Below are 56,243 nucleotides of genomic sequence, written 5' to 3' on the forward strand. Positions count from 1 at the left end.
GGCCTAGAAAGAGAAGCGTAGACAGAAAAAATATAAATAACAGGGTTATTGAAAAGAAGCGAAATTGAACATAAATAACGTTAAAAAGGAAGCAAAGAAATACATTCTAGCTTCCTTTTTTTATTGGAACGATTATGGGATTAATAAAATCTTCCCAGTACTTTTTCTGCTCTCTAATAATTCATGAGCACGGGCACCATCTTGTAAAGAGAATGTAGTAGAACTTGTGATCTTTAATTTTTCGGTCGCAATCCATTTGAATAATTGAGAGGAGCGTTCTTTTCTCTCTTCATAAGATGTAAGCACGTTCCAAAGGTCTCCGCCAGTTAAAGTTTTCGAAGTATCCATAAGCATACGCGGATCAACGGGCGCAGGATTACCACCGGCCATTCCGTAAAATACGACAGTACCACCAGTTTTAGTTGCGCTAAAACTTTCCTCTAATGTAGAACCTACTGATTCATATACAACATTTACTCCATCACCGTTTGTTGTTTCAAGTACTTTCGCAGGCCATGCTTCAGTATATAAAAATACGTGATCAGCACCAGCTAATGTAGCTATCTGTGCTTTTCCTTTTGATGACGTTAGGCCGATCACTTTTCCGCCCAGTAGTTTAATGATTTGAATAAGTAGTTGCCCAACACCACCAGCTGCAGCGTGTACTAAAGCTATATCACCTTGTTTTATTTGATAGCTATCTTTCGTTAAATAATGTGCCGTTAGACCTTGCAATAAGACAGAAGCGGCTGTTTCAAAAGAGATAGAATCTGGAAGGTTAATTGCTTTCTCCGATGGAACGGCAACTAGTTCTGCATTTGCAAATGGAACGTCAGCAAATGAAATACGATCTCCAGGATTAATATTAGTAACGTCAGCTCCTACTTTTTCAACAATACCAGCGCCTTCATAACCTAATATATAAGGCGGATTGCCAGCGAGATGATAATCACCGCGGCGTCTATAAATATCGGCGAAATTTAATCCGATTGCTTTCGTACGGACAAGAATTTCATTTGGATTTATGATTGGATCATGTATTTCTTTATATTGTAGTACATCCGGACTTCCAAATTGTTCGAAACAAAGTACTTTCATATGGAATACCTCCATTTTTATTGTTTGTCGATGCTCTTTATCATACAATACAAATATCGATAGACAAAGAGGATTATTTCGATGAAATCAATCGGAAATATCGATTGAAAAGAGGGACGATAAATGGAGATAAAACAATTAATTACATTTAAAGTGGCGGCAGATAGTTTGAACTTTACACAAACTGCGAAGAAACTAAACTTTGCTCAATCGAGCGTAACGGCGCAAATTAAAACGTTAGAAGCTGAGCTAGGTACGCCGTTATTTGAAAGATTAGGAAAACGTCTTTTTCTAACTGAAGCAGGTAGGAAGTTTCAACTATATGCGGACAAGATGATTGCACTCAGCAACGAAGCGAAAATGGCTGTGAAAGATGATGAAGAAATAGCAGGTACGTTAATAATCGGTGCGCAAGAAAGCCAATGTACATATAGACTGCCTTCTATATTAAAGAGGTTTAAAGCGAAATTTCCTCAAATAAAGCTTATATTTAAACCTGCGCATTCCAATAAAGATGCGAAGGAACAATTGATGGAAGGGAAAGTCGATCTTGCATTTATTTTGGACGAATGTAAAACAGAAGATGCTTTACATGTGGAGCCGCTTATGAAAGAAGAATTAAAAATAGTAGCTGCTTCAGGGCATCGTTTACTTGAACAACGTTTCATTACTACAAAAGATTTAGAAAGTGAGACACTTTTACTAACGGAGCTTGGTTGTTCGTATCGGATTTTATTTGAAGAGCTATTTCGTACAGAAGATGTGTATCCAGCAAATAAGATTGAGTTCGTTAGTGTAGAGGCAATTAAACAATGTGTTATTGCAGATTTAGGAATAGCCGTTTTACCAGCGATAGTAGTAGAAAAAGATATAAGAGAAGGGACGATAAAAGAGTTACATGTAGAAAATGCAATCTCACCGATTTATACACAAATTGCTTGGCATAAAGATAAATGGATGACAGCGCCGCTACAACAATTTATTGATGTAACGAGGGAGTTTTTTACAACGGATTAAGTGGAGAAATATTTATTTTATATAAAAGAAAAAATGGCACTTTTGTATAAAGAACCGATGCTTGCATGTAACAAGTATCGGTTCTTTTATGTTTTAAATAAAGGATGCTATAAAATGTGTATTTCTCAACTTTTTTTCTTAGACGGATACGTAAATTTCTTCGTATATTCCAATACTCATAAGGAAATTTACAACGTTTACTCGTTTCTGTAAGATGCCTCTAGGAAGTATGAAAGGAGGGGCTTACATAGGGGATAGATTGTCTTTATGATACGTACTTATTTTGAAGGAGGAGATTTACAATGTTTAAAAAGTTAATGAAAGTATGTGTGTTAAGTGTAGTGAGTGTAGGTGTATTATTTAGTTTTCAAGGAAGTACATTTGCAGCTACTGATTTAAGTAGTTATTATGACGGAAAAAATCCAGCAACAACGAAAGTATACGGAGGTAGTACAACGTGTGATGCAGATGGATTTAATGCAAAGTCTACAGCTGTATATGAAGGGAGTAAAAAAGTAGGGACAGTGTATTTACGTTATAGTAATAAATGTCATGCAGCATGGTCTAAGCTTGTTTTAGATCAACCAGCACCTTCTGTTTCTGGGGGAATATATGCTTACGCTGTTATTAATAAATATAAAAACGGTGTATTCCAAAAATCAGTAGATTCTAATAGTGGTAATGGAGCAATAAAAACAGGTCAAACGAGCACTTATACAGGAATGGTATTTGATTTAACTGCTGATTTTGGTTATACAGCTGATGCCGAAGCGGTGACGATTAATAATGGTTACGGGAAAACTGGACGTTATTAATAAGGGAGCGGAGTGCTATGAAACTTTTAAAAAAGCTGAGCGCATGTTTTTGCCTATCTTTTCTCGTTTTAACTAGTGTGTTTAGTACGACGAATAATGATAAAGCATATGCAGAAGATCATTCGTATGATGGGAAAAGTCCGTATTACAATAGTTGTGATCAATCAGCAGTAACGAAAGAAAAGAAGTGGATTGATTCCAATTCTTATGTGGAATTAAAATTTAGCACAACGTGTAAGACAGCATGGGCAAAAGTTACAGTAACTCGTGCAGCAGTATATAATAACGAAGCTGATGCAAGGATTGTTAGAAAAACAGATGGAAAGGCATACACTTGCGGGAGTGCTGGAGGAAATGGTGTTGTGAATAAAGGGCAAACATCATGCTATACGCCAATGGTATATGATTTAGATCCAAGGAAGGCACAAGCGCAAGGGAAACATGCCATTCCGAATAGTGATGCATATAATTATGCGGAGACAATTTGGTATTAATATAACACATGAGTTAAGAGTTGTTATTTGATATAAAAATGAAAGAGCCTTACTGCATTTTATTGTGGTAAGGTTCTTTCAAGTTGTTAATAGTTTAAGAACAGTTATTTACAATGACATATCTTTATAATCACTTTCAAGTATTGCCATAATAATTTCATCCGAGTATGTATCGTTATAAAATAAAGATTGACGTAGGGTTCCTTCTTTTACAAAACCAACCTTTGCATAAGCTCTAATCCCGCGTAAATTATGACTAAATACTTCTAACTGTAAACGATTTAATATGAGTTGTTCAAAAACAAATCTTAAAACGATTTTAATAGCTTCAGTTCCATATCCTTGTCCTGTTAACGCTATTGAAAGCAATGATATTCGGAACCCTGCTCTTTTGTTCTCCTCATCGATATCTAAAATCGACAACTCTCCAATCATTTCGTCAGTGCTTTTTAAACAAATAGCGAAATCATAGCGACTTGAATCATTATTTATATGATCTATGTGTGTCTTAATTTGCTCCAATGAAAAAGTAGACTTGGTTCCAGTCATATATCTTATTTCATCATCCATTGTACTTTCTAATATAATAGGCGCATCTAGCTGACAAAGAGGCCTTAAATAAATTCTTTCACTCTCTAATCTCATTATAAATTTCTCCTTAAGGTTGATGATAGAGTATATAAATATTTTCGATCTACATGGAAGAAGAGTTTTGTTTTTTGTATTGTTTGAAAAGTATGAGTCTTAATTTTATGTTACATGAATTTTATAATGATATGGTATACCTAAAACAAATGATAAAAGTTTTATACACAACAAAATATATCAACAAGTTTTTTTATAATCGAATTAACTAAGGTCTGTATCAGGAGGATTGTATCCAAGGTGACGAGCCATTGATACAATTTGTCCTTTATGATGAAACTCATGTGTCTCTGTATGAGTTAAAAGCCATAGCGGAGTTGTACTCCAAGGTTCTTTTTGCCATTTTACTTCATTTGCTATATTTTCGAGCCAGCGGTCATTGTATTCATCTAAAAAACGTTGTACAGTCTCGTCTACTAACTTAAATCTAGCACGGACTTTTGCGATATCTGCATGCTCAATTTCATAATCACTAGCAAATGAAAAATCTGCTCGCTTTTGCTTGAATGCGAATGATCCAAGCCAGTATCGATAGCAATCGGCTACATGAATATGCGTCTTTATAATGCTACCGCTCCCGAAATTTGGAACAGTACTATGTAATTTTTCTAGTGGGATTTCTTCCAAAAACGAAAATAGAGTTTCTCTTGTAGAGCTAATAAGATTATATTGTTGTTTTAAAACATGTAACATGTAATTGACACTCCTCTATTATTTACTAAACTAACTTTGTAGTAAGTAATTCTATATTTATTAGGGATGAACCTTTTAAATATTTTGACTAAGCATATTAGATGTTTTTCTTAATCGTTTCTGATAGATTAAACAAGGTAAAACTTTAATGTGTTGAACATTCTTAGTTCATAATAAATGGTACATGAAGAAGGGGAACGATCAAATGAATAGACTAGTTGGCTTAAAACAATTTGAAATAACGCGTGGGGAATTGCTTAAATTTATGGAGACGCTAGACGATAAAACTGTGGATACGCAGCCAGAAGGTTTTAACAATACAATTCGCTGGCATATCGGTCATGTGTTAACGGCAGCAGAAGTTTTCATGTTTGGAAAAGAATTCAAACAATTACCAACTGAATATCCAGGTATGTTTGGGTATGGATCAAGACCGTCTAAATGGAAAACAGAAGGACCATCGTTAGAAGTGTTAACGGCTCAATTAAAAGAACAAGCAAAACGTATTAACGAAATTCCAGCAGAAGCATTTGAAAATAAACTGCCAGAGCCATTCCTAGGATTGGAAACAGTAGGGGAGCTTTACGGTATGATGCTTTATCATGAAGCTGATCATATTGGACAAATGAAGGCGATGGAACGTATTATTAAGGCTCTTTAGTTGTAATTGCATGTAAAAAACGAAATTACACCTGTATTGTGAAATAATATAACGACAAAAAGGATAGATAATTTATTATCTATCCTTTTTGTCGTTGAGCTTAAAGAATTATGAATGCTTGCCATCGTGATACTGATAAAGTAGGTATAGTTATTATATTTGTTTTACATAATAGAAAAATATTGAAGGAAATACAGAATTAAGGTTGCAAAAGCCGTATGAAATATAAGTATAATAATAGAGAAGAAATAGAAGTAGGGGTGAATACTATGATTACATTAGAACAAAAGTTGGAGCAATACACACATACATATGGACAATTAAAGGGAGAGCTAAAATGGAAAACGAGTGATTCTCGAACAGGAATGATGATTGCAGCTATGTATGCAGGTAGTGATAAATTGTTTGATCTTGGACGTTTTTTAGAAATTAGTAGTTATATTAAGAATCAGGTAGGGATGTTTTCATACTTGAAGTCTTATCATCGCTTTGTGGTGGCCGCAACTTTAGATATTCACTTTACAGATTATAAGAAAGCTTTTCAGAAGTTTTTAGATTTATATGAACAATTGGTTGCTGGTGGTTTTAGTCGAAGTATATTTACTTATCTCGCAGCATCTGTGCTTTTAATAGAAGAAAATGAACAGCATGGCACGCACATTCAGCGTTCGATGCAAGTATATAAACGTATGAAAGAGGATCACCTTTTTCTTACAAGTACAAATGATTATCCACTTGCAGTTTTACTAGCAGGACAATCAGAGAATGTAGAAACACTTATGGACCGTGTAGAACGTCTGTATCAGAAACTAGCGAAAGCTGGTTTGCGTAAAGGGAATGATCTTCAGTTTTTAAGTCATATCCTTTCACTAAAGAAGGATGTTCGTGAAGAAATGTTAGTTGCAACATGTACAAACATATGGAAGTTGTTAAAACAAGAAAAGGTAAAAGTGAAACAGATGCATTATCCAGCAATCGGGCTACTAGCATTACTTGAGGATGGAGAAAAAGAGATTCATTCTATTAAAGCATTGATTGAAAAATTGCAGGGGGAGAAATTATTCCGTTGGCATACAGATGCGAATATTCTTATTGCTATTCAACTGTTCGTAAGTCAGAAAGGTGAGGAAAGTAAAACTACCAACACAGGTTTACAAACAATGATAGAAGTCCTGATACAGGCACAACAGGCAGCTATGATGGCAACGATTGCTGCTTCATCTGCAGCAACATCTTCTGCTAGTAGTAGCTCATAATGTGTAACTCCTTAAATAAGGAAGGTAAAAAAAGCCCATCACTCTCTAATGAGTGATGGGCTAACTATTTTTTACATAATCAGCATTATCTTTTTGACTCCTTCAAATGTTTGAGTTGTGTAACAATTATAATGCTAATAACAACGAGTAAAAACCATGAGCTAATTTTACTTAAGTGAACGAGATTCCATGCTTCCCGTTGATTTGGATATTGCCATGCTCCGAAAAATGTTGCGATGTTCTCTGCAATCCAAATAAAGAAACCGATAAGGAAAAAGGAGAGAACGAGTGGTATTTTATATGTAACGCCTCGTAATGAAAATTCTACAAATGTCCGAAAGAAAACGATGAATAAAAGTACAGTTAATACCCATCTAAAGTCATATAGAAAATGATGTGTAAAAAAATTAAAGTAAATCATTGCTCCTAGAGGTATTGCAAAAATAGCTTTTGGCCAATGATGCATTTGCAAATGTAATCTTCTCCACGCCTGGCATATGTAACTAGCAACACTTGCATACATAAAGCCACTGTAAAGCGGAACTCCAAAAACTTTTGAATATGCCTCTTCCGGATAACTCCATGAACCGAAATGTACTTTATATATTTCTAGTAGAAGGCCGATGAGGTGGAAGACAGTAATTACTTTTAATTCATCTTTCGTCTCAAGTCCAGTCTTGTACATGATCCATTGCATAAGAAGACATACGATGAGTATGAAATCGTAGCGGTATAACCCTGGGGTAGAAATGATTTTTGATAGGGCTAGTGTTAAGAAAATAACGACTGGGAATAAACAAGATAATGCTTGCTCGTAAGTGAAGTGTAGTAGTTGTTTTATATAGAACATTGTGTCACCTTCGATATTTTTGTTAGAAAACTCAAAATAATGACTAAGTATACTACAATTTAAAAAATAAGCCAGTAGTTTATTTTTCATGTATTTGTAAGTTTTAGAAAGGAATTGTAATAAGTATTTTAATATTTAACGAAGTAAAAAAATAGTTTGCTATTTAAAAAAAGTGGAGATATAATATCTAAATGAAAATGATAATTATTATCAATAATGATTATAAATTAAAAATAATTATAAAAAACAACTGCATATAAAGGATGAAATGAAACATGTTACATAAGTCTGCTGTACATGCTGGCAATAATCGCTGGATACATATTAAGTTCATATGTTTCATGAGCTTAACAATTTTATGTTTAATCGGATCTATATTTTTAGCTATTGCATTCGGTGCAAAGGATATCCATTTGCAAACCGTATGGGCAGCGGTTTTTGATTATAATCCGAAATTAACGCAGCACCAAATTATTTATGAATTAAGGCTCCCAAGGGTAATTGGTGCGGCAGTTGTAGGAGCAGCTTTTGCAGTCGCTGGTGCTGTAATGCAAGGGGTAACACGAAATCCTTTAGCTGATGCAGGTGTGCTTGGTATAAATGCAGGTGCGATGTTTGTAGTAGCACTTAGTTTTGCCTTTTTCCCGCATATGCCGTATTCCTATTTAATGATTGTTTCCTTTATTGGAGCGGTTTTAAGTACAGTACTCATTTTTATTATCGGATCAGCAACATCAGGTGGATTAACACCGATGAGGTTAACGATTGCAGGGGCAGTTATGGCCGCACTTTTGCATTCGTTAAGTTCAGGTGTCGCGATTTATTATGACTTAAGTCAAGATTTAGCTTTTTGGTACGCTGGTGGTGTTGCAGGCGTTAAGTGGGAACACTTGAAATTTCTAGTTCCTATTATTCTCATAACAATTCTTTTTGCTACAGTGATAGGGCGGTCTATTTCACTCATATCAATGGGGGATGACGTCGCTACAAATCTAGGAGTAAAAACGAACCGAACGAGAATACTAGGGATGATTATAGTAGTCATTCTTGCCGGTGTATCTGTTTCAGCTGTTGGTTCCATTGGATTTGTAGGACTTGTTATTCCGCACATCGCTAGAAAATTAGTAGGTGTGAATTATCGGCTTATTATTCCTATGTCAGCATTATTAGGAGCTATGTTATTAGTTTTAGCTGATTTAGGAGCAAGAACAGTAAATCCTCCTAAAGAACTTGCGATAGGGATTATGGTAGCTCTTGTTGGAGTTCCGTTCTTCCTCTATATAGCACGTAAAGTTGGGAGTGAGCTATAAGTGAAGAATCTTTTTAACACAGATAAAAAGAGGGCTATTACTGTAACTACAATTTTCGGATGTATAAGTATCGCTGTAGTTTTGATTAGCTTAAATACAGGTACACTGAGTATTGCGCCACTTAAAGTAATTCAAACACTTCTCGGTTATGGTGATTTTGAGAGCGCAACAGTGCTATACGATTATCGTATGCCAAGAATTATAATCACCATGTTAGCTGGTATTGGCCTTGGGATTTCCGGTGCGATTTTACAAGGATTATCACGTAATGCACTTGCAGACCCTGGTATTTTAGGATTACATGCAGGTGCATCTTTCGGGCTAATTATATTTGTTACTTTCTTTCATTCTATTAATGAGAATGCATCGATTTTAATACCGTTATTTACATTTGGTGGGGGAATACTAGCTGCATTTTTAATTATTATATTTGCGAGTGATCGATCAAAAGGTTTACTACCTATTAGACTTATTCTTGTTGGTATTGCTGTTTCAGCTGGATTTAGTGCAATTTCGTTATTTTTCTCTCTCAAGTTAAATGATGAGACATATACATTCGCTTCTAGATGGTTAGTTGGTAACGTGTGGGGAAGGGATTGGATTCATGTCCTTGCATTATTACCTTGGATTTTCATACTAACCCCGTATGCATGGCTAAAATCTAAAACGTTAAATGCATTGTCACTAGGTGATAGTGTGGCAGCAGGACTTGGTGTTTCTGTTCAAAAAGAACGGTTACTCCTTTTAGCTACAGCGGTTGGATTATCTTGCGCGAGTGTATCGATGGCAGGAGGGATTGGTTTTATCGGTTTAGTTGCTCCGCATATTGCAAGAAAGTTAGTAGGTACTACGTATCAACATTTCCTTCCACTAGCTGGCATTATCGGAATGATTGTTTTAGTACTAGCAGATACGATAGGTCGTTCTATATTCGAGCCAAATTCTATTCCAGCTGGTGTAGTAGTGGCAGCTTTAGGAGCACCGTATTTTCTTTATTTACTTACAAAAACAAAATAAATACTTCAAAGAGGAGAACATATGAAAAAGAAACTTACTATTTTATTTAGCATGATGTGTATTTTAGTATTAGCAGCATGTGGTCAAACGAAATCTAATGAAGAGGCAACGAAAAAAACGGAAAAAAGTAATGAGCCGAAAATCGCTTCTATGTCCATTCATTTAACCAATAATTTACTGGCATTAGGAATTACACCTGTAGGCTCCGTTATTGGTGGAGATTTAAAAGATTTCTTACCGCATGCAAAAGAGCAGTTGAAAGATACGAAGAAACTTGGTGTTGTAACGGATCCGAATATGGAAGCATTACTTCAATTGAAGCCAACTGACATTTATGTGGATGAAAAATACGCGGGCAAAGATTTAGCGAAATACGAAAAAATTGCAAAAACACATTCTTTCAATTTAGATGAAGGTACGTGGAGAGATCAGTTAAAACAAGTTGGTAAACTTGTAAACCGTGAGAAAGAAGCGGATACATATATTCAAGATTACGAAGAGCAATCAAAACGAGTAAAAAGTTTAATAGATAAAGAATTAGGTAATAACGAAAAAGTAATGGCAATTCGTGTTACTGCAAAAGAATTACGTGTATTTAGTACGAAAAGACCGATGGGACCAATTTTATTCCAAGACTTAGGATTACAACCTGCAAATGGTGTAGAGAAAATTGATGGAAATCGTCCTTTCGAAGTGATTTCACAAGAAGTATTACCTGACTTTGATGCAGATGCTATTTTCGTTGTTGTAAATAGAGACGATAAGGCAAAAGCTGCATTTAAACAACTTCAAGAAACACCAATTTGGAAAGACTTAAAAGCTGTTAAAGGAAAGCACGTATACATTATTAATGACCAACCATGGCTTGACTATTCTGCTTTAGGTAACAAAATGGCAATGGATGAAGCAGAGAAAATGTTTACGAAATAATATCGATTCGTCGTTAGGAAGATCCTCTAAATTTTGAGGGTCTTTTTTATTGTTAGAATAAATAAAAAATTATACAATGAATGTAATTTAATGCAGAGGAGATGTGCCAATGTTAGCGCTTATTGTAAGTATCCCATTTAAAAAACAGTTTATGGAACAAGGGGATAAATAGGCTGAAATAAGTATCCCCGTTATTTAATAAAGGGGGAGTTTGAAATGACAATGAATCTTTTTCAAAATAAAACGATTAAATTATCAGTTATGAGAGAAAACGACGCTGAAGTAATGGCTAAATGGCAAGAAGATAGTGAGTATTTAAGAAACGTCGATACAGATATAGCATTTCCGCAATCGTTACATGAAATAGCGAGTGATGGGCTATTAAAGGGACGAAGATCGAATAGTGTTTCTTTTATGGTAAGGACAGTTCAAGATGATCACTTAATTGGTTTTGTTGCAATTCATGGCATAGAGTGGAATAACAGAATGGGTTTATTAGCCATTGGTATAGGAGATGCAAATGATAGAGGGAAGGGATATGGAAGAGAAGCGATCCATCTTATCTTAAAATATGCTTTCTATGAATTGAATTTGCACCGCGTCGGTCTTGATGTTATTTCTTATAACAAAGCTGCTATTGAGTTGTATAAAAAGATGGGGTTTCAGATGGAAGGTTGTATGAGAGAAGCGGTTCAAAGAGATGGGAAGTGTTTTGATCGTATCATTATGGGGATATTAAGGGATGAATGGATGGAGCTGCAAAAATAAAAGTGATGATATGAATAATTGACTAAAAAGGAAAACTAGATAGGTATTAGTTTTCCTTTTTTATTTTTGTTACTAATTATATTTTCTTATAAATAGTTTGTATCCTGCGAATAAAAGAGTACAGCCTAAGACAAATGTTAACATAACTCCAGTTGAAAGATTAATAGAAGGATTAAAAACTAAAGTCGCTGTTTCGCCAGTTAGAACACTGTGAATATTCACGTAAGTAAATGGGTTGTAAGGAGAAGAGAAACTCTTCATTCCAATAAAAGCTATAATACCTACAAAAGACGTTGTAATACTTAGGCTTTTTAGTAAAAGTGATGAAATATAGTAAAAAGAATATAGAAAAAATGTGAGTACAACAGTTAGTAATAATACTTGTCCGAAGTAATTTTTCAAAGTGATAAAGTGAAATTGATCTTTAATGGGATTTAAACTATTATACTCACTGCCAAATGGATTAGGCTCTGATCCTTCGTATACAAGGACTGGATAATCAAAATTTCCTATTCCTTTCGTGAAATAGCTACATAACAAAGGAATGAGTAGCATTAGTAAAACGAAAACAAGTGTAGAAAGGAATCCACTAAAATACTTTGTTATAAATAATGATTTTCTTTTAATAGGCAAAGTATAGTAAAAGTGCAAACCACGCTTCTTATTATTCATTTCAGAAGAAATATTATTTCCGAAAATAAAGCATCCCAATAAAATGAGTACTGGTATATAGTAGTACTGGATTATTTGATATAAAAATAAAGAACCAGTTGTACCATAACGCATAGTACTCTTTTCCCATTGTTCTAAGGAACTACCTGTAAATTGATCGTAAATTGTAAATAGGTAGGGTGTATAAATGGTATTTTGAATGAATGGTTCAGCTTTATTTTTTTTCAGTAACAATAATTCTTCCAACGTTGCCCGTGCTGTAAATAAGGAAATATTTTGTTTCTCAATTGCGTAAGGGAAAGTATTAGAGCCTTTTGAGCTCTTAAACATAAATTGTAAATGATTTATATTTTCTTCATATATGTCTTGCCAATTACCTTGAGAATAGTTCGTAATCCATTTGTTCTTCTTTGAAAGAGATTGCTGAGATTCTTGAATAGCTAATTTATTTTCTGTAATTTTTTCAACATCGCCATTCTTTTCAGCTTCAATCTTTTGTAATTCTAGTTCTTTTAAAATCTGTTGCGAAATGTTAACAATATTTTGTGCAAATGCCAAATTCCCGCGCTGGATATCTTTTGCGACAGAATAATTTAAGAAATATAAACTACTAACGAAAAGAATAGAAGTTAATACTGCAATCCATGTTGTTTTTTTCTTGAAATATTTTTTGAATTCAAATTGGAAGAGTTGTTTCATATTACACACCACGCTTTCGATTCATGCATATGGCACATAGTAAGAGCAAAAATGTACTTCCAATTAACACCACTGCACCTAATGGATAATATCCATTATTATTTAAAATGACGCGATCTATTTGTTGATAGGAAAGGGGAGATAGAAACGGATTAAAGCCGATTTTTGATAAAATGAAACCACTGCTCAAAATAAAAGTGAGAATTAAATATGTAACAAGAGTATTTCTTATCCAAAATCCAATGAGCACTAATAAGGAAATAGCTACAGTGGAATAACATAGACTGTAAGTGAGAGCTGTTTTTAAGTATGTACCTGAACTAATAATAGTTTCTGTTTTTGTGAAAAGCGGGTAATTAAAAATATTACCGGTAGATTTTCCGAATATTATTGGTAGTATATAAGACAGTGAAAATATTAGTAAAATCCATAGGAGACTAACAACAAGTAAACTGAAAAATTTTATTAAGATATAGTGAGTACGAGAAATAGGTAAAGTATAGGCTAGCTTAATCGTATGGTCTTCAAATTCTTTCGTAATGACTGTACCTAGTAAGAGTAGTAAAATAAGAAATCCTGGGGCATTGAGTAGTAGTGAAATTACTTTTTTTATAAATAGAGATGGTTGAATGGAAAGGTCAAGGTCTTCCTTTGGTAAACCTTGTTGTAATAAATTTTCATTCAGTTGTATTGCTTTTTTCATATCTTTTTCGCTGGCTGAGAAACCCCCTTCTACTTGTTGAAAGCGCATAGCTAAGTCATACACTTTCATTTCAGTCTGTAATTCATTTTTCCACTTGTTTTCTTTTACTTCGTGTATAAGCTGATTTAAATTTTTTAATAGCGGAAGTCCGATCTCTAATCGAGATTCAATTTTTGCGTTAGGTCCTTTTTTTAATGTCTCTTTATCTCCTGTAACTTGATTAGAAACTTCTGTTTCATATTTAGAAAATAATTCAATCTTGTTTATTTTGACTACTTCTTGTTTAAGCGCATTATGAAGAAATAACCCGCAGATGATTAGCATAGTAGCAATGATTAAAGTAAAGAGAATATTAGAGTAGAGCATTTTTTTTAGTTCGAATAGAAATATTTTCATGTCGTATCACCACATACATGAAATACTTCTTCATATCTTTTTTCAGAACCGATAACTTCTTTTTGGATATCCATAATATTAATTTTATGAGAATGAAATATATTAATAAAGTCTTGGATGGTGTGGTGCTCTAATTGGATTCGAAGGCTATTCTTAGTTAACACTGCTTGTACGTTTTCTTGTAATAAAACGTGTTGTGCATGTTTTAAATCTGAAAATAAGAAGTGGTAATAAATTTTTTCGTACTTTGTCATATCCTCTTCTATTAATTTACCGTCTTTTAAAAAAAGAATCTTCTTTGTAACACGATCAATTTCTGACAAATTATGAGAAGAAAGAATGATTGTTGTACCTTCTTCTACTAAGCGTAATAAAATATTTCTCATCAGTATCGCACTAGTTGGATCCAAGCCGTTCAGAGGTTCATCAAGGAACATAAGCTTTGGTTTGTTTAAGATTGCCATCGCTAAGAGAAGGTGTTGTTTCATACCTAAGGAGTAATCTTTAATTTTCCTCTTCGCATAACTTTCCATTCCTACATATTTTACAACTTCATCCATGCGTTCTTTTGAAAGTTTTTGCACATCACAAATGAATGTAAGATGATCGTAGCCATTTAAATAGTCATATAGTACAGAATTATCCTGTAAAAAAGAAACGTCTTTAAACAAAGCAACATCTTTGTTAGATCTCCCCATCAATTCAATATTCCCGGATGTAGCGGGCAAAAGATTGGTAACTATATTTAAAAAAGTAGTTTTACCAACACCGTTAGGACCTACTAAAGCCCAAATTCCTGGAGAGTTAATTGTGAGGTTAATTCCATCTAATATTTTTTTATGTTTGTAACTTTTTGATAAATTATTGATAGATAGAATAGTCAATTAGAATTCCTCCTTTTCAATAAATTGGTATAAAATGTAATTATTCTGTTAATTATAACTGAAAATTCAGGTTTATAAAGAGGTATAGTTGTAAATTTAAGCTTTTTTCTAAATCTCATTCTGAAATCTATTATATGAATAATTTAGAAATGAGACTGTGAAGAAAGGAAAAAGAGCACTTGTTGGAGAATTTTTACAATGTGTCGATTAGAGAAAAAGGAGTTATGCAAAATGAATTTAGAAAAAGCAAAACCAGTAAATGAAGAGGTCGCTGAATTAAAGGAACTAATTAAAGAATTGCACGGAAGTGTACATCAACTGCAAAGTGAAGTGCAGCAACTAAGGCACGAAAGACCGGTTGTTGAAGTAAGAAAAGGTGTTCAATTATCGCCAGCAATCGTTGGACAAATTGGTGGTATGATCTTAGGTGGGTTAGCAATTATCGGTATATTTTGGTGAACGAAAAAAAGGTATGCAATTTAGAGTTGCATACCTTTTTCGTTGTGATTATTTGTCGGTAAATCGATATTCTCTGTCGAATCGTCGATATACTTAGAAAATCGTTGATATATTCGAAGAAACGATCGATATATTTTAAAAATCGTCGATATAATTTCACGCACTACAACTTTTACATTAAATAACGTAAATATATATAAGCATGTGATAGTAATAATGCAATGATAGTTAAGGGTAAACCGATTTTTAAGAAGTCCATATACGAGAAAGCATGTCCTTCACGTTTTGCAATACCAGCAACGACTACGTTTGCGGATGCTCCGATTAATGTTCCGTTTCCTCCTAAGCAAGCTCCAAGTGATAACGCCCACCATAGTACTTCGATTTGCGGAGAGTCGACAGATAATCCGAGTCCTGTAGCTAAATCTTGAATAAGCGGGATCATCGTTGCGACAAAGGGGATATTGTCAATTGTCGCAGATGCGATGCCTGATACCCATAAAATAAGTATCGCAGCGAAACCGATATCGCCATTTGTTACGTCGAGTACTTCTTTTGCGAGTGAAGAAATAAGTCCGATATCAATTAACCCGCCAACGAGAACGAATAGCCCGGCGAAGAAGAAAATGGTTACCCATTCAACGTGGGCAAATACATCTTCAATATCATGTTCTTTTACTCCGATTAGCATAAGAAGTGTAGCGCCTGTCATCGCGATAACCGCAGCGTCTACATGAATAATCGAATGAAGTACAAAGCCTAAAATAGTTAGTCCTAAAATTGAAATGGATTTTAAAAGGAGGCTTTGATCTTTAATATAATCTTTTTCGTTCAATGCCATTAATATTTTAATTTGCTCAGTTGTTGTTTTTAGTTTGTTGCGATACATAAAGTAAATAATACCAAGTGTAACGATAGAGATAATGATTACGATTGGAGCTAAGTTTAGTAAAAAGGCATTAAAGTCTAAATGCTTGTTTGCTGATCCAATCATAATGTTAGGGGGGTCACCGATTAATGTTGCTGTTCCGCCTATATTTGAAAATAGCACTTCTGAAATCAAATAAGGGACAGGGTTTACTTTTAAAATACGTGTAATGGACAGTGTAACAGGTACGATTAATAAAACGGTCGTTACGTTGTCCAAAAATGCTGATCCTACAGCAGTTAATAGGGATAGTAATAATAAAATGCGGATTGGTTTTCCGCCAGCTGCTTTTGCCGCTTTAATGGCCACAAATTCAAATACGCCTGATTGACTCGTAATATGTACGAGAATCATCATCCCAATTAAAAGGGTAATCGTTTCCCATTGAATATGTGATGTGAAAGCAGTATGTAAATCTACAACTCCAAAAATAATCATAATAGCAGCGCCGAATAGTGCGATTACAGCACGATTCAATTTCTCAGAAATAATAAATCCGTACGTGATTAAAAATACGGCAATTGCAAAATAATATTGCCAATTTGCTACTTCATGTGCTGATTGTTCCAATCATGTCACCTTCTTTAAAGTATGTATTCAATTGTCGAAATGTATCTCGCTGCATTAATACGGGATAAAATATATTGTAGCAAATTCAAAAAAGAAAGAAAACTATTTAACAAAGTGAAGGAAAAAATATGATTTTTACATATCATATAAAAAATATAAAAAACACAGTGCAAATTATTAGGAAAAGTGGGCGTTGTCCTCTAATATAGAGATAGCAATTTACATTATTTTTGCGTAAAATGGTTTAAAGAGGTGAATTCCGATGGAAATAGTAAAAGATAGTTCTCTTATTCAAAATGAAATTGAACGTTTTGTAAATAAAGATGTATATATTCATTTAGAAACAACGAACGGAGCGTATGCGTCACACTTTAATGAAAAGATGATGACGGTTGGTGCATTCATTCGAAATGCAATTATTCGCTTTGAGCGCGGGAAGATTACTGGAACGAATCCATACCGAGTTGGTTTGAAAATGGATCATGGCTGGGTATATGCAGAAGGTATTACGCACTGGGAAGTAGACGATAAAGAGCGTTTATTACTTGCAGGGCATGATAATCAAGGTCGCTTAGCAGTTGCACTTGAGTTAAGCTTAACGCCATTTAAGTAAGAAGGAGGGAAACTTATGGAGAGACATGTACTTGTTGTATTTCCGCATCCAGATGACGAAGCATTTGCGGCGGGAGGAACAATTCGCTTATTAACAGATCAAGGAGTACCTGTAACGTATGCATGTGGTACTTTAGGACAAATGGGACGTAACATGGGGAAAAACGTATTCGCTAACCGTGAAACGATTCCAAATATCCGTGAAAAAGAATTAAAAGATGCATGTGAAGCGATGGGAATTCAAGATTTAAGAATGCTTGGTTTCCATGATAAAACGTTAGAATTTGAAGATGTTGATTTCGTTGCAGATAAAATTGAAGCAATCATTCAAGAAGTAAATCCATCTCGAATTATTACATTTTATCCAGAGCACGGCGTACATCCAGATCATGATGCATTTGGCCGCGCAGTTGTTCGCGCTGTATCACGTATGCAAAAAGAAGAGCGTCCAGTCATTCATGCCGTTGCGATTACGAGAAATCGCGAAGCTGTATTAGGTGAGCCGGATGTTGTAAATAATATTAGTGAAGTATTCGAGCATAAATTAGCTGCACTAGGTGCGCATCGTTCACAAACAGAAGCGATGTTAGAAGAAACACACGTGAAAATCAAAAACAAAGATGCAGCAACATTAAAATGGCTGCAACTGGAACAATTTTGGACTTATAAATGGGAGTAGGCTAGAAGGGGACCTTCTAGTAGCTCTTACATAGAAAAAGCACCGTCATTTGGACGGTGCTTTTTTAGTGAATAACTTTTAATTTCCGCTATTTGCGAGCAGATTTCACTTTATCCCGCATTAACGGGCAGTAAGCCTACTACCTGGAAATTCAGAAAAAGCAAAGAAGGTAGGTGGAGGCGGACTGCCCGTAAAAGCCCGATTGGTTCAACTAATAATCAGTGGGGATGAACAAAACCCACACTGATTAAAGTTTCACTTTATCTTGTACTCCATTCTTTTGTAAATTCATCATGGTATGCTTCGCTCCAATGGTATGGCTGCAACTCTTTTAACGGTTTGAAAATGATATCTTGTTTAGAATTTGTAATGGCGCATAGTACTTCTGGTCCCCAATAAAATAAACGTTCTTGGCATACACCACAAGGTGATAATACTTTTAATTTAGAATGCTCATTTTCCCTTGCAAGACAAATAGAATGTGTAACTTTCTTATGAAATTTATGTGCTTCTAAAATTGCACCTGTTTCCATACAAAGTTCTGTTGAAGCGTTTATTACGTCAGGGGCCACACTTGTATAAATGGATCCATCTTCTACACGGATTGCTGCAGCTCCGCCCCAATTATGTGGATATCTTTGGTCAATTAAATTTTTCACTGCATCATATAATTGTTGTTCAATGCTCAATTGTAGTTCCTCATTTCTACGTAATTTTCCATTCAATGACTATGTTATTTTTTTAGTAATACCGTTAAAAAAGAATAGACATCTAATTTCACACTATGGATGTAAGAATTACTCTTCATCTGCATACTTATCTTCTAAAGAAATTAATAGAGTAATTAACCCGAGTACTACAATAATTAAAGTGGTTATAAAAGATTTAGAAAGAGAAAAAGAACCTGCAATGAAAGGTGATAAAAACTTGAATGAAAGTATACTAGCTAGTAAGGACACTACTAAAATGGTAAAAAGAGCTACATTTTTATTACTAATAGATGATTGTAAAAAGTCTTTAATAAAGCCAATAGAGACAAATATAGTTAGTATGATAAGGGAAATAAAATAATGTGTTACATTTGTCATACTAATAGTAGGATCGTCTATTATGTAGGCAAGTAACTTAGATATTAACATACCACCAAATAATAGAATGATAAAAGCGAGTAACTCTGTTGACATATAAGTGCTAAAATTGACTTTCTTTTTAAAGAGCTTATAGCTTAGTGTAGCCTGGATTATTTGTATGATAAAAAGAGCGATAATCCACACATAATATACAATTGGTAATTCTCCTGAGAATAGAGCAATCAGGAAATTTATTACTGTCCTTAAAATTTCAATCATTACGAAAGGCCTCCTGTTTGTAAGCTTTACGACATTAAAATATGCTAGTCTGTCGTTTAATAATTAGAACTATCAATTCAAACTATTCCTAATTATTCCATAAAAGGGTGGTAGCATCAAGTTATCTTTTTAACAAACACTCTAAGGCCAAACACTAGAAAAAGAAACGCAATATGTAATATAATTGAAAAAGTATATATTAAAATCAATGTTAATATTACCCTCCTATAAGTATTAACATACGTAATTGAGGTGTTATCTTTGTTGTTTTATGATCGAATTTCTATAATGGCCCCTCCTGTTCCGTAGCTTAGGAAAGTCTTTTTATTTCTGAGATTTTCAAAGTTATAGGAGGGTATGAAAAATGAAAAAAGTCTCAGTACCATCAATTTTGTTAATGATTATTCTTGTCGCATTTCCGCAAATTAGTGAAACGATTTACACACCGTCTTTACCTGACATTTCAAAGGAGTTACACGTAAGTAATAATGAGGTACAGTTAACACTTAGTGTGTATTTTGCTGGATTTGCTTTAGGTGTATTTTTTATTGGATGGTTATCAGATATAATTGGCCGTCGCCCGGCAATGTTATTTGGAATTGTCGTATATGGCGTTGGGAGTTTCTTATGCTTTATTGCAAATTCCATTGAAGTTTTATTGCTAAGTCGTTTTATTCAAGCGTTTGGAGCAAGTGCTGGCTCTGTTGTTACACAAACGATTCTTCGTGAAAGTGTAGAAGGGCATAAGAGGCATGTTATGTTTGCTCAAATCTCGGCAGTCATTGCTTTTACACCAGCGATAGGGCCGTTAATTGGTGGTTTTCTTGATCAAATGTTTGGATTTAAAACCGTATTTTTAAGTTTAGTAGTTATGAGTATCGGGATTTTTCTGTATACGTTTGTTTCCCTTCCCGAAACAAAAACGGACTCAGTAACGAATAAAATAAATGTATTTTCTGTTTTAAAACGGTTAATTACAAATCCGAAAGTAGTAACATATGGGTTATTAATTGGAGGAGCGAATGGTGTTTTATTTAGCTATTATGCAGAAGCGCCGTTTATCTTTATTGAATACTTTCAGTTATCGCCTAGTATGTATGGACTTCTAGGAATTGTTGTTGCTTCCGCTTCTATTATTGGAGCGAAAGTTTCGAAACGATTGCTTGCCACGTATAAACCAGAGAAAATTATATATATTGGTTGTCTTGTAATGACAGGGGGAGCTATTCTTTTATCTGTTATTACGTTTGTTGGATCAAATCCGAATGTAATATATATGATTGTATTTTTAATAGCGATGTTTATATTGCTATTAGGAATTGGGATAGCGTTACCTAACTGTTTAAGTTTAGCATTAGTAGATTTTCAAGATGTCATTGGTACAGCCGGAGCGTTGTTTAGCTTAGGGTACTATGTAATTGTGACGATGACAGTTTGGGGAATGAGTCAACTTCATACGGGCTCGTTACTGGTGATGCCACTTTATTTTTTGGCTATTGTAGTTATCATGATGGTGTTTACTAAAGTGTTGATTTTAGGTAAACGAACTTCAAAAATGATTTAAATATGAAATGGTAAAAGGGTCTCATTAAAAATGAGACCCTTTTATATTTTATCCTGCTGTTTTGAGGCAGTAAGATTCCTACCTCAAAATTGGGCTGGACTAAAGAACTTAGTAGTTTATTAATATATTAAATTTCTGATTGGTATATGAATCGGACGTGTGGGGAATTACGTTAACTATTATAAAGATTGAAGTACATGAGATGTGAAACTGAGGAAGGAATACTCTCCTCGGTTATTTATATTGTAATAATATTCATGCCGGAATCATATTGAATAGATGTATTTTATTGTTAATTCAGTTAAAAATTAAACGTAATCATGCATATTAATTTATTGAAAAAATAATTGAATTTTTCAGATTAATGAATTAATATAAGGTAAGTAATTTTAAGATTTATAGAATATTGGAAGATGAAAGGTTTTGAGAATTTTGCAAGAGGCAAAAAACGATTTTAGGATAGCTTTAAAGCTAGTGTAAAATGACGTTTGCTTCATCATTTTCAGGGCCGAAAGGAATTAGGGGAAAGCATCTTGTTTTAAAATGCGGCTATGAATCATCTAAGAGGGGGAAGTGAAGTGGCAAACAAAGAATTGAAAAGGGGTTTAGAAGCACGTCATATTCAAATGATTGCTTTAGGCGGAACGATTGGTGTTGGCTTGTTTATGGGATCAGCCAGCACAATTAAATGGACAGGTCCATCAGTAATGCTTGCGTATGCAATTGCAGGTATTTTTATTTTCTTCATTATGCGTGCGATGGGTGAAATGTTGTATATGGAACCAAGTACAGGTTCATTTGCGACGTTCGGTCACAAGTATATTCATCCGTTAGCTGGTTATATTACAGCGTGGAGTAACTGGTTCCAGTGGGTTATTGTTGGGATGTCAGAGATTATTGCGGTTGGAGCATATATGCAATATTGGTTCCCAGACTTACCAGCTTGGATACCAGGTGTAATCGCAATGGTTATTCTTGGCGCAGCTAACTTAATTTCTGTTAAGTCATTTGGTGAATTTGAATTTTGGTTTGCGATGATTAAAATCGTTACGATTCTATTAATGATTATTGCGGGATTTGGACTTATTTTCTTTGGAATTGGTAACGGTGGAGAAGCGATTGGCATATCTAATCTTTGGTCAAATGGCGGTTTCTTTACAGGTGGTTTTTCAGGATTCTTCTTTGCATTATCACTTGTAGTTGGTGCATACCAAGGTGTGGAATTAATTGGTATTACTGCTGGTGAAGCGAAAAACCCGAAGAAGACACTTACAAGAGCGATTCAAAGTACAATTTGGCGTATTTTAATTTTCTATATTGGTGCTATTTTCGTTATTGTAACTGTGTATCCGTGGGATCAATTAAGTACAATTGGTAGCCCGTTCGTAGCAACTTTTGCGAAGGTTGGTATTACGGCAGCAGCTGGACTGATTAACTTCGTTGTTATTACAGCGGCGATGTCTGGTTGTAATAGTGGTATTTATAGTGCGGGACGTATGCTTTATACGTTAGGTGTAAATGGACAAGCGCCGAAATATTTCACAAAACTTTCTGGAAATGGTGTACCTTTATTCGGTACAGTTGGCGTAATTATCGGTTTAGCGGTTGGTGTTGTATTAAGTTATATCGCACCGAAAAACTTATTCGTATATGTATATAGTGCGAGCGTACTTCCTGGTATGGTACCATGGTTCGTCATTTTAATAAGTCAAATTAATTTTAGAAAAGAAAAGGGAGCAGAGATGAAAGATCATCCGTTCAAAATGCCATTTGCTCCTGTTACAAACTATTTGACAATTGCCTTTTTAATTATGGTATTAATCGGAATGTGGTTTAACGATGATACACGTATTTCATTAGTTGTAGGTATTGTTTTCTTAGCTATCGTCACAATTAGTTTCTATGCTTTCGGAATAGGGAAAAGACCTCCGTTAGATGTTCAAAATGATCAAGAGATTTCAAGTAAATAAAGAAAGTAAAAAGTCCGATTTCTCATTTGGAAATCGGACTTTTTGTTATTAAAACTTTTCTAAAACGATTTTTCCAATTGTACTTCCGCTTTCAAGCAGAGCATGTGCTTTCTTTACGTTTTCAGCGTTAATTGGTGTGAATGTTTCATTTAGAGTAGTCTTTAAAATACCTTCATCTAATAGTTCGCTTACTTTATTTAATAGTTCGTGCTGCGTGATCATATCGCCAGTTTCGTACATCGCTTTTGTAAACATAAACTCCCAAACGAATGTAGCACTTTTACTTTTTAAAATACCCATCTCAAGAGGGTGTTCATTTTCTACGATGGAGCAAATTTTTCCTTGTGGTTTAATGAGGTCACAAATTGCTTGCCAATGTTGATCTGTATTGTTTAAGCAGAAAATATAATCTACATCTTTTAGCCCAAACTCTAATATTTGATCTTGTAAAGGTTGGTGATGGTTAATGATATAATCGGCACCAAATTTTTCAACCCAGTGTATCGTTTCATTACGGGATGCAGTTGTGATTACATTCAGTCCAGCCCATTTCGCCAGTTGAATGGCAATTGAACCTACACCACCAGCCCCGCCGATAATTAAAATGTTTTTGAATGTATTCTCATCTTTCTTATTATAATCAATGCTTAAACGTTCAAATAAACCTTCCCAAGCCGTAATAGCTGTTAAAGGAAGTGCTGCAGATTCAGCATCACTTAACGTTTTAGGTTTCTTGCCAACGATTCGTTCATCAACTAGGTGGTATTCACTATATGTACCTTGTCTCGTAATACTTCCAGCGTAAAATACTTCGTCGCCTTCTTTAAATAACGTACAACCTTCGCCCGTTTGTACGACGACACCACAAGCATCCCAGCCAAGTATTTTCGCTACAACTTCTTTTTTATCTTTCGGAGAGCGAACTTTTGTATCAACGGGATTAACGGAAATAGCGTTAATTTTAACAAGTATATCTCTTCCTGTAGCAACAGGTCTTTCAACTTCAATATCAATTAAACTGTTTTCTTCTTCAATAGGTAAGTATTCATGTAAACCAATTGCTTTCATTTGTATTCCCTCCATTAAAGTAAGAGTTTTTCTCTTTTATTATAGTAGGTAAAGCGTCATTATGTAAAAAAGTTGAGTTCTTTCCATTTTGTAAAAGAGCTGTTTCAACTTCATTTAGAACTTTGTAACTGGCGAGCAACATCCATCACTCTGATTTTATAAGCGTCGGATGAGAGGTATACTTATTTTTCCAGTGTACCTTGCAATGAACAATACCAAGTGTTATATTATACTTGTAGTTATTAGTTATAAAATAGTACTAAATAATAAACAGTAGTGGATATCAATTAGAATAGGGTGAATGAATATTGAATGTACAATTTAAAAAAGGAGTTTTAGAACTTTGTGTTCTTGTCTTACTGGATAAGCAAGACCGTTATGGATATGAATTAGTTCGAAATATTTCCAATCGAATTGAAATATCAGAAGGGTCTGTTTATCCTCTTCTTCGAAGGCTAACTAAGGAAGAATATTTTACAACGTATTTACAGGAGTCTTCAGAAGGCCCTTCAAGAAAGTATTATACACTGACGGATAAAGGTAGAACGTATTTGTATCAACTTTTGGAGGAATGGAATGAGTTTTCACAAGGTGTCAATCAATTAATTAAAGAAGGTGTAGGTAATGACGAAAGATAAATTTTTACAACAATTAAATGTATCTCTAAAAAGGTTATCTGATAAAGAGCGTGCAGAAATTTTAAAAGATTATGAAGAACATTTTACTTTCGGATTAGAGGAAGGGAAAAGTGAAGAAGAAATTGCAACTTCATTAGGCTCTCCAGCTCAAATCGCCAAAGAGTTATTAGCAGATTATCATATTGAGAAAGTAACAGCAAGTGCAACAACAGGAAATGTTTTTCGGGCAATTTGGGCAGTAATTGGATTAGGTTTTTTTAATTTGTTAATCGTGCTTGGACCTGCAATTACATTAGCTGCATTAATTTTTTCAGGATGGGTTCTAGGTATCTCATTTTTAGGCGCACCATTACTTGTTTTAGTTGATACGATTATACATCCAAATACATTCTTGCTATTTAATCTTTTTGTTTCTTTAGCACTTTGTGGACTTGGATATTTCATTGTTATTGCTATGTTATTTTTAACGAAGCTAGCAAAGAATGGATTTGTTCGTTATTTAAAGTTCAATATAGCATTAGTAAAAGGTGGTTTGAAGCATGATAAATAAAAAGAGTCTTTCAATCATTGCAGGTATTATTTTCATTATTGGTATTATCGGAAGTTTATTCACTTATCGTTCAATTGCTGCAGTACCAATTTCAGAAGAAAAGGTCGTTAATAATAATAATGTGTCAAGCGTCATTATTGATACAAATAACGTTCGTATTAATATCAATCCTACAAAAGATAGTAACGTGAAAGTAAAATTAGATGGCGAGGTTAATCCAAACGTAAAAAGAACATTAGCTACGGATGAGGAAGATTCAACGCTTCTCATTTCTTATAAAGAAAAACAACAGAGCTGGTTCAACTTTAATATTTCTGAAGTATTGGCTCCATTAACATTAAATGTGTATCTACCCGAAAAACAATATGATTCATTAAAAGTTTCCAATAATAATGGCTACGTTTCTGCTAAAAAACTAAACGCAACACATTTTAATATCAATACAAGCAATGGACATGTTGAATTAAGAGGAATCAATTCGCCAAAAATTATCGCAGAAGCAAACAATGGAATTATGGATTTCAAAGATGTATTGGCACAAAATATTCATGTAAAATCGAACAACGGACGAATAATGCTAGACCATGTTGAAGGTGAAATAGAGGGGCAAACTAAAAATGGAAGTCTTACTCTTAAAACGAATGAACTGGATCGAAATCTCAATTTTATGACTCATAATGGGAAAATTAATATTGAAACCGAAAAAGAACCAACTAATGTTCAATTTAATGTTTCTGTCGACAACGGCAGCGCGAATATCCTGAATAAATATAACGGGAATACGGTTATTGGAAAGGGAGAAAATATAATTAAATTAAACACACATAACGGAAATATTACAGTGAAAAACCAATAGCATATTACCTTTTATAATCTCAGCTCGTCGCACATAAAGAGCAATAATAAATAAAAAAGAATCGACTCCTTTTTTCAACATATAGGTAGTCGGTTTTTTTTTATGTAACCTTCGTTTAAGTGTGTATCCTTTTCGTATTTCAAAATACAAACAGTGGATTTATTACCCTGGATTCTTAGAAAAATAACGAATAATAATTAATAGTGTAAGGAGAATTTGTGAATGACTCAAAAATAATAGCTGAAACAATGAAAAGTGAGAAGGAGTTTATTTCTAGCAAGAGGAATTCTTTACTGTATTGTTTTATTCAAAACTAAATTTAAAGGTGGATACATAATGACAGTAAAGAAGCTTTATTTCGTCCCAGCAGGTCGTTGTATGTTGGATCATTCGTCTGTTAATAGTACATTAACATCAGGAGAATTATTAGACTTACCGGTTTGGTGTTATCTTTTAGAGACTGAAGAAGGACCTATTTTAGTAGATACAGGTATGCCAGAAAGTGCAGTTAATAATGAAGGTCTTTTTAACGGTACATTTGTCGAAGGGCAGGTTTTACCGAAAATGACTGAAGAAGATAGAATCGTGAATATTTTAAAACGGGTTGGTTATGAGCCGGAAGACCTTCTTTATATTATTAGTTCTCACTTGCATTTTGATCATGCAGGAGGAAATGGCGCTTTTATAAATACACCAATCATTGTACAGCGTGCTGAATATGAGGCGGCGCAGCATAGCGAAGAATATTTGAAAGAATGTATATTGCCGAATTTAAACTACAAAATCATTGAAGGTGATTATGAAGTCGTGCCAGGAGTTCAATTATTGCATACACCAGGCCATACTCCAGGGCATCAATCGCTATTAATTGAGACAGAAAAATCCGGTCCTGTATTATTAACGATTGATGCATCTTATACGAAAGAAAACTTTGAAGATGAAGTGCCGTTTGCGGGATTTGATTCAGAATTAGCCTTATCTTCAATTAAACGTTTAAAAGAAGTTGTGATGAACAAGAAGCCGATTGTTTTCTTTGGACATGATATAGAACAGGAAAAGGGATGTAAAGTGTTCCCTGAATATATATAGTACAAAAAGTCATGAGCTTATTCGCTCATGACTTTTTCGTTTAAATGATTTTTTTAAATAAGTTATAAACTTTTTTAGAACTATCTTCATTTAATTGATAGTACGTAAGGTTTACATCATCAGGAGTATCTTGCTGAGCAATCATCACTTCGTTACTGTGATGGTCAACTACCCATATGAAATATTTTTTATAAGTCCCATCCTCGAAAGTAATCCACATATCACAGTCTATTAAATCTGATCCTTCTTCATCTAATGTTAATTTTCCTTTTTTGGCGGTATCCATACTGTTAATGAATGTTTTTAATTCATCTGTTTTTGTGAGAAAGATATCTTTTTTTGTTTTAATTGACTCGACATGTATATCTTTTATTTCCTGTTTTCCTAAAAAGACAGGGGGCTCATTTGGATCTCTTTGAGTTGAAATGATAGTAGCTTTCTTCTTTGGCTTATTTGCTGTATAGAAATCTTGAATAGATTTTCCAGAGTTAAAAAACCATACGATACCCAAAATAATCAATGCGCTACCGAGCAGTAAAATGATTTTCTTAATAGAATATTCTCCTCTCTATCACTTCGTATGAAGAGCTTTTCTATTAATATATGATAGGGAAGCATAAAGTATTATAGTTGAACTTGGTTATTCTGCACTGTTTTAACAGGGCGATCTACGAGTAAATTGTAAGTGAGTCCGATTAGTACGAAAATGCCACCGACAACCTTTCCTATAGAGAGTTCGTGTGACAAGATGAAATCAATGATAGTCCCCGCAAATAATTGTCCGATAAAGATGAGTAACGTTAAATAAAATGCTGATATTTTAGGCGTAATATAGTTCGATAACGAGATGACGATAACACCTACTAATCCGCCTAAGTAAACAGCGATAGGAATAGATTGCAACGTATGACTAGGAATGTACATTGAATCTGAACTGAAAATTAAAAATAACATAGAGAAAAATAATCCAGTAATATAATTAAAAAACGTACCTTCCCAATTACCGATTTTCGCTGCTAAATTTGCGTTAATAATTCTAGCAACAACGATAGAAACACCAGCTAAAATAGCGATAGTAATATATAACATTTTCTTGCCCCCATTAATAAATTGTCATGATTATAATTCCGGAAGAGATGAAACATAATCCAATTAGTTTTTTCTTTTCAAACCTTGCAACTTTCATTCCTAATAAGCCGAAATGATCAATAACGATGGAAGCAATGGATTGACCAAGTAAACTTAATGCGATCGTAATAGAGGCACCAAGGACGGAGAAACTTATATTATTAAAAAGGACAGTGAATACCCCAATCGCTCCAGCGCTATATAAAAAAAGTGGAATGCTTTTATCAAAATAAATTTTATTTTTGTTTATGATTAAAACGAAAATAATTGCAATTAAACCGACAAGGTGAATGACAACGCTTGCTGTATACTTGCCAATTAATTCAGATAAAATCCCATTCAATGGAAGCATAACGGCAATGAGCATACCAATAAAGACAGAAAGAAAGTTGTACAATGTAATATCCCCTTTAATTTTCATATTTGTAATGACTGTATCATGCTGAAATTGTGAATTACTATGACATATGTCATAGTGGAAGGGGAAAATTTTGATTACAATGGGGAGTAGTTGTAAAGGCGGGGGAACTATGAAGAAAATATGTAATTCTATTAAATTAACAAATTATATGAAAGAAAATAATATTGACTCCTTTTTTAGTAATGATATGAAACCATATATGGAACTAATATTTTTTAAAAAGAATGAGTTTATTTGTAGAGAGAATGAAGAGATAGATTATTTATTTTTCTTCGTTGAAGGAAAAGCGAAAGCGTTTAATACATTAAGTAACGGGAAATCTGTATTGTTATGCTTTTATGATAGCTTGCAGCTGTTAGGAGATGTGGAGTTAATTCATTCTCAAAAGACAGCTTCAAACGTACAAGTGATGGCAGATTCATATTGTGTTGGTTTGCCTTTAGGGAAAGTGAGAAATCAATTATTTCATGATGCAAAATTTTTACGGTGTATTTGCGGATCATTAGCACATAAGTTAAATCGGCTTTCAAAAAACAGTACAATTAATTTACTATATCCACTTGAAAATAGACTTGCGAGTTACATGTTAGCAGCAGGGGAACGAGCGGTGCAGCATGGAAATAGAATTGTATTTAGTGGGAATTTAACGGAAACAGCTGAATTGTTAGGAACGAGTTATCGACACCTATTACGTACATTAAATATTTTTTGTGATAAAGAGATTATAAAAAAGAACAATGGTTGCTTTGAAGTAGTAAACTTGGATGTTTTGAGGGAATTGGCGGCAGATGTTTATAAATAATATATTAAAATGGGGATTTAGATGAAAATAGCAATTATTTCAGATGTTCATGGAAATAGTCACGCTTTGAAATCCGTATTAGAAGATATTGAACGTCGCAAGGTCGAAATGATAATTAATTTAGGTGATAGCGTCTATGGGCCGTTAGATCCTTTAGGTACAATTGAAATATTAATGAATAATGAGATGATACATATTAAGGGAAACTGTGATCGCATGCTTTGGGAACCTATACAAGAGCAGTCTGCTACACTAACTTTTGTCCGAAATCAATTAACAGAAAATCATATAGATTGGTTAAAACAACATCCTTTCCAATTCATTGTTGACGATATTTTATTTTGTCATGGTACACTAACTTCAGATGAGGTGTATTTACTAGAAGAAATGGACGAAAATGGTGCAGTATTAAAGAGTCAAAAAAATATAATGGATCAACTCAAAAATATAGAACAAAAAATAATAGTATGTGGTCATACACATATTCCTAGAGTTGTTTATTTAGCGAACGGAAAAATCATAATAAATCCAGGGAGTATAGGGCTTCCAGCGTACAAAGATGAATTACCCATTGTGCATAAAATGGAATCAGGAACTCCGCATGCAAAATATGTAGTGATAGAAAAGGTTTTGGGAGAATGGGTAATTGAACAAATTCCAGTTCCTTATAATTGGGAGGAAGCTGCTGAGTTAGCTGTTCAACAGGAAAGACATGACTGGGCACAGGCACTAAAGACTGGGAAGATAGAATGAAGGGGAGTTTACCCCTTTTTTTATTTTGAGTAAATATTGAATGATGTAAAAATAAAATGTTATGATTATGGAAACGTATGAATATATGAACAAGTATTCATGCGTTTAGTGGAAGGAGGGATTAGAGTGAAAGACTTAATTATTATTGGAGCTGGTCAAGCTGGATTAACAATGGGATATTACTTGAAGCAAGAAGGTTATAATTTTTTATTACTTGAGGCAGGAAACCGAATTGGGGATTCATGGAGAAACAGATATGATTCTTTGCAACTCTTTACACCGAGGGAATATAGTAGTTTACCAGGTATGATAGTAAAAGGAGAAGGAAAGGGATTTCCGTGTAAAGATGAAATGGCAACGTATTTAGAAGAATATGCAAGGTACTTTAAATTACCGGTCCAATTGCAAACCGAAGTTTTAAAAATAAAGAAAGAAAAAGAGATATTCAAATTACATACTCCTACAGAAATTTTACAAGCAAAAAAGGTTGTTATCGCAACAGGTGGTTTTCAGCAACCATACATCCCCTCATTTTCACAACATCTTTCATCGCATGTTTTTCAAATACATTCATCACAATATAAATCACCATCACAAATTCCTAAGGGGAATGTACTAGTAGTAGGTGGCGGGAATTCAGGAATGCAAATTGCAGTAGAACTTGCAAAAACTCATGAAGTTACAATGTCTATCAGTCATCCTTTAACATTTTTACCGTTACGTCTTTTTAGAAAAAGCATTTTTTATTGGCTAGAAAAATTGGGTTTATTGTACGCCGAAGTAAATACTAAGAGGGGAAAATGGTTTCAGAAGAGAAAGGATCCTATTTTTGGTTTTGAAGGCAAAGAACTTATTCGTAATGGAGCAATTAAACTAGAGGAAAAAGTGGTTAGTGCATCAGAAAATAATATTATGTTTCAAAATGGTGGCACGTATAGTGCAGAAAGCATTATATGGTCAACTGGTTTTATTCAGAACTATAAATGGATTGAACTAGAAAAGGCAGTGAATGAGAATGGATTTCCTAATCATGTAAAGGGAATAAGTCCCGTGAGAGGATTATATTATATCGGTTTGCCGTGGCAATCTCAAAGAGGATCTGCACTTATTTGTGGTGTAGGAAAGGATGCATCATATTTACTTTCTGAAATCAAAAAAATAGATCAGTAGCAGCGACTACTGATCATCCATATGTACATGAATTAGGAGAGGTCAAACATTTATTAACTTTATTATAATAGATTTTCATAAGAATAAAAACTGAAAATTCTAATTTTATGTTGAGAAAGTTTTTTGTATCGAAATATATAAAAGAATAGGGGTTTTTAGTAAAAGGAAATATGATATTTATATTTTAATAAATTATGATATAGTTTATAAAGAATAGATTACATAAAATGTTATTTTGTTACATATTTAGGAAGGGGGGATTGTTATGAAGTTTGATGATCAACGCCTACTAGGAGTACGATTAGGTTCTATACTTGTAACAGAGGAAAATCAATATTTAGTAATTAAGAAAAAAGATCATTATGCACTTTTAAATATACATAATTTAGAATGCACACATGTTGAAGTGCAGCTAGAACATATTGAAGAAATGTTGCAGGAAGATTTTCAAGAAAGTATAACGGAGATTATCGCACCAGAACATATAAAAATTGTTGCCAAAAATGTAATATAAAGAAAGAAGCTGGAAGGAACAGCTTCTTTCTTTTCGTTAAAAGGATAACGTTTTTAACACGTCACCAATAATCCCTTCCATTTGATGAACGCCTAAGTCAGCGTTCGTCATTATAACAGCACCATTACCTCGGTATGGATAGCATATCATCATACATTGAAATCCAACGCCCCATCCAAGTGAATACATTTGTAAGTCTTTATTCGAATCATCTAGAAACACACCTAATCCAGTCCATTTTGAGCAACCTTGAGGAGAAATCATATCTTGTACTAATTTTTGAGAAAGTTTTAGTTTGCCCTTTCCTTGTAAGGAATGAATGATTTCAATTACTAAAGTTGATAAGTCTGTTGGTGTTGTCCAAATACCTGAAGCGGCTGCGAATGGATAAAATGGATACTTCTCATTTGTAACGGTGCCATCTTTATTATGCCCACAAGCAAAGGCCTCCATTTTATTTATATCTTTAGTAGAGAATAGCATACTATTTTTCAGTTGTAGTGGATGAAAGATATATTCTTCAAGTAAAAGATTGAATGGTTTTCCAGTTATATCTTCAAGTAGTAGTTCAATAATACAAAAGTTTGCATCAGAGTAGTGAAATTCGCTTTCTGGTTTATAAGTTATTTCTATCGGTACTGGACAATATGATGTTTTACCGGCAAGGATTTCAGACATGTTTGGTCGCCCTTGTGCAAGTGTATAATGCCCAAAACTATTAGGAGGATCAATGATTCCAGATTGGTGGCTTAATAAATTTCGCAGGGTGACTTTTTTCTGTGAGGTAAATAGACTGGTAGGTATGTTCCAAGATGTGAGTCTATCATTTACGTCTTCATCTAAATGCACGATCTTTTGATCTGATAACGTTAGTACGAGCATTGTAGTGAAGAATTTACTAATAGAACAAGAATTGAATATGGAATTCGTAGTGACAGTTTTAGTTGTTCCAGATTCAAGTGTTCCGCAGGCAGTTGCTTCATCTAGTTTACCATCACGTATAACAGCAAGGCTTAAACCTTCAACGGAATATTGGTTCATTTTCTCGTATATAGTGTTAGTTTTTAAGTTCATAGTGACTCCTTTCTTATGAAAGACAGAATATTAGTTCTATTATACAGTAGTTAATAGAGAGAATGAGAGAAAAAGAAAAAACTTCATCTTTTATCGATGAAGTTCTTTTAGTTAATTCGAAGTGAATGCTTTAAAAAATTTATCTCGGTACATGTACATTAGCCATGAGGTTGTTAGTAAAGAAATAATGATTTGTTTGTTTTGAATTGGCGCATTGAAAACAAGCCAGCCAACGATATCAAATAATAAATGTAGTGCAATTGAAAGAACTACAAATTGTAGTAACGTCTTAAAAAATCTTTTCATAAAGTATCCCCCTAAAATAAAAGGTTTTATCAACAGTGTTGTATATTACTATTATACATTAAATGTGTTTCATGGTAAAATTTACATAAGTTAGTGAAATAAAACAAATGAAAGCTAATGAGGAGGAATAGTCATGGAATTTTGGATGATCATACCGATAGCGGTCTTTGGGTTTATTTATATTGCTGAAAAATTAAATAGAATCGAAAAGAAAACGGATGCACGTTTAAAGAGGATGGAAGATAGATTACAGCTAATTACGAAAGAAATGGGAATTATAGATAGAGAACCTGAAATTAATAAAGAGTTACGCCAGCTTATGGAAGAAGGAAAAACAGTTACAGCAGTTAAGAGAGTAAGAGAGGCTTTTGGGTTTTCTTTACTAGAAGCGAAGCAATATGTTGATAAATTATAAAAAAGATCATCCATTTGGTTGATCTTTTTTCAATGCACCATGCGTGTATTTACATAAGCAGCGATTATAACGTGGCCAATTATAATGATAGGAAATAAGATTTTGACATTAGGAGTAGTGAAGACACTACCAATTGTGGCAATAGCACCGGCAGTTAAATTATAAAGACCAACTATTTTTGATAACTTACCTTTATCTGGTACACGGCGTTCATTGAATCCTGATAAGAGCCAAGTGTATTGTTTAACTCCGATGAAATAAGCTAGTGCAAATGAAATAATTGCTAGTATGAATAATGATGGGGAAGCGAAGAGAGTCATTGAAAACACCTCCGTTAAAGGGTTATAAATAAATTATAGTATGAATGTTATAATTTAACAAAATATAAGTGTAATAGGAAACAGAGTATTTATCATGAAGGGAGATTAAGTATGAATATTGTGGAATTCCAGAGATATGTATCAAATTTCAGTAAAGAAAAAGGATTTCAAGATACAACAATTGAAGAGCGTACGATGTATGCGATGGCGGAATTAGGTGAATTAGCGGAAGTGATATTAAAGCGTGATAAAATACAAGATTCGAAAAGAGAGATTGGTTTAGAAATGTTTGATGTCATTTGGAATGTATGTGACTTAGCAAATAAGTTAGAAATTGATTTAGAGAAGGCATTTGAAGAAAAAATGAGGATTAATAAAAAACGTGAATGGTAAGTGGAATATTAATGTGTAAAGATGGGGGATACGAATGAAAAAGAAGCTTATTATAGGAGGAGTCTTTACCTTAATTAGTGTAATGGGTGTTTTCGCTTATTTAGTCTTTCAAGGCATATTTATTCCGAATCAAATAAGTGCGGATAAGTATGAAATAAAAGGTGTAGATGTTGCGTCATACCAAGGAGATATAGATTGGAGAGAGTTGGAAAAGCAAAATATGAAGTTTGCGTTTATAAAGGCTACTGAAGGAAGCTCTTTTGTAGATAAGTACTTTTCGGAAAATTGGACGAATGCGAATAAGACAGGTATGCGCGTCGGAGCGTATCATTTTTTTAGTTTTGATAGTAAGGGTGAAACACAAGCAGAGCAATATATACGAACTGTTCCAAAGTATAAACAAGCATTGCCACCCGTAATTGATGTTGAGTTTTATGCTAACAAAAAAGATAATCCTCCTAAGCGTGAAGATGTTGTGAAAGAGTTGTCGGTCATGATAAAAATGCTAGAAAAACATTACGGTAAGAAAGTAATATTGTATGCAACTCAAGAGGCATATGATTTGTATATAAAGAATGCGTATCCTCAATGTGATATATGGATTCGTAGTGTCTTTACAAAACCGAGTTTATCTGAGGAGAGAAAATGGACGTTTTGGCAATACACGAACCGCGGGAGATTAAATGGTTATAATGGAAAAGAGAAGTATATTGATTTGAATGTATTTTATGGTAACGAGGAAGAGTTTGAGAATTATGGAATAAAAGGTTAAGTTTTAAAGCGTACAAAATTTTGTACGCTTTTTTGTTACTTACATAAAAATATACAAGTAAAGATGGAACAAACATTTAAGATGAATTGTCTATTATAGGTAATAACTATTTCGTTTGAAAGAAAGGGTGGAGAAAATGAAAAATACATTATTAAAAGTAGGGGTATGTGTTAGTTTATTAGGAACAATGCAATTTGTTAGTACAATTTCTTCTGTGAAAGCAGAACGAACGGTAGAGCAAAAAGTAATAAAAAATGAGGCAGGAACTATTTCAATTTCTCAGTTAAATAAAAATGTATGGGTTCATACGGAGTTAGGTTATTTTAACGGAGAAGCAGTTCCTTCGAACGGGCTAGTTCTTACTACTTCTAAAGGGCTAGTACTTGTCGATTCTTCTTGGGATGATAAGTTAACGAAGGAATTAATAGAGATGGTAGAAAAGAAATTTAAGAAGCGAGTAACGGATGTCATCATTACACATGCGCACGCTGATCGAATTGGCGGAATAAAAACGTTGAAAGAAAGAGGCATTAAGGCGCATAGTACAGCACTAACTGCAGAACTAGCAAAGAAAAGTGGATATGAAGAACCGCTTAGAGACTTACAATCCATTACAAATTTGAGTTTTGGAAATATGAAAGTAGAAACATTTTACCCAGGGAAAGGACATACAGAAGATAATATCGTCGTATGGTTACCGCAATACAACATTTTAGCTGGAGGCTGTTTAGTGAAATCTGCGGAAGCTAAAGATTTAGGGAACGTTGCTGATGCCTATGTAAATGAATGGTCCGCATCGATTGAGAATGTGCTGAAGCGATATGGAAACATCAATTCAGTAGTGCCTGGTCATGGGGAAGTAGGGGACAAAGGATTGCTTTTACATACATTGGATTTGTTGAAATAAGAAACTGTGGGAATATAAAAGCGAGGAGAAACAATTTTCTCCTCGCTTTCTTCTAGCTATATTTAAATGCGAAGCCATCAATTATGCCTGCATACGTTACTGAGATTTTAATTCCAAGTATACAAATACCAGTACCGTCATAATTGCTAAAACAACATAAGTAATATCGAGCATTATAAGTGTTTTTAAAGTTTCAGTCATCCTAATTCACCCCTGGTATGAAAATATAACATAATCTCTTATCAATCAGATCAGAGATTATAGAGATAACAATGTATATGAAATTTATTAAGTAGTGTCTATATAAATATATCATATAAATAATGTAAGTAATGTTAAGGTAGTGTAAATGTATTGTAAATAAAGTGATTTTTCATAAAATATTTAATCGAAAAATTGATAGTTCTTCAAAATGAAAAGAAGCTATTCTTTCTGTTGCATAATAAAAAGAAAGAATAGCGTTTTTGTATGTCTATTTCTGTTTGCTTAAGAGATTTATAGTACGAAATTGTTCTTTCGTACTATGAACTAGAAAGTTAAATATGTGATTCAGCAATAGTCTAGCTATTTGAAAACTTGAACAACAGGGGTATGTAATGTTTTTTTTGTGTCAATAAAAATATTATGTAAACATATAAATTGTCACAAATTTATACATATTATTGTGATTGATATCACATCTCTTTTCCTCAATGGGTATTATGCTTAGGTTGTAAGGAATGATTGGGAGAGGGTGGGATGATCATGTTTTGTTATCAATGTGAACAAACGCCAACAGGTGGATGTAAAGTGATGGGTGTTTGCGGTAAAAATGAAACAATTGCAAGTTTACAAGATACGATTGTGTTTGGGCTAAAAGGAATTGCAGCTTATCGTACGCATGCTGCTCAGCTAGGGTATACTGATGCATTTGTAGATGCTACGACGCAAGAAGCACTGTATATGACATTAACAAATTCCAACTTTAATGAACAAGAACATATTGATATGGCTATGAAAGTAGGGAAATCGGCTTTACGAGTAATGGAGTTATTAGATGAGGCGCATACGAATCATTTTGGTGTTCCAGAGCCTGTTCAAATTACACAAAACCATGTAGAAGGTAAAGCAATTGTAGTTACTGGTCATAATTTATTTGCGTTAGAAGAATTATTAAAACAAACAGAAGGAAAAGAAATTAATATTTATACGCATTCTGAAATGTTACCAGCACACGGTTATCCGCAGCTGAAAAAATATAAACATTTAAAAGGAAACATCGGTAAGGCATGGTATGATCAACGACGTCTTTTCGAAAAATTTACAGGTGCCATATTAGCGACAACGAACTGTGTTATGCCAATTAAAGGATCATACTCTGATCGATTCTTTTCATATGATATTGCAGGTTTAGAAGGTGTACAAAAAATTGAAAATGATGATTTTGCACCGTTGATTCAAAAAGCGCTAGAACTTCCAGAAGTACATATGAAGTCGGATGAACAGTTAGTAACAGGGTTCCATCATAATACAGTATTATCATTAGCTCCGGAAATTATTAATGCAGTAAAGGCAGGAAAGATTAAGCGTTTCTTTGTCATCGCAGGTTGTGATGCACCAGGAAAGGGCGGAGAATATTATCGTGAATTAGCAACGTCACTTCCGCCAGAAACGGTTATTTTAACGACTTCTTGCGGGAAATTCCGTTTTAATGATGTGAGTTATGGTGTTGTACCTGGTACAGAGATTCCGCGTTACATTGACTTAGGGCAATGCAATAATTCAATTTCTACAGTAAAAATAGCAGCCGCTTTAGCAGATGCTTTCCAATGTGAAGTGAATGAATTGCCAGTAAGTATTGTCTTATCATGGTTTGAACAAAAAGCGGTTGCGATTTTACTTGGGCTATTTAGTCTTGGAATTCAAGATATTCGTATCGGTCCAAAGGCGCCTGAATTTATTTCACCTGGCGTGCTTGATGTATTACAGGAAACATTCGGTTTAAAACTAATTACAACTGCAGCGGAAGATATGGATATGATGTTATCGTAACAAAAGGATGATCTGTCTTATTAAGAAGAAGAGCTAACCTATAGCGCCCCAAAACAAAAATGTAGAATATTTGTTTTGGGGTATTTTCTTTTCTTAGCGGGATAGGTAATAGTTGATTTTAGAAAAATATAAAAATCGAGTTGACATTTACAACTACTCAGTCATACAATGTAGTTGTAATAGGTGATACAGAGTAGTGTTATTTCTCGAAATATTTTTAGTAAACAATAGGTAATAGCGGATTTTAGAAAAGTTTTGAAAATCAGTTGACATTCACAACTACTTAGTCGTACAATGTAGTTGTAATAAGTAATACTGAATAGTATAGTTTTACTCAAAAGCTATTCAGTAAAAATTCGCCTTAGTACTCTGTGATACTGAATATAAGTCAGACAGAATAGGGGGTAAAGGAGGATCAGGACATGGAAAATTTAACTGAAATGCTGAAAGGTTCACTGGAAGGGTGTGTGCTGGAAATCATTAGTCGCCGTGAAACGTATGGCTATGAGATTACCCGCCACCTGAATGATCTTGGGTTTTCCGAAGTCGTAGAAGGGACGGTTTATACTATCCTCGTACGATTAGAAAAGAAAAAGCTTGTGAATATTGAAAAGAAACCATCAGATATGGGACCGCCTCGTAAGTTTTATTCATTAAATGAGGATGGCCGTCAGGAGCTTGAATTGTTTTGGAAAAAATGGGATTTTGTATCTTCAAAAATTAACGTCTTGAAGTCAAACTAGCCTCATAATATAAAATGTTCCGGCTCATATTTGGAGAGTTTCTTGTTCTGCTTTATAAAAAAGGAGGAAAATAAGATGTTGGAAATGTTTAAAAAATTAATTGGTGATAAAAAAGAGTACAAAATGATGATGGCACGTGTTGGAGCACTGCCAGAGGACTATCAGTTTGTGTTTAAGAAAATTCAAAACTACATGTGGAATTTCTCAGCGGGTAATGGAATGGATATGCTGCACATACAGTATGAATTAATCGATTTGTTTGAAGCAGGTGCAGCGGAAGGCAGACAAGTGCTTGATATTACTGGGGAGGACGTGGCATCCTTTGCTGACGAACTAGTGGCAAACGCTAAAACGTATGTCTCCAAGTATCGTGAAGATTTGAATGAAAGTATTATGAAGAAATTGAGAAAAAAATAAATGCAATTATTAATACCGACTGATTAGCTGGTTACAAATGTGAATTGCCGCCATCGCTATTCAGTTATATTTTTAAACCAGTACTAAGTAATACAGATTATCAGTGATACTAAATAGAGGGTGTATGTAATCTAATTTTATAAGGGGGAAAAAGTATGAGCAATGCAGCGATTTCTATAAAAGGGTTAAAAAAATCTTTTAAAGATAAAGAAGTCTTAAAGGGAGTGGATTTTGAGGTGCAGCGTGGTGAAATTTTCGCGCTGCTAGGCTCAAATGGAGCTGGAAAGACGACAACGGTCAATATCCTTTCGACGTTAATGAAACAAGATGATGGTGAAGTGAGTATTTGCGGTTTTGACGTCCAGCGACAACCAGATCATGTTCGTCAAAGCATCAGTTTGACAGGACAGTTCGCAGCTTTAGACGGCATGCTTACTGGAAGGGAAAACTTGATAATGATCGCTAAGTTACGTGGTGTTTCCAATCCGGCACAAGTTGCTGATAATCTACTTGCAAGATTTAGCCTGACTGATGCGGCCAACCAGAGGGCAGACCAGTATTCAGGCGGGATGAAGCGCCGACTTGATATCGCGATGAGTTTGATTGGAGCGCCAGCAGTTATTTTTCTAGACGAACCAACGACTGGACTTGATCCGGAAGCACGGATCGAAGTGTGGGATACAGTCAAGGAACTTGCCGGCAGCGGCACAACGATTTTGCTCACGACTCAGTACTTGGAGGAAGCAGAACAACTGGCGGACCGTATCGCTATTTTGCATGGCGGAAAAATTATTACGACAGGTACTCTTACTGAACTGAAAGAGATGTTCCCGCCAGCAAAAGTAGAGTATATCGAGAAGCAGCCGACGTTGGAAGAAATTTTCCTTGCGATTATCGGTAAAAAGGAGGAGATGTAAATGAAAAGCAAAACAGGGGTATTACTAGGGCGCTTAATGCGTAATATTATGCGTAGTCCGGATACAATTATTACAGTAGCGATTACACCGATTATGATGATGCTATTATTTGTTTACGTATTTGGCGGGGCTATAAAGACAGGAACGGATAACTACGTTAATTATTTATTGCCGGGAATTTTGTTAATGGCTATCGCATCCGGTGTAGCGTATACTTCTGTACGATTATTTACGGATGTAAAGAGTGGGCTGATGGCACGTTTCATTACGATGCCTATTAAGCGCTCATCAATATTGTGGGCTCACGTTTTAACTTCTCTTGTTGCTAATGTACTTACTATCGTAGTGGTTATTCTTGTTGCGCTCTTAATGGGCTTTCGTTCTAGTGCAAATATGCTAGATTGGCTTGCGGTAGCGGGAATACTGGGGATGTTTACGTTAGCGCTCACATGGCTAGCTATCATTCCAGGGCTGAAAGCGAAGTCTATGGAAGGGGCGACAGCTTACTCGTACCCGCTAATTTTTCTTCCATTTATTAGTTCGGCCTTCGTACCTACTGAAACGATGCCTAAAATTGTTCGTGCGTTCGCTGAGAATCAGCCTGTAACTTCAATCGTGAATGCGATTCGCGCCCTATTATATGAAGGGACTGTTGGCAACGATATTTGGACTGCACTCGCTTGGTGCGTGGGTATCATGATCATCTCTTACTTTTTCGCTAGCAAAGCATTTAAACGTCAGTTAGGATAAGTGAATTAAGTCATCCGAAATTATATATATTTTTGAAAAAGCACGGGAGGTTTTCCGTGCTTTTATTATTTATTGTGCTCTCATGGTAAAAAATATAGGAAACTGGTAACGAATAAACCTCAATATTTTGAGGTTTAACCGATCACTGCTTATGGAGAATATAAACATAACCGCTCTTGTAAATCGTTTAATATTTCTTCAGGCATTTCCTTGATTGTAATATCTTTCCCTAGGAAAAGTAGCCAATTTGTTATCTCTGTCACTTCATCGGAATTGTTAACATCGATAAATGTTTTTAAAATGGCTGTAGATTGGTAAGGGTTTGTATAAGAAATTGAAATTTTTAAAGGATGGTATTTTTTGTACTGGGCAATCGCTTTTGGACCAAGTTCAAGTACAAGGTTAATTTCTTCGTCCTTCTTATTGAGTTTTTCTAAAATCTGTTTCTTATTTAACCTCTTTTTCGTCGTGTACGGTTCGATATTGACGAGGTCATCGACAGGAAACAGCAGTTTTTTTTCTTCTTTTAAGTCAAACCCTTCAATGATCCAACGGCTTTTTTCTTGATAAAGGTGTAATAGATAAATTGGGTAAGACTTGATTTCCTCTTCTTCTTTGACGGTAATCAATAAATGTCTATCCAAAAGAAGGATTTGGATGAGTTTTTCTAACATAGGGTGGGGGAGGTCAGAAAGCTCAAGTAGATCGGGATTATAAGGGTTAGTCCCTTCAAAAAGCAAGAGTTGATTTAAAAGAACGAGGTCATCTTGCTGGGTTTCTGAGATGAGTCCTAGTAGTTTTTCAGCTAAAGACTGGCGACTTTTTAGATAGGGAAGTTGTTGATTTCTTGTAGCCATAAAGGCAATAAAAAGAGCTTTGACTTCATTATCAGTAAAGCGAACAACGGGCAGGATAGAATTATGCATGACAAAATATCCACCAGTTCTCCCAACTTCAGCGACAAGTGGCATGCCCATAGCTTCAATTTCTCTAATGTCTCTAATAGCTGTCGATCGTGATACGTTAAATTCTCGTATGATTTCAGTAATTGTAAAGTGGGAGCGATTGTTGATATACCGCATAATTGTATTAATCCGTTCAACTTTTTTCATTGGAATCTCCTAAACAGTATCATTTTTTGACATGATTTAAAGATATTATAAACGTATCAGATGAAAAGTTAAATCGTTTGATTCATTTTAAAAAAAGGAAGGTTTTGAATATGAAAAATTATACTATAGAAGAAAAAGATAGCTTTATTGTGTTAGGTATTGGAACTGAAATTAAGAGTGACTATACAGACTTTGCTGGAATCAATAAAGAAAAGGAAGACTTTTGGTCGGCTGTTAAAGAAGATGGAAGGCTCGATACTTTAAAAGCTTTAGCTACAAACGAATATATTTTTTCTGTGAGCGAAGCGGTGAATAACAAGATGATGTATTATGCTGGTGTCATGACAGAAGCACAAATAGAAGAAGAATCTAGAGTGATCCAGTTTCCGAAGGGAGAATACTTAGTAGTGAAAGGGGAAGACAAAACGGCTGAAGAGCTAAGTAATAAACTGACTGGCATCGCCTTCGGTCAAGCTTTACCAGAAGCAACAGATTTTGTTTATGTTGGTGGCCCAAATACAACGGTTGAGATGGGGCAGAGAGACGGTTTAGTATTTGGTGAAATGTGGATTCCAGTTGTTAGGAAGTAAAGTGATAAAAGGTACCAATATGGAAAGTAGGGGCTAACAATCTTGAATTGTTAGCCTTTTTGATATGAATAAAATATTCATATGCTGCTACACATTATGTTCTGATAAAATGGAATAAAAGGGAATTAATGTAAGATGGTGGCATTTTGAGTAAAAAAAGGATATTTGAGCTGTTCATAGTAACGTTGGTTTTTCTATTCCTTCATGTAAGTACATTTACTAATGAAAAATTTAACGATAAATTTGGATCCTTTACTTTCATTGTGCTCCTTCTTATGCTTTCTATTTACACTGCATTTATAGAAAAGTATTTTGATGATATACAAAAGTGGATTCGAAATATCACATTTTGTTTTGCTTTGTTAGTAGTTGCTGTAGTAGCACTATGGCTAGGTTACTTTTAAAGATTTGCTTCTGAAAATGAAAGTTCTCTAATAAAAAATCTGGAGGACTTTTAAATTTGATTAGTTTTTTCAAATGGATGGTTTTTATTTCTGAAACAAATATTTATTTTATAAAAAACTTTTTAGACCCCCATAAATTTTGTTGTTCCTTCGAATATGTATAATGAAGAAAGCAAATGGAAGTAAAAGTACACATCGGATATAGCATTGAAGTATTTATTAAATTGTTAGATTAAATGAGGAAGTCGAAAGAAAAGGATGAAATTACCAGCAGTATAGAGAAGAGTTATGTAAAGATTGCAGATAAAATAGAAAAAGAGCAAGCAAAACAATATAAGAAATTAAATGAAAATGCAGACTTAGCTTTTGTATAAATAGAATAGAATAATCATTAAGAAAACGGTGAGAAAGTCAATCTCGAAAAATATGAGCAACAGCAAGAAGACAAACCGAAAGAAAAGTACTAACAAAATGTGGTTGAAAGGTCACTTGTTTAGTGACCATTTTGCTATGTGAAGGAGGCTGGGAGATTACAAGTGTTGAGTTTAGTAATGAAGATCTTAAAAAAACCAAAAATAGAAGATATCGTATGTAACATACAAAACAATAGAGAAGATAAAGAAGCTTTTATCGTACAGTATCAGCCGTTTATTAGAAAATCAATCTCGTCTGTCTGCCGCAGATACATTACAGAACAGGATGATGAATATAGTATTGGATTGTTTGCATTTAATGAAGCAATAGAAAAGTATTCATATAAAAAGGGGAAATCTTTTCTAGCGTTTGCTGATCTTCTTATAAAAAGAGATGTAATTGACTATATACGCAAGGAGTCTAAGCATAACCTTGTCTTTTTAAAAGAAGATGAGCAAGAGGAAATGTTAGAAATGCAAGTATCGCTTACGGAGTATATGAAAGAGATGGAAAATAGTAACCGTAAGGAGGAAATTCTTCATTTTCAAAGTGTGTTAGCTGAGTTTAAAATCACATTTTCAGAGCTTGCTAAAGAATCCCCTAAGCACCGTGATACGCGTGAGCACTTATTAGAAATTGTGAAGATTATTATAAAAGAAGAAGAAATGATGGAAGAGCTGTTCCGAAAGAAAAAGTTACCGCTTAAACATATTGAACCGCGTGTTAGGGTAAGTCGTAAAACGTTGGAGCGGCATAGAAAATATATCATTGCAATGTGTATTATCTTCGCAAATAACTATACATATATTCTTGATTATATAAGGGGAGGGAAGCGTGATGAATAAAGGAATTGTGATGGATATAAAAAAACATAGCGTAGTTGTTTTAACACCAAATGGAGAGTTTATTACGTGTAAAAGAAAAGGGGATTCTTGCGTGATTGGAGAGGAAATCTCGTTTGAAGAACAAGAACAAAGAGCATCGCGTTTTTCAATCCCTTATTTTTTGAAGCCGGCATCATTACTTGTTGCTTGTTTTCTATGTGCGCTTTTATTTTTCTACAACCAACCGGAAGAAAAAGTATTTGCTTACGTCTCAGTTGACATTAATCCAAGTTTAGAGGTGAGCGTAACGAAGGATCTTCGCGTTATAGATTTACAAGCTTGTAATGATGATGGAAGGCGTATTTTAAAAGAATTGAAGCAATGGGAAAACAAACAATTGCAAGACGTAATACGTACAATTATAAAGCAGAGTCAAGAGGATAAGTATTTAACGAATGATAAGCAAGTTATGCTAACAGCTGTTGCAAAGGATAAGTCGCTAGAAAAACAGTTGGAAAAGGCCATGAAAGAATTAAAGAAAGAGTATGAGCTAAAACATATTACAGTCGAATATCAAAGTAGCACACTGCAAGTACGAGAGAATGCTAGAAAAGCTGGAATTGGCACTGGTGTCTATATAAAGCAAGAGAATGAGAAGAATAAACCGCTTACGCCTCCTGCCACGCCGTTTAATCAGGTGGAAAATGAAGAAGAGGTGCAATCGCAGCCGGAGTCATCTCCTGATGCATCATCAGGTTTGTCTCCTGTAAAAGAAAAAAAATATGAGAAGCCAGCACATAAAGAACAAAAGAAAACAGAGGAACAGCCATCTAGGCAAATAAAAGAAAATAATGGAAATCAGCAAGGGAACAACAGTAGAGGAGCTCAGCAAGAAAATAGAGGGAATCAACAGGAGAATAACGGAAGAGGATCGCAACAAGGAAATAATGGGAATCAGCAAGGGAACAACGGAAGAGAATCGCAACAAGGAAATAATGGGAATCAGCAAGGGAACAACGGAAGAGGATCGCAACAAGGAAATAATGGGAATCAGCAAGGGAACAACGGAAGAGGATCGCAACAAGGAAATAATGGAAATCAACAAGGGGACAATGGTAGAGAATTGCAACAAGAAAATAATGGGAATCAGCAAGGGAACAACGGAAGAGGATCGCAACAAGGAGATAATGGGAATCAGCAAGGGAACAACGGAAGAGGATCGCAACAAGGGAATAATGGAAATCAGCAAGGGGACAATGGAAAAGGATCGCAGAAAGAAAATGATGGAAATCAACAAGGGAACAATGGGAGGGGGTCTCAACAAGAAAATAGAGGCCACCAACAAGGAAATGAAAAGAAGAATTAATAGAATATGGAAGTGAGAGATTCAATTCAAAGCTAAAAGGATTTATCTCGCTATTGTGGGCAGTAAAACTCCCATCTCTAATTTTGGCTGGGGCAAAGAAGTTAGATGGGAGTTGGGCTGCTTATAAATGCCCAATTGGTGAGGGCTAATTAAAGTTTCACTTTATTATTCTATAGTTCTATTAAGAAGGAGTATGTGAAAAATATAATGGAGAAAAACATTCAACAAGAGAAAGGTAAATCAAAACCTATTTTTTATGATCCTAAAGGAAGGAGAAACATAGCTTTTATCTCGTTTCTATGTATCTCAATAGTTAGCGTAAGTATTGTATTTTATTTTTTCTTTCAAAGTATTTTTTCAACACCAGAAATTCCAAATATGAATCCTACTGTAAAACAAGATACGAAACTTGTACCAATTAATCAAAAACTTAGTGGCGAGCAGTTAAAGAAGGAAGAATTCAAACCAAATACCGAAATGAAGGGTAATAAAAATTTGGTGAATTCGATGAACGATAGTAAACAACCAAAAGAAGTGTATGGTTTTTATGTAAATTGGGATGAAAATAGTACAGCGTCTTTAAAAGAAAATATCGATTCATTAACGACGTTAGTACCAGAATGGTATCATTTAAAAGAAGATTTAACGATTAGAAGTGAAATAAAACCTGAGATTGTAAAACTAGCAAAAAAAAATCATGTGAAAATTATGCCGTTACTTACTAACTATACCGAAAAAGCTTCTGGCCCTGATAGTGAGCTTATCCATAAGTTACTGAATTCGCCGAATGATGTGAAGACGAAATTTATTAATGATTTAGTAAGCGAAGTTAAAAAGAATCAGTTTTCAGGTATTAATATTGACTTTGAGGCCGTACCTGAAAGCGATAGAGAAAACTTAACAAATTTCATAAAAGAAATTACTACGGTCTTTCATAAACATGATTTGCTCGTTACACAAGATGTTCCAGCTAATGATAAGGCTTTTGATTATGGTGCATTAGCAAAAATAATAGATCGAATGATTGTAATGATGTACGATGAGCATTATGGAGCGGGGGAACCAGGCCCAATTGCTTCAAATAAATGGTTCCAACATACATTAAAAGAACTGAATATTCCGTCTAATAAACTTGTAGTTGCTTTCGGTAACTATGGATATGATTGGGAAGTAAATAGTAAAAAACCTGCGAAGTCTTTAACTTTTTCAGAAGTTATGGCAATGGCTCATGATTCCAATATGAAAATTCAATGGGATAACATGAGTGGAAATCCTTATTTTAGATATAAAACAGGAGAGAAAGATCATACTGCTTGGTTCTTAGATAGTGTTACTCTCTATAATCAAGTGAAAATCGCAATGGAAAACAATGCTAAAGGGTTTGCATTATGGAGATTAGGAGCAGAAGACCCTACAATATGGAAAGTTTTAAAAAATCCGATTGGGGTACAAAAAAATCCTGATGCATTACATAAAATTACTAGTTTAGATGAAGTGAATTATGCTGGACAAGGTGAAATTTTACAGATTGAGAATGAAAGACAAAATGGGTTGAGAGATTTTAAAATAGGAAAAGATGGTTATCTTACAGATGAAGTATATAGATCATTACCATCTACATACGAAGTGCAACGATATGGAAAACCGAATGGGAAACAAGTAGTATTAACATTTGATGATGGGCCAGACCCGAAATATACACCGAAAATTTTAGATATATTAAAAGAGAATAAAATAAACGCTGCTTTTTTTGTACTTGGTGAAAACGCGCAACTAAATCCTAATATTGTGAAAAGAATATACGATGAAGGGCATGAAATTGGCAATCATACTTTCAAGCATCCTAACGTCGCTGATACGTCTTTACTACGAACAAAATTAGAACTTAATACGACGCAACGTTTAATTCAGGAAATAACTGGACATTCTACGGTTTTATTTAGACCGCCATATGAAGCCGATGCTAACCCAGATTCATCAAATGAAATATTGCCTATTTTGCGTGCACAAAATATGAACTATACAATGGTGGCGGAAAAAGTTGATCCTGAAGACTGGGCAACACCATCAACGAATGAATTAGTAAAGCGTGCTCTTACTCCCATTTATAAGGGAGAGGGAAATATTATTCTTCTCCATGATGCGGGAGGGAATCGTGCCCATACGGTAGAAGCGCTTCCCATTATTATTAAAGAACTTAAAAAAAATGGATATAGTTTTGTAACAATTTCAGATTTAATGAATAAAGAACGAGATGAAATTATGCCTCCTGTTTCTTCTGAAGGAAAGCAATATTTACTTTACAATAAAGCTGTCTTTTCAGGAGCGGGATACTTTAAACATATATTAACAATTATTTTTTATATTGCTATTGGATTAGGTATTTTCCGATTCTTATTCTTAATTTATTTTGCATGGAAGCAGAAAAGAAAAACGCTATCTCGTTGCACGCATTCGTCCTATCAACCTTTTGTTAGTGTTGTCATAGCGGCATATAATGAAGAAAAGGTTATAGCTAAGACGATTCGCTCAATTTTGGATAGTCATTATAAAGAATTTGAAGTTATAGTTGTGGATGACGGATCGAAAGATGATACGTCAAAAGTAATGCAAGAAACATTTAATAAACACCCTAAAGTACGTTTAATCCAGAAAGAAAACGGTGGGAAATCATCAGCAATGAATTTAGGGTTTCAACACTCACGAGGAGAAATCATTGTTACGTTAGACGCGGATACAATTATTGCACAAGACGCTATTTCTTTAATGGTTAGACACTTTGAAGATCATAATGTTGCAGCAGTTTCAGGTAATGTCAAAGTAGGTAATAGACGTAACTTGTTAACTACTTGGCAACATGTTGAGTATATTACCGGGTTTAATTTAGAACGTAGAGCTTTTGATGAGTTAAATTGTATTACAGTAGTTCCAGGAGCTATTGGGGCATGGCGTAAAAAGAATGTAGTTGAATCTGGATATTTAAGTGAGGATACGTTAGCAGAAGATACGGATCTTACTATTACATTTTTACGTCAAGGGTATAGAATTGTATATGAAGAAAGCGCGTATGCTTATACGGAGTCACCTGAAGATGTGAAAAGTCTCATTAAACAACGATATCGTTGGTCATATGGTACACTCCAATGTCTTTGGAAACACCGAAAAGCATTGTTTCATTCACAGCATAAAACATTAGGGTTTATTGCATTGCCTAACATGTGGTTATTCCAATATGTTTTGCAATTCATTGCTCCTTTAGCAGATATATTAATGATTATGGGGCTATTTAGTAGCAATCCACTAAAAGTTTTAGGGTTTTATTTTGTATTCTTTTTAATGGATCTATTCGCATCTTTATTTGCATTTAAATTAGAAGAAGAGAATCCGAAACCACTAGCATGGTTAATTTTACAACGCTTTATTTATCGTCAATTTATGACTTATGTTGTCATTAAATCTATATTCTCATCAATTCGAGGAGTAGCGGTAGGGTGGAATAAATTAAAGAGAATGGGGAGTGTTAAACATTCCACGGAACATAAGGAGGCATCATAAGAGGGCAGTTTACCTGCTCTCTTTTTTCATTGGTTTTAGTAAGTAATATGTAATATGTAATATAAAGCCTTCGCTTCCATAACAAAATTCCTAATCATTACTGATAGTGAGACGTTATGTTAAGACACTCCTTGAATTTCGGAAAAATTTTTTTATTTTTTTAAAAATGACGGACACAAAATCTTATATCCTTTCGAATTATATATATGGATATCAATAATATTTATATAAAAGGGGAGAAAAAATATGAAAGAAATGTATGAAGAAATCACTGAAGTATTGAAAGTATTGGCACATCCTGTCCGTTTATCATTAGTAAAAATAATGCTTGCAAAAGGCCCAATTAACGTAACGACAATGTATGAAACGTTACAAATGCCTCAAAGTACAATTAGTCAACATTTATCTAAACTAAAAGCTACGAAAGTCGTTACAGGTACTCGGAAAGGGTTAGAAATTTATTATGAGGTAACGGACCATCGCACAAAATCAATATTAGCATGTTTAGTTTAAATACTGATTGTCTAGACATTAAGAAGAGGATGCTAAAGTAATTGTCTGACTACAATTTTTAAGATTTTATACAAAAGTAATATGTATAAGTGTATGTGATTTTCTTACTAACATAAGTTGTATGTAGACTGGTTATTAATTTGTTATACATCTTAGTTAGATTATTTTATTTATTTAATAATATTGTATGATCTTCACCTTGTTAAATTTAACAAGGTGAAGGATTATTTATGTACACATGAAATATTTTATAAAGAGTACGACTTTACTCCAAAGTTACATTTTTAGTTTTTTATCTATAGATCTAATACTAAAGGGAAAATAACTGAAATATAAATGTAATTGAAAGGAGTGGAGTAACAATGGAGGTAAGCCTTTTTTTAGGATTTTTTTGGGGATGGATAACGGTTATCATCTCAGGAATACTTTTTGTGCGACCATCTATACTACGTGAACTGAAAAAATTAGTGGTAGAAGACAGAGGATTTGGAATTATGTATGGCTTTCTATCAATTTTCCTAGGATTAGGTACTGTTATTCTACATAATGTTTGGGAACTTAATTGGCAGGGACTCATTACACTTATTGCATGGCTCGCACTATTAAAAGGGATTTATGTAATTGCATATCCTGAACCATCCAAGAAAACCGATTTCGAAGTAAGGGTACTATCTACTCGTATAGTGCTTGCTTTCCTTGGTGCTTTATCTTTATGGATGCTTATCATACTTTATATGAAATAGAGACAAATATTTTTGATCATGGGAGTATGTAGGTGGGGAGTTTTGGGTAGTCCTTTGGAACGGGATTTATAGTTAACTGTAAATGTAGTGTTTCTTCCGTTGTAGATATGTTTTTATAAATAGTGAGATGGGCAAAACGAAGAGAGTCCTAAATAAATAGGATTCTTTTCGTTTTATAAAAGTGAATTTATCTTGTATCACTAATACAATTGATAATCATTTTTCTGGACTATTCGCAGTTATTTACCTTGTTATACTCAATGTCGGCTATGTGACCATCCGGTCGAATCAAAACGGTATCTATATTTTTTAACTTGGAATCTTGTATTTCTCCTATTATCACTTTTATGTGTGAATCAATATTTATTTTATTTATCTTATCTATATAAGAAGGGTGTATTAATAAGATAAATTTACCATCCTGCATTAATTCAAAGAGTTTATAACTTTTCTTATTTAGAGAAGAAATAGTGAGATTTGTACATCTTTTTCCTATCAATGGATGCCTTTCTGTATCGTGCATCGATGAATACATTATTCCTAAGCCACTTACTCTTTTAGATAAATCGTGATTTATCTCGGGGTATGTAAGTAGGTGCGAAAATAAACCCCTTAATTCCATTCCTGCGTTTGAAAAGTTTATCATTAATTGTTCTTGCGCTTGTACTTCCTTGAAAAATTGTTTTCCCACAGCATGTCTTTCAATATGATAACTTTCTAATAGGCTTTCATATTTTTTTTGTTTTATTGCGAGTCCTAATTTCCAGCCAATATTAAAAGCATCTTGTAGACCTACATTCAAACCTTGTCCTCCAGCAGGGAAATGAATATGTGCTGCATCCCCTGCTAAGAATACACGCTTATGTTGATAAGTATTTGCTAGTTTGGTTGCATTGCCAAAACGAGAAAGCCATATTGTGTTCTTAATTTGAAGATGTTCACCTGTAATACTATAAATACTATCTATAAACTCTTTTTCTGTAACAGCAACATGAACAGGTATTGTCTGATTCTTAGGATCAATAATTGCAAAACGAAATACATCAGGTGTAATAGGTACCATCATTAATATCCCATTTATATTAGAAGTAGATAAAAATGGAGTATCTGGTATATCTTCTAAAATAACATCACCTAATATAGCAGTAGTTGTTGTGTTTGTTCCATTAAACGGTATATTTGATAATTCACGAACTATACTTCTTGCTCCATCAGCTCCTATTACATATGGAACTTCTATTTTATATATTGTTTCTCTTTGTTCTATTTCTAGTTGTACAAATGTTTCATATTGTTTTAAGTCTTTCACAGTATGCCCGCGTTTAATGACTACACCTAATTCTAATGCACGTTCTTCTAATATTTCTTCTGTAATAGATTGGGGAATAAAAAGTGTATACGGAAAATCAGTATTTAAATTTTTAAAGTTTAATCTTGTATCTAAGGCAGCAAAATGACTTGTATTTAATTTCTTTCCTCTAGCTAAAAATCGATCTGCAATACCTCTCATAGCCATCAATTCTAAGGAGCGGGGGTGTAGTGTGAGTGCTCTAGAATTTCGTACCCGGTCTAATCTTCTCTCTAAAACAACAACTTTTACGTCTTGGATAGCTAATTCACATGCTGCCATAAGTCCAACTGGACCACCACCAACTACCGCTACATCATAATAATTGTCCATATCATGCCCTCCATTTATTTAATTGTTTAAGAGCTAATGTGAAAAATTGTAAATAGATTTATAAATGTTATCTATTGTACATATATAATTATACTTCACTTTTGTTTCTGGGGAAACAAAAGTGAAGTTCCTAGGAGAAGTTTACTTAGTAAGTGTGTAGTTAAAGCTATATAGCGTGTCTGCAGCTTCTTCTGCTTGTACTATTTTTGCTAAAAATGCTACTACTGTAGTTCCATATGGGAGTTGTAAAGGTCTTTCTGCTATTCGTAGTTTTAATGAAGTAGTAGTGGTTGTAACTCGACTTCAAATAATTCGCTTTCAATTTCATTAAGTGCATACATTGATACAGGATGTGGAGAGGTATTAGATAAGACTTGTGATGAAAGGAGTTCTCCTGATGAGGAGTAAAATGTAACAAACACTTGTGAAAATGGAGGGACCATAATGATTACACGGTCAGTTTTTTGTAACGTATTAACCAACTCCAAAATAATATAGTTTTATAAAAATCAAAAAACAATAGATAAATATAAAGATATTATTATGGGTACTTTTCCGATAGTGAATTAAGCAAATTAATAAACTCTTTATTTTATTGTAAATAGTTTAAGAGCACACAAATATGCATGCTCTTAGAATAGAAAGGTAGTTTTCTATGAGTAGGGAGTCCCCATACAATAAAATATGCTTGTCCAATTTAAATGTGAGCAGTTTTTTATAAAAATTCTATTTGGTAAGTCTATGTGAAAAATCACCTTGTACAGGAACTCTTTGCAAAGTATTTTGTCTGCAGTCATGATTATTAAAGTTGATGAGAGCTGTTATCCGAATAATAAAACCACATCTCAAATTGTTGACTATATGTCTAACAACTAGGATGCGGTTCAATGAATAAAAAGTGTCCGAATAAAATATAAGGTAAAAAGTATAGGATATTTTTGTTATAAAGAGTATTTATAGATGAATGTTATTGTTTTTTACTTTTGAAAGATTTGGGCTTCTAAATTACGAGTTGTTGGAGTACCTCTAATATAAAATTTCAGTAGAAATATTGAACTACTAATATGAATGTAGAAGATTTAATAAAGACGGTAATGTTCTTTTAGTCATGTAATCTTTTCATTTGATGATCTTTTCCCCATTCACATAGTTCATCCATAATTTGCATTAAAGATTTCCCGTATTCGCTTATTGTGTACTCAACCTTTGGTGGTACTTCTTGATATACAGTACGATGGATAATCCCATCAGCTTCAAGTTGGCGAAGGTGTTGAGTTAGAACTTTTTGCGTAATGTTTGGGATTTCTCGTCGGATTTCATTTGTTCGCATTTTTCCATCCATCAAAACACATAAAATATGAACTTTCCATTTTCCGCCGATTACATCGAGCGTCGTTGCAATTGGGCAGTCTTCATTTTGATTCATATAACACCTCCACAGGTACTTTAAGGTTCCTATAGCACTTTAAAGTACGTACTTTTCAATTATATGTGACTCACTCATACTAATACGTAAAGGATTGAATAATTTAAAAAGGGGATGGAAGATGATGAGAACACTTGTAATTGTAGCACACCCTGATATTGAAAAATCAAAAATTAATAAAAGATGGATCGAAGAACTTGAGGAACATTCGGATGAAATAACGGTGCATGAATTATATAAAGCGGCACCGAATTGGGAGTTTAATATTGAGGAAGAGCAAAAGCTATTAGTAGAACATGACAGATATATATTTCAATTTCCGCTTTATTGGTACAGTTCACCACCATTATTAAAAAAATGGTTTGACGATGTATTAACATATGGATTTGCGTACGGATCAAAAGGAGATAAAGTGAAAGGGAAAGAATTTGGTCTAGCTATTTCTATAGGTGGATTAGAAAAAGACTATAAAAATAGCGGAATTACAATGGATGAGTTAACGAAACCATTTCAAGCTACGTGCTTATATACAGACATGAAATTTATACCTTCATTTTATTTATATGGTGCCGAATATAAATTAAGTGATGAAGAGATTAATAAAAGTGCACCGGAGTATGTGCGCTATGTGATGAATAAGGAGTATTCTAATATATAAGAGGAAATAGCCATCTACTTGTTAAGTAGATGGCTATTTTTATTGATTTTATATTCACTAAGTGTAATCTTTAGTAAATTAATAGTTAATCTGGTAAAATAAAAAACCTAATATATATAAAGGGGAGTTTTACTTGAGAACGATGCAAAAATTATTACAAAAAAGAGCAATGCAATCACCAAATTTGGAAGCGCTTGTAGGGGGAGAGAAAAGGTATTCGTTTCAGCAGTATAATGAACGAGTAAATCAGCTTGCACACTATTTGCTACATAACGGTGTGCAAAGAGGAGATCGTATTGGAATACTATGCAAAAATAATCATCCGTTTCCAAGCGTTATGATGGCAAGTTTAAAAATTGGAGCTGTATGTATTCCGTTAAATCATCAGCTTACTGCTTATGAGTTAGAAACGATTGTAAAAGAAGCAAAATTAAAAGTGTTAGTTATTGATGAAGAATTTCATGAAGCTGTAAAGATTGATGCTGTTAAAGAAATTCCTTTTGTAATTAAAACGACAAAAGAAGGCTTTGGTTCATTTGAATTAATATTACAAGAACAGTCAATGACAGAACCGAACGTAGAAGTTCATGAAGATGATGATGCGATTTACTTATTTACTTCAGGAACGACTGGACAGGCAAAAGCATGTGTAATTGGACATAAAAACTTACATCATTATTTTTCTGAGATTGCGGGCCAAAGAGAATTTCCAGCAGGTGAACGCTTTTTATCCGTGCATCCATTATTTCATATGAGTGGAGTGCTTTCTATTTTAAATTGTATTTATCATGGTGTTACGATGATCTTTTTAGCTGATTCGAATCCTGCTCTTATTTGGGATAAGATTGAAGAAGAGAAAATTACTACGATGCTTGCATTCCCAGCTGTTTATAGCTACATGCTTGAGGAGCTAAATAAAAAAGAACGTAACATTTCAACTTTTAAAGTAGCACAAAGTGGTGGTACAAAAGTGCCAGAAACACTTATTCAAAAATATATGGAAAAAGGAATATATATGGTGCAAGGATATGGGAGTACAGAAGGTTGGGTTGTAACTTCATGGCATCCAATGATGGGAAAAGAAAAGATGTCTTCTGTAGGGAAAACTTTGAAACATGTAGAGTTAAAAATTGTTCATCCAGAAACAGGTGATGAACTAACAACAAATGAAGTTGGCGAGATTCATGTAAGAAGTCCATACATGTTTAAAGGGTATTGGAATAATGAAAAGGCGACAAAAAAGGTAGTAAAAGATAATTGGTTTAACATGGGCGATGCTGGCATGATAGATGATGATGGATTCCTGCATATTATGGGAAGATATAAAGACGTTATTATACGCGGTGGTGACAACGTATATCCAGATCAAGTAGAAGATGTTATCCATGAAATACATGGTGTTTTAGAAGTTGCAGTAGTTGGAGTTCCAGATGACTTTTGGGGAGAGATTCCGACAGCGTATATTGTAAAAGATATGCAAACGTCTTTAACGGAAGAAGAAATTATACGGCATTGTAAAGAGAAACTAGCAAGTTATAAAATACCAGACGTTGTATTTATGGACAAATTACCGAAAAATGCTTTAGGGAAAGTGTTGAAGAGGGAATTAAGAGAAGGTGTACTTGTAAAATAAAAAACGATTAGATGATGAGGAATCCAGTTATGTACAAAGCATAACTGGATTTTTGTTTGTAAAGAACATAATAATTTACTAGATTTTGTATTTATTGTAAGATAATAAAGAATATTCAATCATTAATTAAAGGAAGAGATATAAATGAAGCTGCCGCTATTGCAAATAGAGACAGAGAGACTTATGATTCGTCCGTTCCAAAATGATGATTATGAAAGTTGGTTCGATGGATTTCATAAGAGGTTACCATC

The 56,243-nt window shown here is 34.1% G+C and carries 63 protein-coding genes (2 of these 63 cut by a window edge); 43 read left to right on the forward strand and 20 right to left on the reverse strand.

The genetic code is table 11. The features are described from left to right. Positions 1 to 21 carry the 3' portion of a hypothetical protein gene (locus ACSG5Z_RS15185; protein ID WP_087984067.1) on the forward strand. The gene continues 237 nt to the left of window position 1, outside the view, so only the last 21 of its 258 coding nucleotides appear in the window; the start codon falls outside the window, past its left edge; the stop codon is at positions 19 to 21. A 111-nt stretch (positions 22 to 132) separates the two neighbouring features. On the opposite strand, the gene ACSG5Z_RS15190 is transcribed toward ACSG5Z_RS15185, so the two are convergent. After that, positions 133 to 1,098, reverse strand: coding sequence for a quinone oxidoreductase family protein (locus tag ACSG5Z_RS15190; RefSeq protein ID WP_106382880.1), 966 nt, complete (start codon positions 1,096 to 1,098; stop codon positions 133 to 135). Between the two features lie 123 nt (positions 1,099 to 1,221). Here ACSG5Z_RS15190 and ACSG5Z_RS15195 point away from each other — a divergent pair, with 123 nt between their 5' ends. The 3 genes from ACSG5Z_RS15195 to ACSG5Z_RS15205 all read left to right on the forward strand — a co-directional run bounded on the left by ACSG5Z_RS15195 (position 1,222) and on the right by ACSG5Z_RS15205 (position 3,424). Then, entirely contained in the window at positions 1,222 to 2,115 is an 894-nt protein-coding gene (locus ACSG5Z_RS15195) for a LysR family transcriptional regulator (RefSeq protein ID WP_435711680.1), read from the forward strand. A gap of 302 nt (positions 2,116 to 2,417) precedes the next feature. Continuing rightward, on the forward strand, positions 2,418 to 2,930 hold the full coding sequence (locus tag ACSG5Z_RS15200) for a DUF2690 domain-containing protein (protein WP_000473763.1): 513 nt from the start codon (positions 2,418 to 2,420) through the stop codon (positions 2,928 to 2,930). 17 nt (positions 2,931 to 2,947) lie between these two features. Beyond that, positions 2,948 to 3,424 (forward strand): DUF2690 domain-containing protein, encoded by a 477-nt coding sequence (locus ACSG5Z_RS15205; RefSeq protein WP_060487834.1) that lies wholly within the window; start codon positions 2,948 to 2,950, stop codon positions 3,422 to 3,424. Between the two features lie 108 nt (positions 3,425 to 3,532). On the opposite strand, the gene ACSG5Z_RS15210 is transcribed toward ACSG5Z_RS15205, so the two are convergent. Together ACSG5Z_RS15210 and ACSG5Z_RS15215 are read right to left on the reverse strand one after the other, a co-directional pair. Further along, the gene (locus ACSG5Z_RS15210) at positions 3,533 to 4,069 is read right to left on the reverse strand and encodes a GNAT family N-acetyltransferase (RefSeq protein ID WP_060487833.1); all 537 of its coding nucleotides are present in this window, start codon (positions 4,067 to 4,069) and stop codon (positions 3,533 to 3,535) included. A 204-nt stretch (positions 4,070 to 4,273) separates the two neighbouring features. Then, on the reverse strand, positions 4,274 to 4,762 hold the full coding sequence (locus ACSG5Z_RS15215) for a DinB family protein (protein WP_060487832.1): 489 nt from the start codon (positions 4,760 to 4,762) through the stop codon (positions 4,274 to 4,276). A 184-nt stretch (positions 4,763 to 4,946) separates the two neighbouring features. Between ACSG5Z_RS15215 and ACSG5Z_RS15220 the strand changes: the two genes are divergently transcribed. Both ACSG5Z_RS15220 and ACSG5Z_RS15225 read left to right on the forward strand, forming a co-directional pair. After that, entirely contained in the window at positions 4,947 to 5,423 is a 477-nt protein-coding gene (locus ACSG5Z_RS15220; RefSeq protein ID WP_002009359.1) for a DinB family protein, read from the forward strand. 218 nt (positions 5,424 to 5,641) lie between these two features. Further along, positions 5,642 to 6,679, forward strand: a complete 1,038-nt coding sequence (locus ACSG5Z_RS15225; RefSeq protein ID WP_435711681.1) for a DUF4003 domain-containing protein — start codon at positions 5,642 to 5,644, stop codon at positions 6,677 to 6,679. A gap of 85 nt (positions 6,680 to 6,764) precedes the next feature. Here the strand turns inward: ACSG5Z_RS15225 and ACSG5Z_RS15230 are convergent, their stop codons facing one another. Next, complete coding sequence (locus ACSG5Z_RS15230; RefSeq protein WP_435711682.1) at positions 6,765 to 7,529, reverse strand: DUF817 domain-containing protein; 765 nt, start codon at positions 7,527 to 7,529, stop codon at positions 6,765 to 6,767. A gap of 275 nt (positions 7,530 to 7,804) precedes the next feature. Between ACSG5Z_RS15230 and ACSG5Z_RS15235 the strand changes: the two genes are divergently transcribed. The 4 genes from ACSG5Z_RS15235 (at position 7,805) to ACSG5Z_RS15250 (ending at position 11,554) form a co-directional block, all read left to right on the forward strand. Then, a complete protein-coding gene (locus ACSG5Z_RS15235) occupies positions 7,805 to 8,839 on the forward strand; it encodes a FecCD family ABC transporter permease (protein ID WP_435711683.1) in 1,035 nt (344 codons plus the stop codon). Beyond that, complete coding sequence (locus ACSG5Z_RS15240; protein WP_435711684.1) at positions 8,840 to 9,856, forward strand: FecCD family ABC transporter permease; 1,017 nt, start codon at positions 8,840 to 8,842, stop codon at positions 9,854 to 9,856. It begins immediately after the preceding gene. A 21-nt stretch (positions 9,857 to 9,877) separates the two neighbouring features. Continuing rightward, the gene (locus ACSG5Z_RS15245; protein ID WP_060487827.1) at positions 9,878 to 10,786 is read left to right on the forward strand and encodes an iron-hydroxamate ABC transporter substrate-binding protein; all 909 of its coding nucleotides are present in this window, start codon (positions 9,878 to 9,880) and stop codon (positions 10,784 to 10,786) included. A 216-nt stretch (positions 10,787 to 11,002) separates the two neighbouring features. Further along, positions 11,003 to 11,554 carry a GNAT family N-acetyltransferase gene (locus ACSG5Z_RS15250; protein ID WP_088609585.1) on the forward strand — a complete coding sequence of 184 codons (552 nt, stop codon included), beginning with the start codon at positions 11,003 to 11,005 and terminating at the stop codon, positions 11,552 to 11,554. A gap of 72 nt (positions 11,555 to 11,626) precedes the next feature. Here the strand turns inward: ACSG5Z_RS15250 and ACSG5Z_RS15255 are convergent, their stop codons facing one another. From ACSG5Z_RS15255 to ACSG5Z_RS15265, 3 genes are read right to left on the reverse strand one after another with little or no spacing between them, the layout of a single operon-like run. Further along, positions 11,627 to 12,925, reverse strand: a complete 1,299-nt coding sequence (locus ACSG5Z_RS15255) for an ABC transporter permease subunit (RefSeq protein ID WP_141542863.1) — start codon at positions 12,923 to 12,925, stop codon at positions 11,627 to 11,629. Position 12,926: 1 nt separating this feature from the next. Then, positions 12,927 to 14,024 carry an ABC transporter permease gene (locus ACSG5Z_RS15260; protein WP_435711685.1) on the reverse strand — a complete coding sequence of 366 codons (1,098 nt, stop codon included), beginning with the start codon at positions 14,022 to 14,024 and terminating at the stop codon, positions 12,927 to 12,929. Next, positions 14,021 to 14,908 carry an ABC transporter ATP-binding protein gene (locus ACSG5Z_RS15265; protein WP_097889789.1) on the reverse strand — a complete coding sequence of 296 codons (888 nt, stop codon included), beginning with the start codon at positions 14,906 to 14,908 and terminating at the stop codon, positions 14,021 to 14,023. Before ACSG5Z_RS15265 ends, ACSG5Z_RS15260 begins: the two co-directional genes overlap by 4 nt. Positions 14,909 to 15,139: 231 nt before the next feature. Here ACSG5Z_RS15265 and ACSG5Z_RS15270 point away from each other — a divergent pair, with 231 nt between their 5' ends. Next, complete coding sequence (locus ACSG5Z_RS15270) at positions 15,140 to 15,367, forward strand: coiled-coil domain-containing protein (protein WP_001047302.1); 228 nt, start codon at positions 15,140 to 15,142, stop codon at positions 15,365 to 15,367. A 172-nt stretch (positions 15,368 to 15,539) separates the two neighbouring features. Here the strand turns inward: ACSG5Z_RS15270 and ACSG5Z_RS15275 are convergent, their stop codons facing one another. Continuing rightward, positions 15,540 to 16,865 (reverse strand): ArsB/NhaD family transporter, encoded by a 1,326-nt coding sequence (locus ACSG5Z_RS15275; RefSeq protein WP_048543830.1) that lies wholly within the window; start codon positions 16,863 to 16,865, stop codon positions 15,540 to 15,542. Between the two features lie 262 nt (positions 16,866 to 17,127). Between ACSG5Z_RS15275 and ACSG5Z_RS15280 the strand changes: the two genes are divergently transcribed. Further along, positions 17,128 to 17,478 (forward strand): YojF family protein, encoded by a 351-nt coding sequence (locus tag ACSG5Z_RS15280; RefSeq protein WP_000407039.1) that lies wholly within the window; start codon positions 17,128 to 17,130, stop codon positions 17,476 to 17,478. A 15-nt stretch (positions 17,479 to 17,493) separates the two neighbouring features. Continuing rightward, positions 17,494 to 18,156, forward strand: coding sequence for a bacillithiol biosynthesis deacetylase BshB2 (gene bshB2, locus ACSG5Z_RS15285; RefSeq protein WP_088064103.1), 663 nt, complete (start codon positions 17,494 to 17,496; stop codon positions 18,154 to 18,156). A 260-nt stretch (positions 18,157 to 18,416) separates the two neighbouring features. Here the strand turns inward: bshB2 and ACSG5Z_RS15290 are convergent, their stop codons facing one another. Together ACSG5Z_RS15290 and ACSG5Z_RS15295 are read right to left on the reverse strand one after the other, a co-directional pair. Continuing rightward, positions 18,417 to 18,845 (reverse strand): cytidine deaminase, encoded by a 429-nt coding sequence (locus ACSG5Z_RS15290; RefSeq protein WP_048560094.1) that lies wholly within the window; start codon positions 18,843 to 18,845, stop codon positions 18,417 to 18,419. A gap of 108 nt (positions 18,846 to 18,953) precedes the next feature. After that, a complete protein-coding gene (locus ACSG5Z_RS15295) occupies positions 18,954 to 19,505 on the reverse strand; it encodes a DUF5823 family protein (RefSeq protein ID WP_098146450.1) in 552 nt (183 codons plus the stop codon). Positions 19,506 to 19,869: 364 nt separating this feature from the next. Between ACSG5Z_RS15295 and ACSG5Z_RS15300 the strand changes: the two genes are divergently transcribed. Both ACSG5Z_RS15300 and ACSG5Z_RS15305 read left to right on the forward strand, forming a co-directional pair. Beyond that, positions 19,870 to 21,069 carry a multidrug effflux MFS transporter gene (locus ACSG5Z_RS15300; RefSeq protein ID WP_137015398.1) on the forward strand — a complete coding sequence of 400 codons (1,200 nt, stop codon included), beginning with the start codon at positions 19,870 to 19,872 and terminating at the stop codon, positions 21,067 to 21,069. A gap of 578 nt (positions 21,070 to 21,647) precedes the next feature. Continuing rightward, positions 21,648 to 23,039, forward strand: a complete 1,392-nt coding sequence (locus ACSG5Z_RS15305) for an amino acid permease (protein ID WP_142287490.1) — start codon at positions 21,648 to 21,650, stop codon at positions 23,037 to 23,039. 48 nt (positions 23,040 to 23,087) lie between these two features. Here the strand turns inward: ACSG5Z_RS15305 and ACSG5Z_RS15310 are convergent, their stop codons facing one another. Continuing rightward, positions 23,088 to 24,107, reverse strand: a complete 1,020-nt coding sequence (locus ACSG5Z_RS15310) for a zinc-binding alcohol dehydrogenase family protein (RefSeq protein ID WP_435711686.1) — start codon at positions 24,105 to 24,107, stop codon at positions 23,088 to 23,090. Between the two features lie 308 nt (positions 24,108 to 24,415). Between ACSG5Z_RS15310 and ACSG5Z_RS15315 the strand changes: the two genes are divergently transcribed. The 4 genes from ACSG5Z_RS15315 (at position 24,416) to aiiA (ending at position 27,240) form a co-directional block, all read left to right on the forward strand. Then, positions 24,416 to 24,745 carry a PadR family transcriptional regulator gene (locus ACSG5Z_RS15315; protein ID WP_001102638.1) on the forward strand — a complete coding sequence of 110 codons (330 nt, stop codon included), beginning with the start codon at positions 24,416 to 24,418 and terminating at the stop codon, positions 24,743 to 24,745. Next, positions 24,732 to 25,295 (forward strand): HAAS signaling domain-containing protein, encoded by a 564-nt coding sequence (locus ACSG5Z_RS15320; protein ID WP_000159076.1) that lies wholly within the window; start codon positions 24,732 to 24,734, stop codon positions 25,293 to 25,295. The genes ACSG5Z_RS15315 and ACSG5Z_RS15320 overlap by 14 nt, the downstream gene beginning before the upstream one ends. Continuing rightward, positions 25,285 to 26,151, forward strand: a complete 867-nt coding sequence (locus ACSG5Z_RS15325) for a DUF4097 family beta strand repeat-containing protein (RefSeq protein ID WP_435711687.1) — start codon at positions 25,285 to 25,287, stop codon at positions 26,149 to 26,151. Before ACSG5Z_RS15320 ends, ACSG5Z_RS15325 begins: the two co-directional genes overlap by 11 nt. A 336-nt stretch (positions 26,152 to 26,487) precedes the next feature. Further along, entirely contained in the window at positions 26,488 to 27,240 is a 753-nt protein-coding gene (gene aiiA / locus ACSG5Z_RS15330) for a quorum-quenching N-acyl homoserine lactonase AiiA (RefSeq protein WP_098230499.1), read from the forward strand. A 40-nt stretch (positions 27,241 to 27,280) separates the two neighbouring features. Here the strand turns inward: aiiA and ACSG5Z_RS15335 are convergent, their stop codons facing one another. The 3 genes from ACSG5Z_RS15335 to ACSG5Z_RS15345 all read right to left on the reverse strand — a co-directional run bounded on the left by ACSG5Z_RS15335 (position 27,281) and on the right by ACSG5Z_RS15345 (position 28,789). After that, positions 27,281 to 27,775 (reverse strand): hypothetical protein, encoded by a 495-nt coding sequence (locus ACSG5Z_RS15335; protein ID WP_262749733.1) that lies wholly within the window; start codon positions 27,773 to 27,775, stop codon positions 27,281 to 27,283. Between the two features lie 89 nt (positions 27,776 to 27,864). After that, positions 27,865 to 28,329 carry a DMT family transporter gene (locus ACSG5Z_RS15340; protein WP_000965807.1) on the reverse strand — a complete coding sequence of 155 codons (465 nt, stop codon included), beginning with the start codon at positions 28,327 to 28,329 and terminating at the stop codon, positions 27,865 to 27,867. A gap of 13 nt (positions 28,330 to 28,342) precedes the next feature. Continuing rightward, the gene (locus ACSG5Z_RS15345; protein ID WP_435711688.1) at positions 28,343 to 28,789 is read right to left on the reverse strand and encodes a DMT family transporter; all 447 of its coding nucleotides are present in this window, start codon (positions 28,787 to 28,789) and stop codon (positions 28,343 to 28,345) included. 109 nt (positions 28,790 to 28,898) lie between these two features. On the opposite strand from ACSG5Z_RS15345, the gene yeiL reads away from it, so the two are divergent. From yeiL to ACSG5Z_RS15365, 4 genes are all read left to right on the forward strand, one after another. Continuing rightward, complete coding sequence (gene yeiL / locus ACSG5Z_RS15350) at positions 28,899 to 29,591, forward strand: transcriptional regulator YeiL (RefSeq protein ID WP_016118364.1); 693 nt, start codon at positions 28,899 to 28,901, stop codon at positions 29,589 to 29,591. Between the two features lie 21 nt (positions 29,592 to 29,612). Further along, positions 29,613 to 30,344, forward strand: coding sequence for a metallophosphoesterase family protein (locus tag ACSG5Z_RS15355; RefSeq protein WP_435711689.1), 732 nt, complete (start codon positions 29,613 to 29,615; stop codon positions 30,342 to 30,344). A 126-nt stretch (positions 30,345 to 30,470) separates the two neighbouring features. Beyond that, complete coding sequence (locus tag ACSG5Z_RS15360) at positions 30,471 to 31,514, forward strand: flavin-containing monooxygenase (RefSeq protein ID WP_435711690.1); 1,044 nt, start codon at positions 30,471 to 30,473, stop codon at positions 31,512 to 31,514. 265 nt (positions 31,515 to 31,779) lie between these two features. Beyond that, complete coding sequence (locus ACSG5Z_RS15365) at positions 31,780 to 32,028, forward strand: hypothetical protein (protein ID WP_000666938.1); 249 nt, start codon at positions 31,780 to 31,782, stop codon at positions 32,026 to 32,028. Positions 32,029 to 32,064: 36 nt separating this feature from the next. Here ACSG5Z_RS15365 and ACSG5Z_RS15370 read toward each other — a convergent pair whose 3' ends face one another. Both ACSG5Z_RS15370 and ACSG5Z_RS15375 read right to left on the reverse strand, forming a co-directional pair. Next, positions 32,065 to 33,102 (reverse strand): serine hydrolase domain-containing protein, encoded by a 1,038-nt coding sequence (locus tag ACSG5Z_RS15370; protein ID WP_435711691.1) that lies wholly within the window; start codon positions 33,100 to 33,102, stop codon positions 32,065 to 32,067. A 111-nt stretch (positions 33,103 to 33,213) separates the two neighbouring features. Then, complete coding sequence (locus tag ACSG5Z_RS15375; RefSeq protein WP_088609569.1) at positions 33,214 to 33,408, reverse strand: hypothetical protein; 195 nt, start codon at positions 33,406 to 33,408, stop codon at positions 33,214 to 33,216. Between the two features lie 133 nt (positions 33,409 to 33,541). Between ACSG5Z_RS15375 and ACSG5Z_RS15380 the strand changes: the two genes are divergently transcribed. Continuing rightward, on the forward strand, positions 33,542 to 33,823 hold the full coding sequence (locus ACSG5Z_RS15380; RefSeq protein ID WP_061677629.1) for a hypothetical protein: 282 nt from the start codon (positions 33,542 to 33,544) through the stop codon (positions 33,821 to 33,823). 29 nt (positions 33,824 to 33,852) lie between these two features. Here the strand turns inward: ACSG5Z_RS15380 and ACSG5Z_RS15385 are convergent, their stop codons facing one another. Next, the gene (locus ACSG5Z_RS15385; RefSeq protein ID WP_048543795.1) at positions 33,853 to 34,143 is read right to left on the reverse strand and encodes a DUF3784 domain-containing protein; all 291 of its coding nucleotides are present in this window, start codon (positions 34,141 to 34,143) and stop codon (positions 33,853 to 33,855) included. A gap of 111 nt (positions 34,144 to 34,254) precedes the next feature. Between ACSG5Z_RS15385 and ACSG5Z_RS15390 the strand changes: the two genes are divergently transcribed. The 8 genes from ACSG5Z_RS15390 (at position 34,255) to ACSG5Z_RS15425 (ending at position 41,073) form a co-directional block, all read left to right on the forward strand. Then, the gene (locus ACSG5Z_RS15390) at positions 34,255 to 34,536 is read left to right on the forward strand and encodes a MazG nucleotide pyrophosphohydrolase domain-containing protein (protein ID WP_048543793.1); all 282 of its coding nucleotides are present in this window, start codon (positions 34,255 to 34,257) and stop codon (positions 34,534 to 34,536) included. A gap of 34 nt (positions 34,537 to 34,570) precedes the next feature. Next, complete coding sequence (locus tag ACSG5Z_RS15395; RefSeq protein WP_137014600.1) at positions 34,571 to 35,308, forward strand: glycoside hydrolase family 25 protein; 738 nt, start codon at positions 34,571 to 34,573, stop codon at positions 35,306 to 35,308. Positions 35,309 to 35,444: 136 nt separating this feature from the next. Further along, positions 35,445 to 36,215, forward strand: coding sequence for a BcII family subclass B1 metallo-beta-lactamase (bla2, locus tag ACSG5Z_RS15400; RefSeq protein WP_435711692.1), 771 nt, complete (start codon positions 35,445 to 35,447; stop codon positions 36,213 to 36,215). A 744-nt stretch (positions 36,216 to 36,959) separates the two neighbouring features. After that, entirely contained in the window at positions 36,960 to 38,246 is a 1,287-nt protein-coding gene (gene hcp, locus ACSG5Z_RS15405) for a hydroxylamine reductase (protein ID WP_435711693.1), read from the forward strand. Between the two features lie 422 nt (positions 38,247 to 38,668). After that, complete coding sequence (locus tag ACSG5Z_RS15410) at positions 38,669 to 38,989, forward strand: PadR family transcriptional regulator (RefSeq protein ID WP_435711694.1); 321 nt, start codon at positions 38,669 to 38,671, stop codon at positions 38,987 to 38,989. A 75-nt stretch (positions 38,990 to 39,064) separates the two neighbouring features. After that, positions 39,065 to 39,406, forward strand: coding sequence for a DUF1048 domain-containing protein (locus ACSG5Z_RS15415; RefSeq protein WP_000891990.1), 342 nt, complete (start codon positions 39,065 to 39,067; stop codon positions 39,404 to 39,406). Between the two features lie 155 nt (positions 39,407 to 39,561). Then, positions 39,562 to 40,323: an ABC transporter ATP-binding protein gene (locus ACSG5Z_RS15420; protein WP_046954684.1), complete on the forward strand. Its 762-nt coding sequence runs from the start codon at positions 39,562 to 39,564 to the stop codon at positions 40,321 to 40,323. Further along, entirely contained in the window at positions 40,324 to 41,073 is a 750-nt protein-coding gene (locus ACSG5Z_RS15425; protein WP_000837803.1) for an ABC transporter permease, read from the forward strand. Positions 41,074 to 41,222: 149 nt separating this feature from the next. Here the strand turns inward: ACSG5Z_RS15425 and ACSG5Z_RS15430 are convergent, their stop codons facing one another. Then, positions 41,223 to 42,185, reverse strand: a complete 963-nt coding sequence (locus tag ACSG5Z_RS15430; RefSeq protein ID WP_106382891.1) for a helix-turn-helix transcriptional regulator — start codon at positions 42,183 to 42,185, stop codon at positions 41,223 to 41,225. Between the two features lie 110 nt (positions 42,186 to 42,295). Between ACSG5Z_RS15430 and ACSG5Z_RS15435 the strand changes: the two genes are divergently transcribed. The 8 genes from ACSG5Z_RS15435 to ACSG5Z_RS15470 all read left to right on the forward strand — a co-directional run bounded on the left by ACSG5Z_RS15435 (position 42,296) and on the right by ACSG5Z_RS15470 (position 50,594). Then, positions 42,296 to 42,775, forward strand: a complete 480-nt coding sequence (locus tag ACSG5Z_RS15435; RefSeq protein WP_137013929.1) for a GyrI-like domain-containing protein — start codon at positions 42,296 to 42,298, stop codon at positions 42,773 to 42,775. 146 nt (positions 42,776 to 42,921) lie between these two features. Next, on the forward strand, positions 42,922 to 43,179 hold the full coding sequence (locus tag ACSG5Z_RS15440; RefSeq protein ID WP_435711695.1) for a DUF3963 domain-containing protein: 258 nt from the start codon (positions 42,922 to 42,924) through the stop codon (positions 43,177 to 43,179). A 236-nt stretch (positions 43,180 to 43,415) separates the two neighbouring features. Then, positions 43,416 to 43,553 carry a hypothetical protein gene (locus ACSG5Z_RS15445; RefSeq protein WP_435711696.1) on the forward strand — a complete coding sequence of 46 codons (138 nt, stop codon included), beginning with the start codon at positions 43,416 to 43,418 and terminating at the stop codon, positions 43,551 to 43,553. A gap of 162 nt (positions 43,554 to 43,715) precedes the next feature. Further along, a complete protein-coding gene (gene sigI, locus ACSG5Z_RS15450; protein ID WP_435711697.1) occupies positions 43,716 to 44,438 on the forward strand; it encodes an RNA polymerase sigma factor SigI in 723 nt (240 codons plus the stop codon). Continuing rightward, positions 44,428 to 45,783, forward strand: a complete 1,356-nt coding sequence (locus ACSG5Z_RS15455; RefSeq protein ID WP_435711698.1) for an anti-sigma factor domain-containing protein — start codon at positions 44,428 to 44,430, stop codon at positions 45,781 to 45,783. Before sigI ends, ACSG5Z_RS15455 begins: the two co-directional genes overlap by 11 nt. 207 nt (positions 45,784 to 45,990) lie before the next feature. Further along, on the forward strand, positions 45,991 to 49,338 hold the full coding sequence (locus tag ACSG5Z_RS15460; protein ID WP_435711774.1) for a trifunctional glycoside hydrolase family 18/polysaccharide deacetylase/glycosyltransferase family 2 protein: 3,348 nt from the start codon (positions 45,991 to 45,993) through the stop codon (positions 49,336 to 49,338). 246 nt (positions 49,339 to 49,584) lie between these two features. Then, positions 49,585 to 49,851, forward strand: a complete 267-nt coding sequence (locus ACSG5Z_RS15465; protein WP_087984108.1) for an ArsR/SmtB family transcription factor — start codon at positions 49,585 to 49,587, stop codon at positions 49,849 to 49,851. 362 nt (positions 49,852 to 50,213) lie between these two features. Further along, positions 50,214 to 50,594 (forward strand): hypothetical protein, encoded by a 381-nt coding sequence (locus ACSG5Z_RS15470; RefSeq protein ID WP_097858382.1) that lies wholly within the window; start codon positions 50,214 to 50,216, stop codon positions 50,592 to 50,594. A 229-nt stretch (positions 50,595 to 50,823) separates the two neighbouring features. Here the strand turns inward: ACSG5Z_RS15470 and ACSG5Z_RS15475 are convergent, their stop codons facing one another. Together ACSG5Z_RS15475 and ACSG5Z_RS15480 are read right to left on the reverse strand one after the other, a co-directional pair. Further along, complete coding sequence (locus tag ACSG5Z_RS15475) at positions 50,824 to 52,275, reverse strand: FAD-dependent monooxygenase (RefSeq protein WP_262746736.1); 1,452 nt, start codon at positions 52,273 to 52,275, stop codon at positions 50,824 to 50,826. A 1,102-nt stretch (positions 52,276 to 53,377) separates the two neighbouring features. Next, positions 53,378 to 53,701: a winged helix-turn-helix transcriptional regulator gene (locus ACSG5Z_RS15480; RefSeq protein WP_435711699.1), complete on the reverse strand. Its 324-nt coding sequence runs from the start codon at positions 53,699 to 53,701 to the stop codon at positions 53,378 to 53,380. Positions 53,702 to 53,825: 124 nt separating this feature from the next. On the opposite strand from ACSG5Z_RS15480, the gene ACSG5Z_RS15485 reads away from it, so the two are divergent. From ACSG5Z_RS15485 to ACSG5Z_RS15495, 3 genes are all read left to right on the forward strand, one after another. Then, positions 53,826 to 54,359: an NAD(P)H-dependent oxidoreductase gene (locus ACSG5Z_RS15485; RefSeq protein ID WP_137035964.1), complete on the forward strand. Its 534-nt coding sequence runs from the start codon at positions 53,826 to 53,828 to the stop codon at positions 54,357 to 54,359. A gap of 133 nt (positions 54,360 to 54,492) precedes the next feature. Continuing rightward, entirely contained in the window at positions 54,493 to 55,992 is a 1,500-nt protein-coding gene (locus ACSG5Z_RS15490; protein ID WP_137015085.1) for a class I adenylate-forming enzyme family protein, read from the forward strand. Between the two features lie 144 nt (positions 55,993 to 56,136). Next, positions 56,137 to 56,243 carry the beginning of a GNAT family N-acetyltransferase gene (locus ACSG5Z_RS15495; RefSeq protein WP_087984112.1) on the forward strand. Its footprint extends 457 nt past the window's final position, so 107 of the gene's 564 nt are visible here — the first part of the coding sequence; it begins with the start codon at positions 56,137 to 56,139; its stop codon lies off the right edge, out of view.

Source organism: Bacillus pretiosus, from assembly GCF_051294775.1.
Taxonomy (GTDB): Bacteria; Bacillota; Bacilli; order Bacillales; family Bacillaceae_G; genus Bacillus_A; species Bacillus_A wiedmannii.

Excerpts from the sequence above, each read along its gene's own strand:
- ACSG5Z_RS15250 (WP_088609585.1), top strand. The coding sequence starts at position 11,003 with ATGACAATGAATCTTTTTCAAAATAAAACGATTAAATTATCAGTTATG.
- ACSG5Z_RS15195 (WP_435711680.1), top strand. The coding sequence starts at position 1,222 with ATGGAGATAAAACAATTAATTACATTTAAAGTGGCGGCAGATAGTTTG.
- ACSG5Z_RS15435 (WP_137013929.1), top strand. The coding sequence starts at position 42,296 with ATGAAAAATTATACTATAGAAGAAAAAGATAGCTTTATTGTGTTAGGT.
- ACSG5Z_RS15365 (WP_000666938.1), top strand. The coding sequence starts at position 31,780 with ATGAAGTTTGATGATCAACGCCTACTAGGAGTACGATTAGGTTCTATA.
- ACSG5Z_RS15390 (WP_048543793.1), top strand. The coding sequence starts at position 34,255 with ATGAATATTGTGGAATTCCAGAGATATGTATCAAATTTCAGTAAAGAA.
- ACSG5Z_RS15215 (WP_060487832.1), bottom strand. The coding sequence starts at position 4,762 with ATGTTACATGTTTTAAAACAACAATATAATCTTATTAGCTCTACAAGA.
- ACSG5Z_RS15345 (WP_435711688.1), bottom strand. The coding sequence starts at position 28,789 with ATGAAAATTAAAGGGGATATTACATTGTACAACTTTCTTTCTGTCTTT.
- ACSG5Z_RS15235 (WP_435711683.1), top strand. The coding sequence starts at position 7,805 with ATGTTACATAAGTCTGCTGTACATGCTGGCAATAATCGCTGGATACAT.
- ACSG5Z_RS15255 (WP_141542863.1), bottom strand. The coding sequence starts at position 12,925 with ATGAAACAACTCTTCCAATTTGAATTCAAAAAATATTTCAAGAAAAAA.
- ACSG5Z_RS15205 (WP_060487834.1), top strand. The coding sequence starts at position 2,948 with ATGAAACTTTTAAAAAAGCTGAGCGCATGTTTTTGCCTATCTTTTCTC.
- ACSG5Z_RS15280 (WP_000407039.1), top strand. The coding sequence starts at position 17,128 with ATGGAAATAGTAAAAGATAGTTCTCTTATTCAAAATGAAATTGAACGT.
- ACSG5Z_RS15395 (WP_137014600.1), top strand. The coding sequence starts at position 34,571 with ATGAAAAAGAAGCTTATTATAGGAGGAGTCTTTACCTTAATTAGTGTA.
- ACSG5Z_RS15480 (WP_435711699.1), bottom strand. The coding sequence starts at position 53,701 with ATGAATCAAAATGAAGACTGCCCAATTGCAACGACGCTCGATGTAATC.
- ACSG5Z_RS15230 (WP_435711682.1), bottom strand. The coding sequence starts at position 7,529 with ATGTTCTATATAAAACAACTACTACACTTCACTTACGAGCAAGCATTA.
- ACSG5Z_RS15270 (WP_001047302.1), top strand. The coding sequence starts at position 15,140 with ATGAATTTAGAAAAAGCAAAACCAGTAAATGAAGAGGTCGCTGAATTA.
- ACSG5Z_RS15310 (WP_435711686.1), bottom strand. The coding sequence starts at position 24,107 with ATGAAAGCAATTGGTTTACATGAATACTTACCTATTGAAGAAGAAAAC.
- ACSG5Z_RS15220 (WP_002009359.1), top strand. The coding sequence starts at position 4,947 with ATGAAGAAGGGGAACGATCAAATGAATAGACTAGTTGGCTTAAAACAA.
- ACSG5Z_RS15370 (WP_435711691.1), bottom strand. The coding sequence starts at position 33,102 with ATGAACTTAAAAACTAACACTATATACGAGAAAATGAACCAATATTCC.
- ACSG5Z_RS15300 (WP_137015398.1), top strand. The coding sequence starts at position 19,870 with ATGAAAAAAGTCTCAGTACCATCAATTTTGTTAATGATTATTCTTGTC.
- ACSG5Z_RS15245 (WP_060487827.1), top strand. The coding sequence starts at position 9,878 with ATGAAAAAGAAACTTACTATTTTATTTAGCATGATGTGTATTTTAGTA.
- ACSG5Z_RS15200 (WP_000473763.1), top strand. The coding sequence starts at position 2,418 with ATGTTTAAAAAGTTAATGAAAGTATGTGTGTTAAGTGTAGTGAGTGTA.
- ACSG5Z_RS15460 (WP_435711774.1), top strand. The coding sequence starts at position 45,991 with ATGGAGAAAAACATTCAACAAGAGAAAGGTAAATCAAAACCTATTTTT.
- aiiA (WP_098230499.1), top strand. The coding sequence starts at position 26,488 with ATGACAGTAAAGAAGCTTTATTTCGTCCCAGCAGGTCGTTGTATGTTG.
- ACSG5Z_RS15190 (WP_106382880.1), bottom strand. The coding sequence starts at position 1,098 with ATGAAAGTACTTTGTTTCGAACAATTTGGAAGTCCGGATGTACTACAA.
- ACSG5Z_RS15430 (WP_106382891.1), bottom strand. The coding sequence starts at position 42,185 with ATGAAAAAAGTTGAACGGATTAATACAATTATGCGGTATATCAACAAT.
- ACSG5Z_RS15375 (WP_088609569.1), bottom strand. The coding sequence starts at position 33,408 with ATGAAAAGATTTTTTAAGACGTTACTACAATTTGTAGTTCTTTCAATT.
- ACSG5Z_RS15410 (WP_435711694.1), top strand. The coding sequence starts at position 38,669 with ATGGAAAATTTAACTGAAATGCTGAAAGGTTCACTGGAAGGGTGTGTG.
- ACSG5Z_RS15445 (WP_435711696.1), top strand. The coding sequence starts at position 43,416 with ATGAGGAAGTCGAAAGAAAAGGATGAAATTACCAGCAGTATAGAGAAG.
- ACSG5Z_RS15325 (WP_435711687.1), top strand. The coding sequence starts at position 25,285 with ATGATAAATAAAAAGAGTCTTTCAATCATTGCAGGTATTATTTTCATT.
- ACSG5Z_RS15225 (WP_435711681.1), top strand. The coding sequence starts at position 5,642 with ATGAAATATAAGTATAATAATAGAGAAGAAATAGAAGTAGGGGTGAAT.
- ACSG5Z_RS15465 (WP_087984108.1), top strand. The coding sequence starts at position 49,585 with ATGAAAGAAATGTATGAAGAAATCACTGAAGTATTGAAAGTATTGGCA.
- ACSG5Z_RS15260 (WP_435711685.1), bottom strand. The coding sequence starts at position 14,024 with ATGAAAATATTTCTATTCGAACTAAAAAAAATGCTCTACTCTAATATT.
- ACSG5Z_RS15485 (WP_137035964.1), top strand. The coding sequence starts at position 53,826 with ATGAGAACACTTGTAATTGTAGCACACCCTGATATTGAAAAATCAAAA.
- ACSG5Z_RS15385 (WP_048543795.1), bottom strand. The coding sequence starts at position 34,143 with ATGACTCTCTTCGCTTCCCCATCATTATTCATACTAGCAATTATTTCA.
- ACSG5Z_RS15295 (WP_098146450.1), bottom strand. The coding sequence starts at position 19,505 with ATGATTGAAATTTTAAGGACAGTAATAAATTTCCTGATTGCTCTATTC.
- ACSG5Z_RS15415 (WP_000891990.1), top strand. The coding sequence starts at position 39,065 with ATGTTGGAAATGTTTAAAAAATTAATTGGTGATAAAAAAGAGTACAAA.
- ACSG5Z_RS15355 (WP_435711689.1), top strand. The coding sequence starts at position 29,613 with ATGAAAATAGCAATTATTTCAGATGTTCATGGAAATAGTCACGCTTTG.
- ACSG5Z_RS15340 (WP_000965807.1), bottom strand. The coding sequence starts at position 28,329 with ATGTTATATATTACTATCGCTATTTTAGCTGGTGTTTCTATCGTTGTT.
- ACSG5Z_RS15420 (WP_046954684.1), top strand. The coding sequence starts at position 39,562 with ATGAGCAATGCAGCGATTTCTATAAAAGGGTTAAAAAAATCTTTTAAA.
- ACSG5Z_RS15210 (WP_060487833.1), bottom strand. The coding sequence starts at position 4,069 with ATGAGATTAGAGAGTGAAAGAATTTATTTAAGGCCTCTTTGTCAGCTA.
- hcp (WP_435711693.1), top strand. The coding sequence starts at position 36,960 with ATGTTTTGTTATCAATGTGAACAAACGCCAACAGGTGGATGTAAAGTG.
- ACSG5Z_RS15470 (WP_097858382.1), top strand. The coding sequence starts at position 50,214 with ATGGAGGTAAGCCTTTTTTTAGGATTTTTTTGGGGATGGATAACGGTT.
- bla2 (WP_435711692.1), top strand. The coding sequence starts at position 35,445 with ATGAAAAATACATTATTAAAAGTAGGGGTATGTGTTAGTTTATTAGGA.
- ACSG5Z_RS15475 (WP_262746736.1), bottom strand. The coding sequence starts at position 52,275 with ATGGACAATTATTATGATGTAGCGGTAGTTGGTGGTGGTCCAGTTGGA.
- ACSG5Z_RS15320 (WP_000159076.1), top strand. The coding sequence starts at position 24,732 with ATGACGAAAGATAAATTTTTACAACAATTAAATGTATCTCTAAAAAGG.
- ACSG5Z_RS15425 (WP_000837803.1), top strand. The coding sequence starts at position 40,324 with ATGAAAAGCAAAACAGGGGTATTACTAGGGCGCTTAATGCGTAATATT.
- bshB2 (WP_088064103.1), top strand. The coding sequence starts at position 17,494 with ATGGAGAGACATGTACTTGTTGTATTTCCGCATCCAGATGACGAAGCA.
- ACSG5Z_RS15380 (WP_061677629.1), top strand. The coding sequence starts at position 33,542 with ATGGAATTTTGGATGATCATACCGATAGCGGTCTTTGGGTTTATTTAT.
- yeiL (WP_016118364.1), top strand. The coding sequence starts at position 28,899 with ATGAAGAAAATATGTAATTCTATTAAATTAACAAATTATATGAAAGAA.